General features: G+C 71.4%; 38 protein-coding genes (1 of these 38 cut by a window edge). 10 read left to right on the plus strand and 28 right to left on the minus strand.

What is annotated here, in order from left to right; translation table 11 throughout:
* Window positions 1–72: 72 nt before the first annotated feature.
* The 13 genes from JJV70_RS10280 to JJV70_RS10340 form a co-directional block, all read right to left on the minus strand.
* A complete protein-coding gene (locus JJV70_RS10280; protein ID WP_219047516.1) occupies window positions 73–969 on the minus strand; it encodes a 4'-phosphopantetheinyl transferase superfamily protein in 897 nt (298 codons plus the stop codon).
* Window positions 969–2,213: an acyltransferase domain-containing protein gene (locus JJV70_RS10285; protein ID WP_219047517.1), complete on the minus strand. Its 1,245-nt coding sequence runs from the start codon at window positions 2,211–2,213 to the stop codon at window positions 969–971. Before JJV70_RS10285 ends, JJV70_RS10280 begins: the two co-directional genes overlap by 1 nt.
* Before the next feature lie 74 nt (window positions 2,214–2,287).
* Window positions 2,288–4,012: an acyl-CoA dehydrogenase gene (locus JJV70_RS10290; RefSeq protein ID WP_219047518.1), complete on the minus strand. Its 1,725-nt coding sequence runs from the start codon at window positions 4,010–4,012 to the stop codon at window positions 2,288–2,290.
* A gap of 1 nt (window position 4,013) precedes the next feature.
* Window positions 4,014–5,735 carry a fatty acyl-AMP ligase gene (locus JJV70_RS10295; RefSeq protein WP_219047519.1) on the minus strand — a complete coding sequence of 574 codons (1,722 nt, stop codon included), beginning with the start codon at window positions 5,733–5,735 and terminating at the stop codon, window positions 4,014–4,016.
* Window positions 5,736–5,980: 245 nt separating this feature from the next.
* Window positions 5,981–6,622 carry an antibiotic biosynthesis monooxygenase gene (locus tag JJV70_RS10300; RefSeq protein ID WP_219047520.1) on the minus strand — a complete coding sequence of 214 codons (642 nt, stop codon included), beginning with the start codon at window positions 6,620–6,622 and terminating at the stop codon, window positions 5,981–5,983.
* Between the two features lie 57 nt (window positions 6,623–6,679).
* On the minus strand, window positions 6,680–7,699 hold the full coding sequence (locus JJV70_RS10305; protein ID WP_219047521.1) for an aromatase/cyclase: 1,020 nt from the start codon (window positions 7,697–7,699) through the stop codon (window positions 6,680–6,682).
* 89 nt (window positions 7,700–7,788) lie between these two features.
* On the minus strand, window positions 7,789–8,835 hold the full coding sequence (locus JJV70_RS10310; protein WP_219047522.1) for a ketoacyl-ACP synthase III family protein: 1,047 nt from the start codon (window positions 8,833–8,835) through the stop codon (window positions 7,789–7,791).
* Window positions 8,836–8,877: 42 nt separating this feature from the next.
* Window positions 8,878–10,620: a citramalate synthase gene (gene cimA, locus JJV70_RS10315; RefSeq protein WP_257573694.1), complete on the minus strand. Its 1,743-nt coding sequence runs from the start codon at window positions 10,618–10,620 to the stop codon at window positions 8,878–8,880.
* 147 nt (window positions 10,621–10,767) lie between these two features.
* Window positions 10,768–11,529: an SDR family NAD(P)-dependent oxidoreductase gene (locus JJV70_RS10320; protein WP_219047523.1), complete on the minus strand. Its 762-nt coding sequence runs from the start codon at window positions 11,527–11,529 to the stop codon at window positions 10,768–10,770.
* Window positions 11,530–11,650: 121 nt separating this feature from the next.
* On the minus strand, window positions 11,651–12,649 hold the full coding sequence (locus JJV70_RS10325) for an NADP-dependent oxidoreductase (protein WP_257573695.1): 999 nt from the start codon (window positions 12,647–12,649) through the stop codon (window positions 11,651–11,653).
* Between the two features lie 17 nt (window positions 12,650–12,666).
* A complete protein-coding gene (locus tag JJV70_RS23215; RefSeq protein WP_219047525.1) occupies window positions 12,667–13,998 on the minus strand; it encodes a cytochrome P450 in 1,332 nt (443 codons plus the stop codon).
* A gap of 98 nt (window positions 13,999–14,096) precedes the next feature.
* Window positions 14,097–15,908 carry an MFS transporter gene (locus JJV70_RS10335; RefSeq protein WP_219047526.1) on the minus strand — a complete coding sequence of 604 codons (1,812 nt, stop codon included), beginning with the start codon at window positions 15,906–15,908 and terminating at the stop codon, window positions 14,097–14,099.
* 47 nt (window positions 15,909–15,955) lie between these two features.
* Window positions 15,956–17,047, minus strand: coding sequence for a CaiB/BaiF CoA-transferase family protein (locus JJV70_RS10340; protein WP_219047527.1), 1,092 nt, complete (start codon window positions 17,045–17,047; stop codon window positions 15,956–15,958).
* 174 nt (window positions 17,048–17,221) lie between these two features.
* Here JJV70_RS10340 and JJV70_RS10345 point away from each other — a divergent pair, with 174 nt between their 5' ends.
* Window positions 17,222–18,391: an epoxide hydrolase family protein gene (locus tag JJV70_RS10345; protein ID WP_219047528.1), complete on the plus strand. Its 1,170-nt coding sequence runs from the start codon at window positions 17,222–17,224 to the stop codon at window positions 18,389–18,391.
* A 108-nt stretch (window positions 18,392–18,499) separates the two neighbouring features.
* Entirely contained in the window at window positions 18,500–19,615 is a 1,116-nt protein-coding gene (locus JJV70_RS10350; RefSeq protein WP_219047529.1) for a winged helix DNA-binding domain-containing protein, read from the plus strand.
* Between the two features lie 189 nt (window positions 19,616–19,804).
* Here the strand turns inward: JJV70_RS10350 and JJV70_RS10355 are convergent, their stop codons facing one another.
* From JJV70_RS10355 to JJV70_RS10365, 3 genes are all read right to left on the minus strand, one after another.
* Complete coding sequence (locus tag JJV70_RS10355; protein ID WP_219047530.1) at window positions 19,805–20,842, minus strand: ketoacyl-ACP synthase III family protein; 1,038 nt, start codon at window positions 20,840–20,842, stop codon at window positions 19,805–19,807.
* A 64-nt stretch (window positions 20,843–20,906) separates the two neighbouring features.
* The gene (locus JJV70_RS10360) at window positions 20,907–23,012 is read right to left on the minus strand and encodes an amino acid adenylation domain-containing protein (RefSeq protein ID WP_219047531.1); all 2,106 of its coding nucleotides are present in this window, start codon (window positions 23,010–23,012) and stop codon (window positions 20,907–20,909) included.
* Window positions 23,009–24,079 (minus strand): ornithine cyclodeaminase family protein, encoded by a 1,071-nt coding sequence (locus JJV70_RS10365; protein WP_257573696.1) that lies wholly within the window; start codon window positions 24,077–24,079, stop codon window positions 23,009–23,011. Before JJV70_RS10365 ends, JJV70_RS10360 begins: the two co-directional genes overlap by 4 nt.
* Before the next feature lie 349 nt (window positions 24,080–24,428).
* Between JJV70_RS10365 and JJV70_RS10370 the strand changes: the two genes are divergently transcribed.
* Window positions 24,429–25,052, plus strand: a complete 624-nt coding sequence (locus JJV70_RS10370; protein ID WP_219047532.1) for a hypothetical protein — start codon at window positions 24,429–24,431, stop codon at window positions 25,050–25,052.
* Between the two features lie 75 nt (window positions 25,053–25,127).
* Here the strand turns inward: JJV70_RS10370 and JJV70_RS10375 are convergent, their stop codons facing one another.
* A complete protein-coding gene (locus JJV70_RS10375; protein WP_219047533.1) occupies window positions 25,128–26,669 on the minus strand; it encodes an alpha/beta fold hydrolase in 1,542 nt (513 codons plus the stop codon).
* 214 nt (window positions 26,670–26,883) lie between these two features.
* Here JJV70_RS10375 and JJV70_RS10380 point away from each other — a divergent pair, with 214 nt between their 5' ends.
* From JJV70_RS10380 to JJV70_RS10390, 3 genes are read left to right on the plus strand one after another with little or no spacing between them, the layout of a single operon-like run.
* Window positions 26,884–27,207, plus strand: a complete 324-nt coding sequence (locus JJV70_RS10380; RefSeq protein ID WP_219047534.1) for a 2Fe-2S iron-sulfur cluster-binding protein — start codon at window positions 26,884–26,886, stop codon at window positions 27,205–27,207.
* On the plus strand, window positions 27,207–28,547 hold the full coding sequence (locus tag JJV70_RS10385; RefSeq protein ID WP_219047535.1) for an NAD(P)/FAD-dependent oxidoreductase: 1,341 nt from the start codon (window positions 27,207–27,209) through the stop codon (window positions 28,545–28,547). Before JJV70_RS10380 ends, JJV70_RS10385 begins: the two co-directional genes overlap by 1 nt.
* Window positions 28,548–28,583: 36 nt before the next feature.
* Complete coding sequence (locus JJV70_RS10390) at window positions 28,584–29,828, plus strand: cytochrome P450 (protein WP_219047536.1); 1,245 nt, start codon at window positions 28,584–28,586, stop codon at window positions 29,826–29,828.
* Window positions 29,829–30,022: 194 nt separating this feature from the next.
* On the opposite strand, the gene JJV70_RS10395 is transcribed toward JJV70_RS10390, so the two are convergent.
* Complete coding sequence (locus JJV70_RS10395) at window positions 30,023–31,834, minus strand: hypothetical protein (protein ID WP_257573697.1); 1,812 nt, start codon at window positions 31,832–31,834, stop codon at window positions 30,023–30,025.
* Here JJV70_RS10395 and JJV70_RS10400 point away from each other — a divergent pair.
* The 4 genes from JJV70_RS10400 to JJV70_RS10410 all read left to right on the plus strand — a co-directional run bounded on the left by JJV70_RS10400 (window position 31,800) and on the right by JJV70_RS10410 (window position 42,078).
* Window positions 31,800–36,818 (plus strand): hypothetical protein, encoded by a 5,019-nt coding sequence (locus JJV70_RS10400; RefSeq protein WP_374227276.1) that lies wholly within the window; start codon window positions 31,800–31,802, stop codon window positions 36,816–36,818. The two genes, JJV70_RS10395 and JJV70_RS10400, sit on opposite strands and share 35 nt — an antisense overlap.
* A 283-nt stretch (window positions 36,819–37,101) precedes the next feature.
* On the plus strand, window positions 37,102–39,369 hold the full coding sequence (locus JJV70_RS23480; protein WP_374227277.1) for an RHS repeat-associated core domain-containing protein: 2,268 nt from the start codon (window positions 37,102–37,104) through the stop codon (window positions 39,367–39,369).
* Complete coding sequence (locus JJV70_RS10405; RefSeq protein WP_219047538.1) at window positions 39,366–39,785, plus strand: Imm10 family immunity protein; 420 nt, start codon at window positions 39,366–39,368, stop codon at window positions 39,783–39,785. The genes JJV70_RS23480 and JJV70_RS10405 overlap by 4 nt, the downstream gene beginning before the upstream one ends.
* Before the next feature lie 619 nt (window positions 39,786–40,404).
* Complete coding sequence (locus tag JJV70_RS10410; RefSeq protein WP_308294768.1) at window positions 40,405–42,078, plus strand: M20/M25/M40 family metallo-hydrolase; 1,674 nt, start codon at window positions 40,405–40,407, stop codon at window positions 42,076–42,078.
* 120 nt (window positions 42,079–42,198) lie between these two features.
* Here JJV70_RS10410 and tuf read toward each other — a convergent pair whose 3' ends face one another.
* The 10 genes from tuf to JJV70_RS10460 form a co-directional block, all read right to left on the minus strand.
* The gene (gene tuf / locus JJV70_RS10415; protein WP_219047539.1) at window positions 42,199–43,392 is read right to left on the minus strand and encodes an elongation factor Tu; all 1,194 of its coding nucleotides are present in this window, start codon (window positions 43,390–43,392) and stop codon (window positions 42,199–42,201) included.
* Between the two features lie 229 nt (window positions 43,393–43,621).
* Window positions 43,622–45,745, minus strand: a complete 2,124-nt coding sequence (fusA, locus tag JJV70_RS10420) for an elongation factor G (protein WP_219047540.1) — start codon at window positions 45,743–45,745, stop codon at window positions 43,622–43,624.
* 39 nt (window positions 45,746–45,784) lie between these two features.
* Window positions 45,785–46,255 (minus strand): 30S ribosomal protein S7, encoded by a 471-nt coding sequence (gene rpsG, locus JJV70_RS10425; RefSeq protein ID WP_219047541.1) that lies wholly within the window; start codon window positions 46,253–46,255, stop codon window positions 45,785–45,787.
* A gap of 2 nt (window positions 46,256–46,257) precedes the next feature.
* Complete coding sequence (rpsL, locus tag JJV70_RS10430) at window positions 46,258–46,629, minus strand: 30S ribosomal protein S12 (RefSeq protein WP_003948652.1); 372 nt, start codon at window positions 46,627–46,629, stop codon at window positions 46,258–46,260.
* Between the two features lie 273 nt (window positions 46,630–46,902).
* Window positions 46,903–47,418 carry a DUF1707 and DUF4190 domain-containing protein gene (locus JJV70_RS10435; protein ID WP_257573698.1) on the minus strand — a complete coding sequence of 172 codons (516 nt, stop codon included), beginning with the start codon at window positions 47,416–47,418 and terminating at the stop codon, window positions 46,903–46,905.
* A 259-nt stretch (window positions 47,419–47,677) separates the two neighbouring features.
* Window positions 47,678–51,577, minus strand: coding sequence for a DNA-directed RNA polymerase subunit beta' (locus tag JJV70_RS10440; protein WP_219047648.1), 3,900 nt, complete (start codon window positions 51,575–51,577; stop codon window positions 47,678–47,680).
* Window positions 51,578–51,671: 94 nt separating this feature from the next.
* The gene (gene rpoB, locus JJV70_RS10445) at window positions 51,672–55,154 is read right to left on the minus strand and encodes a DNA-directed RNA polymerase subunit beta (protein WP_219047542.1); all 3,483 of its coding nucleotides are present in this window, start codon (window positions 55,152–55,154) and stop codon (window positions 51,672–51,674) included.
* Between the two features lie 714 nt (window positions 55,155–55,868).
* Window positions 55,869–56,258 carry a 50S ribosomal protein L7/L12 gene (gene rplL, locus JJV70_RS10450; protein WP_219047543.1) on the minus strand — a complete coding sequence of 130 codons (390 nt, stop codon included), beginning with the start codon at window positions 56,256–56,258 and terminating at the stop codon, window positions 55,869–55,871.
* A 93-nt stretch (window positions 56,259–56,351) separates the two neighbouring features.
* Window positions 56,352–56,909, minus strand: coding sequence for a 50S ribosomal protein L10 (rplJ, locus tag JJV70_RS10455; protein WP_219047544.1), 558 nt, complete (start codon window positions 56,907–56,909; stop codon window positions 56,352–56,354).
* A 396-nt stretch (window positions 56,910–57,305) separates the two neighbouring features.
* Window positions 57,306–57,671 carry the 3' portion of a hypothetical protein gene (locus JJV70_RS10460; protein WP_219047545.1) on the minus strand. The gene runs 561 nt beyond the window's last position, so the window shows 366 of its 927 coding nt (coding positions 562–927); its start codon lies beyond the right edge, outside the window; its stop codon occupies window positions 57,306–57,308.

Here is a 57,671-nt window from a genome sequence, read left to right on the forward strand (position 1 = left end):
GTCGATCCGGCGCCTTGCGATGCACCGCACCGGACGCCGCTCCTTGACGGGCAAACCCTGACTGACACGGCACTAGCTTCCCTCGGCACCGAGCAGGGCGGCGAACATGCCCTGGTCCAGGGCGGTTTCCACGGAGAGGCCACCCACCCCGCTCCACCCGGTGTCGTGCACTGCGGTGCCCACGACGTAGCCTTCCCGCGCCTCCCCGGGCGCGTCCCCCCGTACGCGCGCGGGGCTGTCCCCTCGGGTGCGTCCCGGTGCCTCGAAGAGGGTGAAGCTCCAGTCCCCCTCGCCGACGGGCGTCCCGTCGGGGCGCACCAGCCGTACTCCCTCCCCCGTCAGGTCGAACCCGAACTCGGTGAAGCGCAGCCGCAGTCCCTGTCCGCGCGCCTTGGTGTAGGACTCCTTCAGCGTCCACAGCCGTACCAGCAGGTCGTTGCGGCCCTCCGGCCCCGCCTGGTCGAGCCGGAAACGCTCGAACGGGGTGCACGCCTGGCTCTCCGAGCCGGTCCCCGCCATCCGGCGCGCGCGGTGTTCGGCGTCCACCCCGATCCGCCCGTGCCGGGTCACCCCGGCGACGAGGAAGTCCTCGGTGTGGCTGAGGCTGATGTCGATCTGGTCGCAGCCGCGCACGTACGGTCGTCCGCCCGGCTGGTAGGAGAGGTCCACCAGCTCGGGGGCCGTCTCGATGGCGGCGGCCACCACATGGCGCAGCAGCAGCCGGGAGGCGGCGAACCGCTCCCGCATCCGGGGCAGGGTCATCCGCTCGTAGCGGGTGAAGTCCCGGCCCAGCCGCCGCCGCAGGTCGCCGGGTTCCCCGCCGTCCGGTCCGCCGGGCCGCCAGGGGGCCAGCGCGCTGTGCGCCACCGCCGAACCGGAGGTGGCCAGGGCCTTGGCCACCCCGTCCCGCAGGCCCGTGGGGTCGTCCGCGGCGAGCAGGACCGGCGGCGGCGCCGAGGGGGCGGGCATCAGGAACCGGCCAGGGCCGGGGGTGCGGCGGCCCGCAGGTCCGCCAGCAGCCGGGCAAGGTGCTCCTGGCCTGAGCGCGGGCCGGTGCACACCGCGCGCAGTACCGGCTCCTTGCGTCCGGCGATGCGCCGCAGGTAGGGCAGCAGCACGGGCCGGGGGCCGATCTCCACGACGTGACTGGGTGTCTGCTGGTCCAGCAGCGCACCGGCCGCCTCCGCGAACCGCACCGGGGCGGTGAGCTGCTCCGTCCAGTAGGACGCGTACAGCGGTTCACCGGTGAGGCGTCCGCGCAGGGTGGAGTAGAAGGGCAGGTGCGGGGCGCCGCCGGGCACCCGGCGGGCGGCGGCGGTGAAGCGCGCGGTCACCGGCCGCATCAGCGGCGAGTGGAAGGCGTGCGCGGCGGGCAGCCGCACGCAGCGGTCGCCCTGGGCGGCCAGCCGCAGCATGACGCGCTCCAGCGCCCCGGAGTCGCCGGAGAGCACCGTGGAGCGGGGGGCGTTGAGCGCGGCGACGCCCACCAGCGGCTCCTTGGCGGTCAGCCGCTCCGCCTCCGCCACGGACAGGCCGGTGGCGAGCATGCCGCCGGGGTCCGTGCCCTGGCAGAAGGCGCCGCGCAGGGCGACGAGCCGGGCCGCGGCGGGGAGGCTGAGCGCTCCGCAGAGCACGGCGGCGGCGAACTCCCCGATGCCCTGCCCGATCACCGCCACCGGCGTCACCCCGGAGCACTCCAGGGCGCGGGCGAGCGCGTAGCCGACGGCGAAGAGCGCGGGCTGGGCGAGGGCGGTGTGGCGCAGCTGGGGAGCCGAGCTGAGGATCACGTCAACGACGGAGGTCCCGGTGAAGGGCCGCAGGGCGTCGGCGGCCTCGTCCAGGGCGGTGCGGTAGGGGGCGCTTTCGATGTAGAGGGCGGAGGTCATGCCCGGGTGCTCGGCCCCCAGGCCGGTGAAGGCAAAGGCCGGGCGCACCGCGTGGCCGATGCCGGGGCGCAGATCCCGGCTCACCATGTGCCGGGCGAGCTCCCGGGGGGTGGGGTGGGTCCCGATGTCGGTGGGGTCGATCAGCGGGCCGAACGCCTCCTCGATGTCGCCGTAGAGGTTGAGCACGGCCACCGAGTCGAGGTCGTGGCCCGGCACCGGTTCGTCCTCGGACACCGGCCGGTCCAGGTAGTGCTGGAGCCGTTCGGTCAGCCAGGCGAGGTAGAGCTGCTCCATCGGCCGCACGGGGTCGGCACTGTCATCGTGCACGTCGGCATTCCCTTCGTGGACGCCGGGCGCCGGGACGCCTCGGCTCCGGGCAACGGGTGCCCGGGGTGGGGGGCTCAGGTGGCGAGCGGGCTTCCGTAGAGGTCCAGGGAGCGGGCGCCGTGCAGCCGGGCCAGCAGTTCGGCAAGCACCCGCTGGTCCTCGGCGGCGGGACGGTCGGGCAGGAACACGCCGAGCCGTCCGGCCAGCCGGCGCAGCGCCGCGTCCAGCCAGGCCGGGTCCGCCAGGAAGGCCCCGCTCTCCGCCGCGAGCGGACCGGCCGTCTGCGCCTGCTGCCAGACGCCGATCACGGCGGCGGCGGCCAGCACGATGACGTAGCGGTCCACCAGGCCGAGCGCGTACGGGCTGCCCAGGGCCTCCCGGTCGTCGGGGGCGATCTCGCGGAACGCCCCGCGCAGTTCCTCCAGTTCCCGGGTGATGGCGTGGGCCAGCTCCCGGGTGGCGGCGCTCAGGGTGCCGCTCTCGCGTCCGGTGCAGAAGACGAGGGTGGCGGCCAGCGGGTCGCTGTCGGCGAGCAGCGCGAGCCCGCCGGCGTCCAGCGGCGGCAGGTCGCCGTCGGGCTGGAACAGCTCTCCCGGCGGTTCCGGGCTGGCGAACCAGGAGTGCCGGGCGAAGACGGGCAGCTGCGGCAGGATGCTGATCTGCCGGCCGACGCTTCCGGCATGCCCCATGGAGGTGACGGGCAGGTCCCGCAGCTGCTTGCGGAACATGGCGTAGACAGGATCGTCGGTGAACTGGTCCTGGCCCAGGACGGACGCCAGCGCGTCCATCGACTCCGCGAGCATCCGGGGGGCCAGGTGGGCGGCGGCGGCCGCGTAGGCACTGGCGTGCCGGGGCAGCAGGTGCACGGCCCGGGTCGCCACCAGGGCGAGGCAGTCGCTGATCAGCAGGTCGAGGAAGGCACCGGAGAGCACGTCGCGTACGTACCTGACGTCCAGCGCGGAGCGGCCGCCGGGCCGGGCGCGGACGGCGAACCGGGCGACGATGCGCAGGGCCGTGTCGGCGCCGGAGAGCACGATGGACGGGATGAGCCCCCTGATCAGCAGCGAGGAGCGCAGCGAGATCTCGTAGCCGTCGCCCTCCGCGCCGACCAGGGCCTCGGCGGGCAGCGGGCAGTCGCGGGCCTCCAGACCGCCGAACTCGGTGGAACTCAGGCCGCTGGTGGCCTGCCGTCCGAGGTCGCGGAGCCGCCCCGGGGGGAGGGAGGCCCGGTCGGTGAAGAACACCGACAGGCGGCGTCCGGCCGGGCTCTGGGTACCGGAGGTGCGTGCGAAGAGGACGAGGCCGTCGGCGCGGGCCGCGTTGGCGATACCCGTTTTGCGGCCCTGGAGCAGGAAGCCGCCGTCGCCCTGGCGGTGGGCGGAGAACTCGTCGCGGATGAAGTGGTTGCCGTGCGCCACCTCGTGCCGGGCGACGGCGACGCGGCGGCCGTTCAGCAGCAGCGCGGAGGCCGTCGCGCGCTGTGCCTCGGAGCCCGCCAGCCACAGCGGGACGGCGGCGAAGAAGCAGTTGAGGCCGTAGCCGAAGCCCAGGGAGGCGTCCCGGCGGAAGGCTGGGCGCAGCACCCGCCCCAGCTCGTCCATGCGGGTCAGGCGCCCGCCGAGGGAGGCGGGGACGAACTCGGCGTTGAAGGCGGCGGCGTCCAGGACGGCCTCGCCCGCGGCCAGGGCCTCCCCTCCGGCGTCGGCCCGCAGCAGGGCGGGCAGGCCCAGCGGGTTGCCGGGATCGGTGAGGGTGCCGAAGGCCCGCTCCAGCTCGTCAACGCGCTGCACGGTGCCCATGTCAGCCGTTCCCTGCCAAGACCAGTCCGGGGTCCACCCGTTGGTGGAGGGGTCTGAGCTCTCCGTTGAGGAAGAGGTCGCGCATCACGGTGCGCCGTACCTTGCCGCTGGTGGTTCGGCGCACGGTGCCGGGGCGTACGAGGAGCACGCCAGCGGCGCGTACGTCGAACTCCTCGGCCAGGCACCGCTCCAGCTGGCCGGTGAGCCCGTCGAGGTCGAGCTGGCTGTGGCTGCGGGCCCGCAGCTCCTGCACCAGGACGATGCGTTCGGTCTCACCGGGCACGGCGAACGCGGTGCCGGGCCCCAGTAGTGAGCTGACGCGCTGCACGGTCTGCTCCAGGTCCACCGGGTAGAGGTTGCGCCCGCCGACGATGACCATGTCGGTGAGCCGGCCGGTGACGAACAGCTCGCCCTCCCGCACGGTCCCCAGGTCTCCGGTGCGCAGGTGGCCGCCCTCGCCGCTGCTGGTGACGGCGCCGAAGCTCTCGGCGGTCTCCTTCGGACGGCGCCAGTACCCGGCGGCCACGCTGGCTCCGCGCAGCCAGATCTCGCCGATCCGCCCCTCGGGGAGGACGTCGCGGGTGCCGGGATCGACGATGCGCACCTGCCCGTCGGCCGCCGGGCCGCAGCCGACCACCGACCGCACCGGGGCGCCCGGGCCCGGTGCCGCCATCCGGTGGTCTTCCAGGGCCTTGGCGTCCGCCTCGACGGCCGTCCACGGCAGGCCGGGGGTGGCGGCGGAGGCCAGCAGGGTCGCCTCCGCCAGCCCGTAGGCGGGGGTGAGGCTGTGGGCGGGGAGGCCAGCGGGGGCGAAGCGCCGGGCGAACGCGCGCAGGGTGCCAGAGCGGATCATCTCGCCGCCGACGACCGCCGTCTGCCAGCGGGAGAGGTCAAGCCCGGCGAGTTCCTGGTCGGTGATCTTGCGGACGCACAGGTCGTAGGCGAAGTCGGGGGCGCCGCTGACGGTCAGCCCGTACGCGGAGACGGTCTCCAGCCAGCGGGCGGGCCGCCTGAGGAAGGCGCTTGGGGCGAGCAGGACGGACGTGCCGCCCAGCCAGAGGGGATGCACCAGGCCGCCGATCAGCCCCATGTCGTGGTGGAAGGGCAGCCAGCCGCCGAGCCGCGCGCCGGGGCGGGTGCCCAGGCAGTGGCTGAGGGCGAGCTGGTTGGCGGTGAGGTTGGCGTGCGTGACCACCACGCCGCGCGGGTCGCGGGTGGAGCCGGAGGTGTACTGGAGGAAGGCGACTGTCTGGGGGCCGGTCTTGGGCCTTGCCCACCGGGTCCCGGCCACGTGGTCGGCTATCGCGCAGACGAGGTGGCCGTGGCCGGTGCGGGCCAGCAGCTGTGAGGTTTCGGCGGCGTCCTGGGCGTCGGTGAGGACGAAGCGGGCCGCGCTGTCCTTGACGATGCCGATGATCCGCTCGTCGTGCTGGGCGCGCCCGGTGGGCGGCGGGGCGGGCACGGCGACGGCCCCGGCGTAGAGGCAGGCGAGGAAGCTGACGGCGAAGTGGCGCCGCGAGGAGTGCTGGAGCAGGACCCGCTCTCCCTGCGCGCCGCGTTCCTGGAGCCAGCCCGCGAGGCGGCGGGCGGCGCCGTCCAGGGCGCCGTAGGTGAGGTGTTCGGGAGGCCGGTCCTCGTCCCCGAGGAAAATCAGCGCGTCCCGGTCGGGGGACCGCTCGCTCCGTTCCAGCACCACGTCGACGAGAGTGCGGTAGTCGCTCATGTCTCCCCTCCCAGAAGCATTCGGCAGCCGTTCGGACGTCCGCCCGAACCGGCGCTGCCGTCACGGTAGGAAAGGGCTCTCGAACGGGGCTGGACCTGCCGGGGAGGCGGCGTGGACGCGGCCTCGGCCGCCGGTACGCGTCCCCCGGCGGCCCGCCCCACAGCCCCGGCCCGACAGCCCCGGCCCGACAGCCCCGGCCCGACAGCTCCGGCCCGTTGGCTGAGGCACGCCCAGCGGCCCGGGCGTCAGCGGGAGAGCGCGGGGCTGTACGCCACGTGACGCAGGCGCTCGGTGCGGACCTGTGCGCCCGCCCCCAGTTCCCGCACCCGCTTGCGGTACCCCTCCTCGCCCAGCGCCGCGTCGCACACCTCGCTGTCCTGCCACCACAGCACGGCGAGGTAGCGGTTCGGCGTGAGGGTGGAACGCAGCACGTCTCCCCCGCCGAACCCCTCGTATGCCGCGCAGTGGCCGGCCAGTTCGTGGTAGCGCCACTCGAAGTCCCGCTGGTTTCCCGAGCGCAGCAGCCCGTGGAGGATCACCACGGCCTGCGCCCCCGTGCGTGCCTCGCGCTCCAGCAGGCGGCCGAGGCTGACGGCCTGGTCAGCCTCGGCGTCCACCAGAGGCGCGAGGCGGTGCACCTCGGAGAGATAGCCGTCGCTGTGCACGGCCCGCAGGAACGCCTGGTGGGTCACCCAGTGCGAGAAGTGCACGAACACGTTCGGCGTATCGACGAGTTGCCCCGCCACCAGGAAGTCGAACCCGCGCCGCGCGCGCAGGAACTCGCAGTGGGCGCGGAACTCGCGCTCGAAGACGTCAATATCCCCGTTGACGGTGAAGCGGTTGACGACAGTGAGGGAACGGGCCAGGTCACGGCCTGTTTTTTCCATGGTGGAGGCTTCCGGCGAGAAGGAGCGCGAGGGAGGAGTGCCGCGGCGGTCCCGCCCTCAGGAGGGGCGCGATTCCGCGTACTCCTTGGCGTACCGAAGGGTGGCGGAGCTGTTCGCGCCCAAAGACTTCCGCACGAGGGCCCGGGCTTCGGCGAGGGTCGCCGCCGGTCCCAGCGCCTGCCGGACGCCTTCGGGGTCAAGCGTGACGGTGTGCCACGAGGTCACGGCCAGCCTAGCGGAGTCGGCGGAATCCTGTTCGATCACCCAGCGGCCCGTGTGCCCGGCGAGCGCCGCCGGAACCCGCAACTGCTTGTACACGATGGTCAGCTCCTCCGGTCGGCAGATCCGGACCGACGTGGTGTTGTGCAGGGAGCCGTCGGCGCTGCTGCGGGTGTCCATGTCCAGGTGCTGGACGCCGGGCTCGTCCTCGGTGAGCGCGAGGCGGGCGACGTGCGGCAGCCGCTCGGGCCACAGGTCAGCGCGGTCCAAAAAGGAGAAGACGTCCTCGGCCGCGCCGTGCACGTGCTCACAGTCGCGGAAGGTGAAGACCAGCTCGGCCCGCTGCTCGCCCTGCTCGGCCACGCCTTTCAGCGCGGCCAGCTCGGCGCGGCTGTTGCGTTCCACCGCCTCGCCGATGAGGGTGACGGCGGCGGGGTCGTCGTCCACGGCCCGGAAGTCGTGCAGCAGGGTGACGCGGCTGCCGCCGTCGGCGTGCGCCTCGACCAGCCACTCCCCGCCCATCGCGGCGACGGGGGCGGCGGGAACGGTCTGCCGGAAGACGATGCGCCCGGCGGCCGGGTCCAGCTCGCGGCGTGAGGTCCAGGTGCGCACCTGGCCGCCAGCGAACGCCCACAGCCGGAGCAGCTGGTCCCGGCCGTCGTCCTGAAGCATCTCGGAGTGGACGGTGGGGCCGAAGACGTGCGGCCAGTTCGCGACGTCGGCGAGCAGACCGAAGACGGTGCGCGGGGGTGCCCACACGGTGACGGTGTGACGGGTGGTGTGCGGGCCAGGAGTGCGGGACGCGTCGTGCGTGCGGCTCTCGGTCGTGGCGGGGGTGGTGGTAGCGGCGCTCGGCACCACGGTGATCGTCTCCTCAGGTCAGCGCCGTGCGGCGCGGGGGCGGTTGGGGCGGGTCGGGGTGGGGCGGGTCGGGGTGGGAGGCTGGCTCACCCGGCTTCGGGGGTCGCGGCCCACGCGGGGCGCTCCAGGATCTCCAGGACGGCGCAGCCCCAGGTGTAACCGGCGCCCACGCTGATCAGCACGACGCGGTCTCCCGGGGCCGCCTTCCCGGAGCCGACGAGGTGGTCCAGTCCGGCGAACTGGTCGCCCGCGCCCAGGTGTCCGACGGTCCGGCTCCACTCCCATGCGGTGCGGGCCGGGTCGATGCCGAACGGCTGGTGGTAGATCGCCGTCAGCCGGCGGCGGCCGAAGTGCGGGAGCAGCACCCACTGCGCCTCGGCCAGTTCGAGGTCGGCGTCGGCCAGCGCCCGCTTGATCGCGGTCTGCTGTCCGGCGTGGGCGCGGCTGATGGCGAACGACATCCCCACGTCGCGGACGAACGCCTTCTTGGCCGCCTCGAAATCCACCGGGATGCGGTTGCTGAAGGGTGCGGGACCGAAGGGCTCGTCCCCCCGGTGCAGGGGTTCGAGGTCGGGATCGGCGAACAGCGCGACGGAACGCAGCCGGGCGAAGCCGCCGTGCCGGGAGAGGACGACGGCGGTGGCGCCGTCCGCGTAGGGCGTGCCCGGATCGGTGCGCCAGCGGTCGATGCCCGGCGGGCAGAAGCGGTCGGCGGTGGTGAGCAGCGCCTGGTTGCGGCCCGGGGCGGCGGTCAGGTAGGCCCCGGCCAGGTCCAGCGCGGCGAGGCCGCCGTTGGACATCTGCCGGATCTCCAGCGCCGGGCAGCTGTTGCCGACGGCCTCCCGCTGGATGTAGGAGGCGACGGGCCACAGGTCCTGACCCTGGTGGTAGGTGTCCGCGTGCAGGATGAGGTCGATGTCGCCGGGGCCGGAGCGGGAGCGCTCCATCGCGGTCCGCCCCGCGCGGGCGCCCATCTCGGCCGCCGACTCGTCCGGGGAGTACGCCACCGAGACCACCCCGGTGGCGGTGGCGGTGGCCTGCGGGCAGTCCCCGGCGGCCACGGCGTCCGCCACCGGCAAGGTGGCGGGAAGCCGGACCGCGGTGGCCCGCAGGTAGATGTCGTCCAGTCGCACGGCTGCTCCTGTGGTGGGTTCGCGGCGGTGGGCTCTCGGCGGTCAGCCGACGGCCGCCGGAGCGGTGGGCCGGACGCCGGTGGGCCGGACACCGGCGGGACCCGTGTCGGGGGCTGGCGGGGCGGCGGAGGGGAGGGCGGTGTCCGAAGAGGCGGTGTCCGAAGAGGCGGTGTCCGAAGGGGCGGTGTCCGAAGGGGCGGTCCCCGTGCTCCCGTCGGCCGGGTGGGCGGTGGTGGCCGCGTAGCGGAAGGCGTCCAGCAGGGCGTGCCAGGCGGCGGTGACGGGATCGGGGCCGACGCCCACCGTCGCCAGCGTCCGGCCGTGGTACCCGCACCGGGCGAGGACGCGGGCCTGGGGGCCGCCGTCGAGCAGCCGTAGCCGGTGCTCGTCCAGCTCCAGCCCGGCGAGCCCCGGCAGCCACGGGACGAGGGCGGCGCGCACCGCGCCGTGCAGGGCCCGCACGGCCGTGTCCGCGACGGCGGTGGCCTCCGCCGGGGTGCCGTTCACCAGCAGCCGCACCCGCGCCTCCGCCCGCGCCGGTTCCTCCCCCCGCTGGCCGCTGCCCGCCCACCAGGAGACCGGCTCGAAGGGCGCCCGCTCCCGGCCCGGGGTCAGCTCCTCACGCAGCAGCAACTCGAAGGAGGCGTCCGCCGACTCGAAGCTGTAGCCGTGGCTCTCCCGTTCCTTGATCCGGGCGGCGGCCCGGGCGAGCGCCGGGGAGCCGTCCTCCACCCGGTAGCCGAGTTCGGCGGCCTTGAGCTGCACCGAGGACCGGCCGCCCAGGTCGGAGACCAGCGTGCGCATGGTGTTGCCCACCCGGGCCGGATCGACGTGCTGGTACAGGTCGGGGTCAACCCGCAGGGCCGAGGCGTGCAGCCCGGCCTTGTGCGCGAAGGCGGACCGGCCGGTATAGGCCGTCGTGGGGTGCCCGGGGACGCCGGTGACGGCGCCGATGGCCTCGCCCACCTCGGCCGTGCGGGCGAGGTGGCCGGGTGGCAGCACCGCACGCCCGCGCTTGAGCACCAGGGAGGCGGCGACGGTGAACAGGTTGGCGTTGCCGCAGCGTTCGCCGTAGCCGTGCGCCGTCCCCTGGGCGTGGGTGGCGCCCGCGTCCACGGCGGCCAGGGTGTTGGCCACCGCGCAGCCGGAGTCGTCGTGACAGTGGATGCCCAGCCGGGCCCCGGTGGCGTCCAGCGTCTCGCGGACGATGTGCGCGACCCCGTCCGGCAGCGAGCCGCCGTTGGTGTCGCACAGGACGACGGCCTCGGCACCGGCGTCCATGGCGGTGCGCACGACTTCGAGCGCGTACGCGCGGTTGGCGAGGAAGCCGTCGAAGTAGTGCTCGGCGTCCAGGAAGACGCGTCGGCCCGCCCGCACCAGGTGACGCACGGTCGCGCTGACCATGCGCAGGTTCTCGGCGAGGGTCGTGCGCAGCGCCAGGCCGACGTGCCGGGGGTGGCTCTTGGCGACGAGGGTCACCACCGGCGTCTGAGCCCGCAGCAGCTCCCGGACCTGAGGGTCCGAGGCCACCGCGCCACCGGGTCGGCAGGTCGCGCCGAACGCGGCCAGCTGGGCGTTGCGCAAGGTCAGTTCGGAGCGGGCGCGGCGGAAGAACTCGGTGTCCTTCGGGAGGGCGCCGGGCCACCCCGCCTCGATGAAGCCGACCCCGTATCCGTCCAGCAGGCGCGCGATGGCGAGCTTGTCGTCCACCGTCGGCGCCATGCCCTCCTGCTGCATCCCGTCCCGGAGCGTGGTGTCGTAGAGCTGGAAACGGTGCTCTGACATCTGCTTCCTCCCTTCTCGATGGAGGTTCACCGTCGGGTCGGTGCCTCAAGTGCGGGTGGAGAACGGATCGGGGGGTGTGGCCCGGCCCGGCCCGGCGGAATCGTGCGGCTGGTCCGGCCCCGATCCGCCGGACCGGCCCCACCCGGCTCAGGCCGCTACGTCCAGGCCACCGTCGAGGGTGATGATCTGTCCGGTGACCTGGCTTCCGTCCGGACCGGCCAGGGCCGTGATCCACGCGGCGACCTCTCCGGGCTCGGCCACCCGGCCCAGTGGAATCTGGCCGCTGACGTGGGTGAACAGCCCCTCCACCTCCTCGGGCCCGAGCCCGTTGGCCGCGTACGCCTCCGTGCGCACGAAGCCGGGGGCGACGGCGTTGACCCGGATGCCGCGCGGAGCCAGCTCCGCCGCCCACGTGCGGGTGAGGCTGTGGGCGGCGGCCTTGCTCGCCGCGTAGACGGAGCTGCCGGGAGACGGGTTGTGCCCGGCCCGGCTGGAGACCACGACCACGCTCGCCCCGGGCGAGCGCAGCAGCGGCAGCAGCCGGGCGCCGAGCAGGACGGGCCCGAGCACGTTGGTCTCCAGGACCTCCCGCGCGACGCCGGGGTCGGCGGTGTCCGGCGGGCTGAACCGGAACACCCCCGCGTTGTGCACGAGGACGTCGAGGGCGCCGCCGGCCGCCTGGACGGCGGCGGCCACCGCCTCCGTGCCCTCGTCGGTGCGCACGTCGGCGGTGACCGGGACGATCGCGGAGTCCAGCGCCGCGACCTCGGCCAGCCGGCCGGGGCGGCGGCCGGTGACGATCACCGTGGACGCGCCGCCCGCCGCGAAGGCCAGGGCCGCGGCCCGGCCGATGCCGGTGCCGCCTCCGGTGACCACGACGGTCTGCTGGGCGAAGGGCTGATCGGACATGGGACTGCTCTCCCTCGGGGCTGCTGACGGATGGGGCGGGACGGAAAGGGGACGAAAAGGGAACGGAAGAAGGGGGACGGAAGGGCCAGGAGGCGGCGGAGGGATGACGGGGTGGGCGGGCTCAGGAGAGGCGGACGACGACGGTGCCGGTGTAGGCCCGCTCCTGGAGCGCCACGAAGACCTCGGGCAGGGCGGCGACCCCGCCCTCGACGACCGTGTGCGGGAACACCACGCGGCCCTCCTTCAGCCACTGGCCGAACACCGCGTTCCAGTGGGTCAGCTGGTCGGGGGTGTGCATGGTGGCGAAGCCCCGGAAGCTGAGGTCGCGGGTGATGGCGGAGATCAGGTCCAGACGCGGGGCGCCTCCCAGCCCGTCGCCCTCCCGGCTGGCCAGCGCGCCGCACAGCGCGAACCGTGCGCCGCGCGCCGCACACGTCACGGCCGCCTCGAACTGCTCGCCGCCGACGTTGTCGAAGACGACGTTCAGGCCGTCGGGAGCCTGTCTGGCGAGCAGGTCGGCCACCGGGCCTTCGTGGTAGTCGAAGGCGGCGTCGAAGCCGAGTTCGTCGACGAGATAGTCGATCTTCTCCTTGGAACCGGTGCTGCCGATGACCTTGGCCGCGCCCCGGTACTTGGCTATCTGGCCCGCCAGGGCGCCGACGCCGTTGGTGGCACCGGAGACGAAGACGACGTCGCCCTCCCGGACGTCGGCCGTGTCCACCATTCCGTGCCAGGCGGTCGGTCCCTGGGAGAGGAAGTACTCCGGCCCCGGGAGCTGGTCGCGGTCGCGCGGGAAGAACTCCTTCGGGTATCCGACGGCGTGGTGACGCCAGCCGTAGAAGTGCTCGACGAGCTGGCCCACGGGCAGGTCCGGGCTGTCGGACTCGATCACCGTGCCGACGGTGCGGCCCCACATGGTCTGGCCGGGCTGGAACACCGGGATCGGGATCGGCGTCTCGGGGTTCATCTGCTCGCGGGTGGCGGACCCGAAGGTCATCCACTCGTTGCGCACCAGCACCTGGCCGGGGCCGGGCCGGGGCACCGGCGTCTCCACCACCTCGAAGTGGGCGGTGGTCACGGCGCCCTGGGGGTAGGACGCGAGGCGGACTTCCTGCTGCATGGCGTTCTCCTTAGTGATCATCTAGCCCCCCACTGGACGGGGAGGGATACCGGGTTGTGGTTGACGTCGCCCACGCGCCACCGGAGTGCTGACTCCGGGACGGCGAGCCGGAGTTCGGGGAAGCGGGCGAGCAGCCCCGAGAGGGCCGCGGTCAGTTCCATGCGGGCCAGCGGCGCGCCCAGGCACCGGTGGATGCCGTGCCCGAAGGCCAGGTGCCCGGCCTCCGGCCGCCCGGCGACCGGGCAGCCGGAGGCCGGGTCGGCCGCTGGGAAGCGGCCGGGGCTGGAGCGGTCGGGGTCGAAGCGGTCGGGGTCGAAGCGGTCGGGGTCGAAGCGGTCGGGGTCGGGGAAGGCGGCGGCGTCGCGGTTGGCGGAGCTGAGGGCGAAGAAGACCGCCTCCCCCGCCGGGATGGTGACGCCGCCCAGCGGCACATCGCTCAGTGCGAGGCGCGGCAGCCCCGAGGTGTCGGTGCCGAACAGGTTGACCGTGCGCAGCAGTTCCTCGACGGCGGCCGGGATCATCCCGGGCTCGCGGCCGAGCCGCCGCCACTGCTCCGGCGCGTGCTCGATCAGCGTCAGGACGGAGTTCGCGAGGTGCCCGGCCGTCGAGTCGTAGCCCGCGCCGAGCAGGGTGTAGCCGAGCACGATCAGTTCGGTTTCGCTCAGCCGCGCTTCCCCGTCCCGCGCCGCGACCAGCGCGGAGAGCACGTCGTCGGCCGGTTCCCGGCGCTTGGCCGCGACGAGGGCGGCGATGTACTCGCCGAGCTGCTCCCGGGCGGCGAGGGCGCCTGCCCCGGGGTCCCCGGATTCTTCTGTGCCCGTGACGGCGGCGAAGGCGCGCACCCAGCCGTGGAAGCGGTCGCGGTCCTCCTCCGGGACGCCCAGCAGGCGGCAGATGACGGCCATGGACAGCGGGGCGGCGAAGCCGGAGACCAGGTCGGCGGGGGCGGGGCCGGTGGCGAGGCCGTCCAGCAGACGACCGACGGTCTTCTCCACGAAGGGCGCGAGCGCCGCGATCCGCTCCCCGGAGAAGGCTTGTTCGGCCAGGCGGCGCAGCCGGGTGTGCTCGGGGGCGTCGAGCGAGGCGATCATCTCCGGCGGCGCCTGGAAGAGGCCGCCGAGGTCGGGGGCGCCGGGCGCGTGCACGGCCGCCCGGCTGAACCGGGGGTCCGCCAGCCCCGCCATGACGTCCGCGTGCCGGCTGACCAGCCAGACGTGGGTGCGGCCGCCGTCCAGGGCCAGTCGCGCCACCGGCCGCTGGGCGCGCAGCCGGGCGAACGCGGGGGCCGGGCCGCGGTAGCTGGAGCCGGGGAGGGGAAAGACGGTGGGGTCTTCCGCCGGGTCAGTCACGGTGCTTCCTTCCAGATCAGTTGCCCGGGGACGGCCCGAGGGGGTACCGGGCGCTCCGGTACCCCCTCGGGGTGGCGCGGTGCCGCCGGGTGCCGGGGTCAGCTGGCGGAGGCGGTCGTGCCGCTCGGCGCGCGGTCGGCGTCGCCGTCGTCCTCCCCCTCGGTGTTCCAGTCCTCCGCCCGCAGTCGGCGGGGGATGGTGAACATCAGGAAGAACGCCAGCACGGCGATGGCGCCGTAGACCCACAGGGTGGTCTGGAAGCTGCTGGCGAAGGCGCGGCCGGTCACGTCCCGGGCACCCTCGGCGAGCACGTCGGCCACCGGCTCGCCCTGGAGGACGGGTTCGGCACAGCTGGGCGGCACGACGGAGTGGTCCTTCTGGGCCGCCCGGTCGGCCTGGCAGACGCCGAAGGCGGTGACGATCTCGTTCGCCCGGTCCTCGGAGACACCGGCGGTGGCCACCAGTTCCTGGCGCAGCTCGGCGGCCTGGGCCGTCGCGCTGGCCGTGGTGTTGCCGACGAGTCCGCCGAAGAAGACGACGCTGACCAGCGCACCGCCGATGGCGAAGCCGAGCTGGGTGTTGGTGTTGACGATGCCGGAGGCCGAACCGGCGTCCTGGTGCGGGGTTTCGGAGGTGACGATCTCCGGGAGCGGCGCGGCGACCAGGCCGAAGCCCATGCCGATAAAGAGCAGCGGCAGCGCGAGGTGCCAGGAGGTGATGTCGGCGCCGTACTCACCGGCGACCCAGATGTACCCGCCGAGGCCGAGCAGGACGATGACGATGCCGTACTGGAGCACCTTGCGGCCGTACTTGGGCACGAGCGCGATCATCGCCGCCGAGGAGGTGAGGAAGGCACCGATGCAGAAGGGCAGGCTGGTCAGGCCCGCGCGCATCGGGGTCCAGCCGAGGCCGATCTGCATGTAGAGGGTCCAGCCGAGGAAGAACATGCCGGTGCCGATGTAGAAGGCGAGCTGCACGATCAGGCCGGAGGAGAAACTGCGGGTGCGGAAGAGGTTCAGCTCGACCAGCGGCGAGCCGTCCGTGCGGATCTTGTGGCGCTGCCAGAGCAGGAACCCGCCCAGGGTGGGAACGGCGGCGATCATCAGGACGTAGCCCCACACCGGCCAGCCCAGCTCCCGGCCCTGGAGCAGCGGGTAGAGCAGCATCAGCATGACGGCGCTGGCCAGCACCACGCCGATGACGTCGAGCCGCAGCGCCCGGGGAGCCTTGGACTCGCGGATGACTTTCGGCCCCATCAGCAGGCAGGCGAGGCCCACGGGGGCGTTGATGAGGAAGACCAGCCGCCAGTCGAGGTTGAAGAGGTTCCACTGGACGAGGAGACCGCCGGCCGCCAGGCCGAGCGCGGCGGCCAGACCCGCCACCACGCCGTAGAGGGCGAAGGCGGTGCCGCGCTCGCGGTCGGGGAAGGTGACGTGGATGATCGCGAGGACCTGCGGGACCATGACCCCGGCGAAGGCGCCCTGGAGCACCCGGGAGATCACCAGCTGCCAGGGCTCCTGGGCGAGTCCGGCGGTGATGGAGACGAGGGTGAAGCCCGCCATGCCGAGGAGGAAGACCTTCTTGCGCCCGAAGATGTCTCCGAGCCGGCCGCCGAGGATGAGCATCATCGCGAAGGCGACCTGGTAGCCGACCAGAATCCACTGGACGGCCGCGTAACCGGCGCCCAGGTCGCGCTGCATGGACGGGGCGGCGACGTTGGCCACCGTCGAGTCCAGCATGTCCATGAAGGCGGCGATGAGCAGCACCAGCAGGGCGATCCAGCGCTTGGGGTCGAGCCCTTCGCCCCCCGCCGAAGTCTCCTTCTCCTTGGGCGGCTGCTCCGCCTGTACCGTCTCCTCCAGCTTCACCTCCGTCTCCCCGGACGGGACGTTGTGGGACGTAATAGTCATGACGAAGCCTCTCTGAGGGGTGGGTTCGACCGGTCCTGCGCCCGTCGTCATCCGAAGGATGACCCCGGGTGGTGGAGCCCCGGTGGAGTACGGCTCAAGCGGGGTGCGGGCACGCCGGGACCGGCGTTCCTGGCCCGCTGATGCGGGTGCTCGGCGGCCTCGGCGACGCTGAGCACCGGCGTCACGCAGGCGTCGGTGCGGGCGAACCGGGCCGCCCACTCGTCCCGCTCGCGGGTAGCGAAGCGGTCGGCGAACTTCTGTGCCAGCATCGCCCAGTTGGCGGTGTCGTCGCGGTCCGGCAGGTCGGCGGGACGCAGGCCGAGGCCGTCGAGCAGCGCGGCGTAGAACCGGTCCTCCAGGGCTCCGACGGCGACGTACCGGCCGTCGGCGCAGCGGTAGCAGCGGTAGAAGGGCGCCCCGCCGTCGAGCAGGTTGGCGCCGCGCTCGGGCCGCCACTGTCCGGCGGCGGCCATGGCGGTGAGCATGCCCAGCAGGGCCCCGGTGCCGTCCACGATGGCGGCGTCCACCACCTGGCCCAGGCCCGTCCTGGTGCGCTCCAGCAGCGCCGCCAGCACCCCGGCGACCAGGAACATGCCACCGCCCGCGAAGTCGCCCAGCAGGTTCAGGGGCGGCAGCGGAGGCCCTTCGGCCGGGCCGATGGCGTGCAGGGCACCGGAAAGCGCGAGGTAGTTGATGTCGTGCCCGGGGCTGTGGGCCAGCGGTCCGTCCTGGCCCCAGCCCGTCATGCGGGCGTAGACCAGGGCGGGGTTGCGGCGCAGGCACTCCCCGGGACCGGCGCCGAGGCGTTCCATGACGCCGGGGCGGAAGCCCTCTACCAGGACGTCGGCCCCGGCGGCGAGTTCCAGCAGCCGCGCGCGCCCGCCGGGTGTCTTCAGGTCCAGCTCCACCCGGCGCCGCCCGCGGTCCAGTTCGCGGTGCCAGGCGGCGAACGCGCGCGGGGCGCCGGGGCGGTCCACGCGCAGCACGTCGGCGCCGAGGTCGGCCAGCACCATGCCGGCGAAGGGCGCGGGGCCGATCGCGGCCAGCTCCACGATGCGCACCCCGCGCAGCGGTCCGGCCCGTGTCGTGGTCTCCCCGCCCGGCGCGGGGGGCGCCGGGCTCTCGTCAGTCAGGGTCATGGGCGAGAAGGTAGGGACGGGCGGTCGATGTCCTCTTGAGCGCGCGTGGGGTGGGTTGAAGCCCGCGTGGGGTGGCGGACGGTGACCTCGACCGGCCTTCGAGCGGCCCCCGGCAGCCTGGGCGCGACCCACCCGCGCCCCGGCGGACCGCCGTCGGCCGAGCAGGAGTTGCCCATGCCCACGGACACGTCCCCGGACCCCGCAAGCCCCACGGACACCACGGACCCCACGGAGGTCGCTCCCTTCCGCGTCGCCTTCCCCGAAGCGGCGCTGGCGGACCTGCGCGACCGGCTCGCCCGGACCCGCTGGCCCGAGCCCGAGACCGTCCAGGACTGGTCGCAGGGGGTGCCACTGGCCTACCTGCGGGAGCTGTGCGACTACTGGCAGCACACCTACGACTGGCGGGCCACCGAGGCGCGGCTGAACGCGGTGCCGCAGGTCCGCACGGTCATCGACGGTCTGGGGCTGCACGCGCTGCACGCCCGCTCGCCGCACCCGGACGCGCTGCCGCTGCTGGTCACGCACGGCTGGCCCGGCTCGGTGGTGGAGTTCCTTGACCTGCTGCCCGAGCTGACGAACCCGGCCGACCCCGCCGACGCCTTCCACGTCGTCTGCCCGTCGCTGCCCGGCTTCGGCTTCAGCGACAAGCCAGCCAGCCCCGGCTGGACGGCCGAGCGCATGGCCGCCGCGCTGCCGGAGCTGATGAGCCGGCTCGGCTACGAACGCTTCGCCGCGCACGGCGTGGACTGGGGCTCCTTCATCACCGCGATCATGGGCGAGACGGACACCGGGCGGCTGGTCGGCCTGCACGTGACGATGCCCTTCGCCCGGCCGCCGCAGGAGGAAGCCGCCCTCTCCGAGGCGGACTACGCGGGGCTGGCGGCGCTGAAGAAGTTCCAGCAGGAGGAGGGGGGTTACTCCGTCCTCCAGGCGACCCGGCCGCAGACCCTCGGCTACGCGCTGACGGACTCCCCCGCGGGCCAGCTGGCCTGGATGGCGGAGAAGTACCGGGCCTGGAGCGACCACGGCGGCGACCCGCACGGCGTCATCGACCGCGACCGCCTGCTGGACGCCGCGACCGTCAGCTGGCTGTCCGCGACGGCGGCCTCCTCGGCGCGGATCTACTGGGAGAGCCAGAACAAGCTGGCCCTCGCCCCGGTGAAGGTCCCGGCGGCGGTGTCCAACTTCCCCCGGGACGGCCGCATGCCGCGCCCCTGGATCGAGAACCGGTTCACCGACCTGCGCCAGTGGCGCGACCACGACCACGGCGGTCACTTCCCCGCCCTGGAGCAGCCCGGCCTGCTCCTGGACGACCTGCGCACGTTCTTCCGGCCGCTGCGCTGAAGCGGGCGGCGAGCGGATGCCCCTGCGGGGAGACTGTGCGGGTACACGGACCAAAGCCCCGGCCGCACGGAGGCCCGGGCCAGGCGACACGGCGGGAGGCCGCGAACGGTGAGCGGGACGACGACCGGGGTGCTGACCCTGCGGCAGCTGAACCGGGCGCTGCTGGAGCGGCAGGCGCTGACGCGGCGGGTGGACCTGCCCGCGCTGGCGGCGCTGGAACACCTGGTGGGCATGCAGGCGCAGGCACCCCTGCCGCCCTACACCGGCCTGTGGACGCGGCTCGCCCGCTTTTGCCCGGAGGACCTGGCCACGCTGATCACCGACCGCCAGGCGGTGCGTCTGGTGCTGATGCGCGGCACGATCCACCTGGTCAGCGCGGCGGACTGCCTGGCCCTGCGCCCGGTGCTCGCGGCCGGGTTGCAGCGGGCGCTGGGCAGCACCTTCGGCCGTCAGCTGGCCGGGGTGGACGCCGCCGAGGTGGCCGCCGAGGGCCGTCGGCTGGTGGAGGAGGAGCCGCTGACCCTGGGCGGGCTCGGCGCGCGGCTGGCCGAACGCTGGCCGGAGCACGACCCGTTCGCGCTGGCCAACGCCGTCCGGGCGCTGGTGCCGCTGGTCCAGGTGCCGCCGCGCGCCGTGTGGGGGCGCAGTGGCCAGGCTGTGCACACCACCGCCGAGGCGTGGCTCGGACGCCCGCTGGAGGCGGACACCGCCGCCGAAGGGCTCGTCCTGCGGTATCTCGCCGCCTTCGGACCGGCGAGCGTGAAGGACGTGCAGAACTGGTCGGGGCTCACCCGGCTCAGCGCGGTGGTGAAAGCCCTCAGGCCACGGCTGCGCACGTTCCGCTCCGAGGACGGGCGCGAACTGTTCGACGTGCCGGACGCCCCGCTGCCCGACGCGGACAGTCCGGCACCGGTGCGCTTCCTGCCCGAGTTCGACAACATCCTGCTCGGCCACGCCGAACGCGACCGGATCATCTCGGCCCAGGCCCGCCGCGAGGTGCTGACACGCAACGGGCTGGTGCGGGCGACGGTGTTGGTGGACGGCTTCGTCAGCGGCGTGTGGCAGCTCACCGAGAAGCGGGGCCGGGCGACGCTGGAGGTGTCTCCCTTCCGCCAGCTGTCCCGGGCCGAACGCGCGGCGGTCGAGGAGGAGGGCACCCACCTGCTCGCCTTCGCGGCGGAGAGCGCCACGACGCACGAGGTGCGGATCGGCGCCCCGGACTGATCGTCCCGGACCGGTCGTCCCGGACCGGTCGTACCGGACCGGTCGTCCCGGGCTGATCGTCTCAGAGAGATCGCCCCGGACCGGTCCTCCCGGCAGATCACGACAGGTATCGGCAGACCCTGGCAGGTAGGTGGCACGCGTACGGGCCGGGACCGGAGCAGCCGCCCGGTCCCGGCCCGTACGGCTGGGTCACCAGGCCGGGAGGTCGAGGAACTCCAGGACGGCCACCGTCCAGACGTATCCGGCGCCGACGCCCATCACGGCCACCCGGTCACCGGGCTGGGGACGGCCCGCCTCCACCAGCTGGTTGAGCCCGGCCAGTTCGTCGGCGGCTCCCATCTGGCCGCGCGTCAGCCCCCAGTCGTAGACGGTCGTGGCCCGGTCCATGCCGAGCAGGCCGTAGACGGAGAAGCCCGCGATGGTTTCGGGGAGGTTCTGGTGCACGAAGTGGGCGAGCCCGGCCTTGTCGGTGCCGGACTCGGCCAGCGCCCGGTCCAGCACGGTGACCGCGTTGCGGGTGATCTTCTCGATCACCTCGTCGTAGCCGTCCTCGTCGGCGGCGAGGAACTCCCGCTTGCGCGCACCGAGATCGATGGGTTTGCCGTCGGGGAAGGGCGTGTCGGCCCAGCCGCCCGTGCCGCGCTCCATCGGCTCCAGCGTCGGGTCGGCGACGGAGACGGTGGCCAGCAGCCGGGCGAAGCCGCCCTGGCGGGAGAGCACGAGTGCGGCCGCGCCGTCGCCGTAGACCACCTGATCCCCCGCGGACCAGCGGTCAACGTACGGCAGCCGGAAGGTGTCACCCGCCGTGACCAGCGCGGCGGACGCCCCGGGCCGGGCGCTCAGGTGGGAGGCGGCCAGTTCCAGCGCCGCCAGGCCGCCGTTGCAGCCCTGCCGGACTTCGACGGCGATGCCGGTGCCGCCGACGCTCTCGTTCTGTACGAAGCTGGCCGGAGTCCAGAAGTCGAGCCCCTGGTGGCCGACGTAGGCGTGCAGCACCAGATCGACGTCCTCGCCGGTGACGCCCGCGCGCTCGGCGGCCTGGCGCGCGGCTACGGCGGCCAGCACCGGACCCGGCTGGCCCGGGCCCGCCGTGCGGACCTCGCGGTAACCGGCCACCGCACGCGCGGCCTCGGTGTAGCGGCCGGCCGCGATGGCGTCGGCGGGAGTCTCCACGGTGTCCGGGTAGCACGCCCCGAGTCCGGCGACGTACAGGTTGTTCCAGCGCATGACGCGTCCTTTCCGTGCGATGTACGGGGTCAGGGGGCCGGTGGCCAGTGGCCGGTGGCCGCGCTCAGCCGACCGGCACCGGCGGCGCGGACGGCGACGGCTCCGGCGGCGCGGACGGCGGCAGGGTGGCGATGTGACCGGCCAGGGCCGCGATCCGCGGGGTCCGCAGGACCTGCCCCACCCGGACCCTGACCCCCAGCTCGGCCCGGATGCGCGCCACCAGGGCGGCGGCCAGCAGCGAATGCCCGCCGAGCGCGAGAAAACTCTCCTCCGCCCCGGCCACCGCGACGCCCAGCACCTCCGCATACATCCGGCACAGCGCATCCTCTACCGGCGTGCGCGGCGCTCGCGGCAGGGGCGCTTCGCTCGCGGCGGCGGGCAGCGTCCCGGGGTCCGGCAGGGCCGCCCGGTCCACCTTGCCGTTGGGGGTGAGCGGGAACACCGGCAGCGGTACCACCACGGCCGGGACCAGGTGCTCGGGCAGCGACCGCGCCAGGTGCGCGCGCAGTTCACCCGGGGTGGCCTCGCCTTCCAGCACCGCGTAGGCGACCAGGCGCGGGCCCCCGGCGTCCGCGCGCCGGACCACCACGGCCGCCCGGGCGACGGCCGGGTGCCGCAGCAGTGCCGCCTCCGGCTCCCCCGGCTCGACCCTGAAGCCCCGGATCTTGACCTGGTCGTCGGCCCGGCCGGTGAACTCCAGCCCGCCGCCGGGCAGCCGCCGCACCACGTCGCCGGTGCGGTACATCCGGGTGCCCGGCGGGCCGTAGGGGTCGGCGACGAAGCGAGCGGCCGTGAGCTCGGGCCGGTTCCAGTAGCCGTCGGCCACCTGGGCCCCGGCGACGTACAGCTCGCCGCTCTCCCCCGCGCCCACCGGCTCCAGCCGCCCGTCCAGCACCCGCAGCCCCACGTGGTCCAGCGGACGCCCGAGCGGGACCACCGAGGGCCACTCCCCGGGATCGGCGGGCAGGACGTGTGCCGTGGCAGCGTGCGTCTCGGCCGGACCGTAGACGTTGACCAGGCGGAACGGGCAGTCGCGGCGGAAGGCGCGGATCGCGCCGTCGGTGCGCAGCGCCTCGCCGCCCTGGAGGACGCGGCGCAGGGCGGGCAGCGCCGAGCCGCGCTCGGCCGCGAGGGTGAAGACGGTCTCGATGACGGCGGTCGGCGCGTACAGCTCGTGGATGCGGCGCTCGTCCAGCCACTCGGTGAACGCGGTGAGGTCGCGGCGCAGGGCGTCGGCGGGGATCACCAGCGTCCGGCCGGTGACGAGGGTGGCCAGGATCTCCTGCACGCAGAAGTCGAACCCGAGCGCGGTGAACTGGGCGGTGCGTTCGCCGGGCTGGCCGGGCAGGGTGGACGCGTGCCAGCGCAGCAGGTTGGCCAGGCCGCGTCCCGGCATCACCACGCCCTTGGGCCGCCCCGTCGAGCCGGAGGTGTAGACGAGGTAGGCGGGGTGGGCCGGGGTCAGCGCGGCGGTGCGCGCGCTGTCGCCGGGTACCGTGGCGGGCTGCGCGGCGACGGTCCGGCCCACGCCGGGGGCGGTCAGGTTGACGGTGCGCCCCGGGTCCGAGGCGGCCGGGGGCAGGACGCCGCCCGCGGTGAGGACCAGCGCCGGGTCCGCGTCGGCCAGCAGGTAGCCGATCCGCTCCGGCGGGTACTCCGGGTCCACCGGGAGGAAGGCGGCACCGGCCTTGAGCACGGCGAGCAGGGCGACGACCAGCTCCGCCGAGCGCGGCATGACCAGGGCCGTCACCCGGCCGGGACCGGCTCCGCGCCGGATCAGGTGGTGCGCCAGCCGGTTGGCCCGCGCGTCGAGTTCGGCGAAGTCCAGGGCGGTGTCCTCGAACTCGACCGCCGGGGCGTGCGGGGAGCGCCGCACCCGGTCCTCGAACAGGGTCACCGGCAGGCCGGGACCGTCCGGGGCGGCGGCGCTTCCCCCGACCGCGACGGGGGCGACGGCGGTGTCCGGGGCGACGGCGGTGTCCGGGGCGACGGGGGCGGCCGGGGCCTGGGCGGTGTGCGCGGTGCAGGCGGCCAGGGGGGCCGGGCCGAAGACGGGAACCCACCCGGCCGGTACCGCGACGGTGACAGGCCACAGCGAGTGCCGTCCGGCCGCGTCGGCGAGCACCAGGTAGCTGCCGTCCGCGTCCTCGAACGGCGCCGGGACGCTCACGGCAGCAACGCGCCCGGGCGGCGGTCCGCTCCGGAGCACGGGGAGTAGGGGTCAAGCAGGTCGCTGGGGTGGTACTCCAGCGCGAGCCGGGTGCCCGCGCCGATCGCCACCGCCGCCTCGGTGAGCACGTCCAGCGCGAGGTGGTCCTCCAGCGCTATGCCGGTCGAGTCGAAGACGGTCAGCCGCTCCCGGGCGGCGGCGAAACGCTCCGGCTCGGCGCACACCCGGCTCAGCTCCGGACCGATGTGGTCGGCCGTCAGCTGCTGGCACTCGCCCTCGCGCCGTGCCTGCTCCGGGTGGTCGGGGACGACCAGCGCGCGGTGGAGCAGGCCGGGCGGCAGCTCGGTCTTGCCGATGAGGTCGGAACCGATGGCGTTGACGTGCAGGTGCTCGCGGGTCGGCACGTCGGGCAGGACGGGCGCCGCGCCGACCTCGGTGGAGGTGGCGGTGACGATGATGTCGCAGGACCGCGCGATGTGTGCGGGATCGGCGGGCCGGACGTCCAGGCCGAGGAAGGCGGCTCGCCGGGCGAAGCTCGCCAGGTGGGCCGGGTCACGGTCGTGGGCGAGCACCGTACGCACCGGGAACTCCAGTGCCAGCGCGTGGAGCTGGGTGACGGCCTGCGCCCCGGTGCCGATCAGCCCGACGGTGGCGCTGTCGGGGCGGGCCAGCGCACGGCTGGCGACGGCGGTGACGGCGCCGGTGCGCAGCGCGGTGAGCAGCACCCCGTCGGCCACCGCCAGCAGTCGGCCGGTCAGGTCGTCGTAGCGGGCTACCGTGCCGAGAATCGTGGGCAGGCCGTAGCGCCCGGGGTTCCCGGGACTGTAGGCGACGGTCTTGACGGTGACGCCGTTCCCCGGCTCCCGGTGCGGCATCCACTCGATGATGCCGGGCACCGGTTCCGCCCGGTTGAAGCCGTCGCGCAGCGGACTGAGTTCGGCCGCACCGGTGTGCACGGCGGCCAGCCCTTCGGCGATCCGGTCGATGACGCGGCGCATCAGCTCGTCCCGGCCGTACTCGTGCAGCATCCGGACGATGTCCGGCTGGGTCAGGAGCAGGGTGTCCATGGACTCTCCCGTTGAGTTCTGGCGGCCTTCGCCGCGCGGTGGCGTCCTCACGGTGGAAGGAAGCCCTCGAAGGACGCTCGGCCTCCGCTGCACTGCGGCTCGCCCACCCCGGGCTCGCCCGCCCCGGCCCGCCGCGTCAAGCGCGCCTGTAGCGGGCGCGGCTCTACTGCGCCGGTGCTCGCGGCCGGACGGCGGACGTCCCCCCTCCGGCTGCCGCGTCCGGTCGCGGGCACGCCCGGCACCCCCGCACCGGCCGGGCCGGACGCAGCACAGGCCGCATCGCAGGCCGCGTCCCAGACCGCATCGCGCAGTGCGTCGCAGGCCGCATCGCAGACTGAGAGGACACCCCATGCGCCCCACCACCGCTTCCGCCACCGGCTCCGCCGGGCGCCGAGGCGCCCCACCGCACCGGCTGGCCCACGTCACCGGCCTCCTGCTGGCGGCGCTCGTGCTGCTGCTGGGTCCCGGCGCGGTCCCCGCCGCCCCGCACTCCGGCGCGGCTCCCGCCGCCGCCCACGACGGTGCGCACCGCACGCCCGCCGCCCACGACGGTGCGCACCGCACGGCCGCCGCCGTGACGGGCACCTGGGATCTCACCGTGACCATCGACCTGGGCCACGACACGGTGACCACCGTCACCCGCTTCTACTTCCACCCCAACCGCACGCTCACCACCGACTCCACGCATGACAGCGGCGACCCGGCCTTCGCGGGCAGCGGCTACTGGACGGCGGACCGGGGTCGGCGGTTCAGTTTTTTCGTGACCCACCCCGACGCCCCCGCCGACCCGGGGGCCGGTGACCCAGGCGTGCCGACGGGCACGGTCAACGCCGTCCACCAGGGGAAGCTGAAGGGCCGTTCGGCGTTCACCACGACAGCGAGCGCGTTCGTGCTGAACGACCTGGACGGCGGCGTGCTGGGTCCCATTCCGGTGAGCACGAAGGCCGTCAAGGTGTCCGACAGCCCGTCGTGACACCGGCTGTCGCAGGCCGCCCGCTGGTCGGCCGCCCCGCTCGCGCGGGGCGGCCGTAGCGCTCTCCCGACAGGGTCAGCGCTCGCCGTCCGGGCGCTCGCCGTCGTCCGGGCGCTCGCCGTCCGGGCGCTCGTCGTCGGCCGGGCGCTCGTCGTCGGCCGGGACGCCGGGCCGTGGGGTCACCCCGGGCACGGTGAGTCCGGGCGCGGGCAGCTCCCCGCTCACCAGGTAGCGGTGCACCGGCTCGTCCACGGCCGGGTTGCCGCCGAGCACGTACACCTCGTGCTCGCCGGAGTCCTCGACCGTGATCAGCGCGTGGCCGAGCAGTTCGGCCATCGCGGCTCCGCCCTCGTAGTGGTCCAGCGGGTCGCCGTCGGCCTGGACGACGACCCCGGCGGGGTAGCCCGCCCGTTCCAGCCGGGTCGGCGGCTCCATCGGTTCGAAGGTCCGGAACGCGCCTACCCACGGCTGGGCGCGCAGCACCCCGTAGCCGTAGGGGAAGCGGCGGCGGAACTCCCGCATGTCCGCGTAGTAGGTCTCCAGGTCGCCGGGCCACTCGTGCTCCAGGGTGATGGCTTCGAGTACCCCGATGCGCAGCTCGCCCGCGTTGTCCTCCGGCCGCCAGACAGTCTGGCCTGCCAGCAGCCCGCGCACGGCGTCCACGTCGCCCTCCGCCGCCGCCGAGCGCAACCGGCCTACCAGGAGCCCCAGTTCCTCCCACTGGCCGCGATCCGTCGAGCGGGTGCCCATGGCGCCGTCGAAGAGTGTGCGCTGCCGGTGGTCGCCCGCCGCCTGCTCCAGCGCGGCGGCCACGCCCTCCACGGTCTCCAGCACCTCGGCGGTGGTGCGGCCGAGACCGAAGTGCCGGTGCCGGGCGCCCGTCCACCCGGCCCAGGCCCGCACGTTGCGCAGCACGGCGTCACCCTGCCGCAGGAACTGCTCCCGCCAGGTCCAGTGCGGTCCGACGCAGGAGTCGAGCACGCTGCGGTCCAGACGGCCGGGGAACATGCTGCCGAACACGGCACCGACGTAGGCGCCGTAGGCGTAGCCGACGAAGGTGACGCGTTCCTCGCCGAGCACCGCGCGCAGCAGGTCCATGTCGCGGGCGGTGTTGCGGGTGCTGATGTGGGGACGCAGGGTGCCGCCGCCCCGGCGGCAGCCCTCCTCCCGGCGCCGCATGTCCTCGGCCAGGAGCGGGAAGGCGTCGTCAGCCGGACGGGAGTCGAACGGCGCCCGGGCGGCCACCACCTCGGCGTGCAGCGGGGTGGAGGCTCCGGTGCCCCGGGGGTCGAACCCGATGACGTCGTACACCTCGTGGACCGGCGTGCCCGCGAACCGGGAGGGCATGCGGACGCCCTGGCCCCAGTCGCCGCCGGGGCCGCCGTTGACGGCCAGCAGCACGCCGCGCCGCCGGGCCGGGTCGGCGGCCCGCAGTCGGCTCACCGCGAGGGTCAGCCGCTCCCCCGCCGGGTCCGCGTAGTCGCGCGGGACCTCCAGGACGGCGTGTTCCAGCGGTGGCCCGCCCCCCGCGCTCGCGGCGTCGGTGGTCCAGTGCAGCGGCTGGGTGCTGAGGGCGGTCAGCGCGTCGGCCGTCGCGGAACCGGTCTGTGTGGTCATCACACGTATACCTCCGTTCGAGTCGGACGCGCAGTATCGGGCGGCGCTCTCGAAGCTGCCTGGACCCGCCGGTGCCCCGCGCGGCTCCCGGCCCGGAGCACGCTCCGGCGGGGCGGGGCGGCGTCGGCCCTCCAGACCGGCTCCACCACCAGCCCAGGTGCCGCTGCCACCGTCTGCGGACACCCACCGGCCGAAACCGTACGAGAGGGACGTGATGGCCAAGATCACCTTCAAGCACCCCGACGGCGCGGAGACGGTGGTTGACGTCACCCCGCCCAACACCGTCATGCGAGCCGCGAAACTGCACGGCGTGGACGGCATCGTCGCGCAGTGCGGCGGGTCCGCGCAGTGCGGCACCTGCCACGTCTACGTCAGCCCCGACAACGAGGTGCCGCTGCCCCGGATGGACGCGGTCGAGGACGACGTGCTGTACGGCACGTACAGCCCGCGCCGGGAGACCAGCCGGCTGAGCTGCCAGCTCCCGGTGTCCGATGAGCTCGACGGGCTGGTCGTCCACCTGCCCGAGGGCCAGCTCTGATGCCCGCCCCAGCCGCCCCACCGGGACCGGCCGGTTCCGGCCCGGTGCCGGGCAGTTCCGGCCCGGTGCCGGGCAGTTCCGGCCCGGTGCCGGGCAGTTCCGGCCCGGGGCCGGTCGTCATCGTCGGGGCCGGTCCCGCCGGGGCGGGCGTCGCGACCGAGCTGCGGGAGCGCGGCTACGGGGGGCCGATCACGCTGGTCGGGAAGGAGGGCGTGCCGCCCTACCAGCGCCCGCCCCTGTCCAAGGGCTACCTGACCGGCACCACCTCCCCCGGCGAGCTGCCGATCCGGCCAGCCGCCTGGTACGGCGAGCGCGGCATCGACCTCCTCACCGACGACCCCGCCCGCGCGCTCGACCCGCACCGCCAGCGGGTCACCCTGCACTCGGGACGTGAACTCCCCTACGGCAGGCTGGTCCTGGCCACCGGAGCCCGTCCCCGGCCGCTGGCCGTCCCCGGCGCGACGCTGCCCGGCGTGCTGTCCTTGCGCAGCCTGGCCGACGCCGACGCGCTCGCCGCCGCACTGCGGCCCGGCGGCCGGGACCTGCTGGTCATCGGCGGCGGGTTCGTCGGCCTGGAGGTCGCCGCCGCCGCCCACGCGCTGGGCTGGCGCGTCACGGTGGTGGAGGCGGGACAGCGGCTGCTGGCCCGGTCCGTCAGCCCCCGGCTCTCCGCCCACCTCGCCGCCGTCCACCAAGCCCACGGTGTCCGGGTGCTGACGGGGCGTGAGGTGGTGGCGCTGTGCGACACCGGCTCGGGCCGCGTCGGGGCGTTCGAGCTGGCGGGCGGCGAGCGGTACGCGGCGGACGTGGTGGTCGCCGGGATCGGCGTGCTGCCGGAGACCCGCCTCGCCGCCGACGCCGGACTGAGCGTCGGCGACGGCGTCCTGGTGGACGCGCTGCTGCGCACCAGCGACCGCGCGGTCTACGCACTGGGCGACTGCGCCCGCTTCCCAAACCACTCGGCCGGACGCATGACCCGGCTGGAGTCCGTGCAGAACGCCGCTGACCAGGCCCGCTGCGTGGCCGCCGGGCTGTGCGGCGAGCCCGAACCCTACCGGGCGGTGCCCTGGTTCTGGACCGAGCAGTACGGCCTGCGGGTGCAGATCGCGGGCCTCACCACGGGCCACGACCAGACCCTCGTCCACGGGGACGTGGCGGGCGGCCGGTTCTCCGTCTTCTGCTTCCGCGCGGGGCGGCTTGTGGGCACCGAATCGGTGAACCGGACCGCCGACCACATGATCACCCGTCGGCTGCTGGCCTCGGGCGCCCCCGGACCGCGCCCCGAGGACGTGGCCCGCCCGGACTTCGACCTGCGCACCCACCAGCACCTGGCTGTCTGAACGACCTTCCACCACCCGTCCTAAGGAGATCCCGCCATGAGCACCGGCACCGCCGACTCCACCACCACCACCGCCGAGGCCCCCGGCGAGCCCGAACAGCCGGTCTTCCCCTACGCGCGGGCGTGCCCGTTCAGCACGCCGAAGGAGTACGCGCAGATGGTTGAGGAGGACGTCTCCCAGGTCACCCTGCGCGGCTCGGGCCTGCGGATATGGACGGTCACCGGCTACCACACCATCCGGGAGCTGCTGACAGACCCGCGCGTGAGCGCCTCGCGCAAGCACGCCAACTTCCCCTTCTACTTCATCGCGCCACCGGAGTTCCGCACGGAGACCTCCTTCATCGGCTACGACGGCGCCGAGCACACCAGCACCCGCCGCAAGGCCGCGCTGACCTTCACCCACCGCCAGGTGCAACGGCTGCGCCCGCGCATCGAGGAGATCGTTGACGACCACCTGGACCGGATGCTGGAGATGGAGCCGCCGGTGGACATGCACCGCGTCTTCTCGCTCGCGGTGCCGATGACCGTCATCTGCGAGCTGCTGGGCATCCCGCAGGACGAGCACGACTTCTTCATCAAGCACGGCACCGCCCTGCTGGGCGGCCACAGCACGGCGGAGGAGCGCCAGGCGGCGATCGTCGAGGTCAACGCCTACGTGGAGCAGCTGATCCGGATCAAGGAGGAGAAGCCGGGCGAGGACCTGCTGAGCCGGGCGATGGCCGACTACCGCGCGTCGGGCGAGGAGTACACCGACCGCGACCTGTTCAACATGGTGCGGCTGCTGATGAACGGCGGCCACGAGACGACCGCGAGTCAGATCTCCCTGGGCACCGCCTGCCTGCTGGAGAACCCGGACCAGCTCGCCCTGCTGAAGGCCGACCCCGAGCTGGTCAAACCGGCGGTCGAGGAACTGGTGCGGATCGCCACCATCGGCGACACGGCCATCCCGCGTGTGGCGCTGGAGGACATCGAGATCGGCGGCAAGGTCATCCGCGCGGGAGACGGCATCCTGTGCCTGGGCCTGGCCGGTAACCGGGACCCGGAGGTCTTCCCCGAGCCCGACAAAATGGACATCAGCCGGGGCAGCCGCAAACACCTCGGGTTCGGCCACGGCGTCCACCACTGCATCGGCGCGGACCTGGCCCGGCTGGAACTCCAGATCGTGTGGAGCAAGCTGTTCGCACGCATCCCGACGCTGCGCCTGGCCACCCCCTTCGCGGACATCCCCCGCAAGGAGGGCGCGGTCATCTACGGCCTGTGGGAGCTGCCCGTCACCTGGTGAACCCGGCCCCCCAGACCACCGGTGTGCCGGCCACCAGCACGGGCCAGGCCTGCGACACCAGCCGAACCTGGCGAACGCGATCTGCCCCGGTGACACCGACCGCACCGGCTCCCGGAGCTGAGCGGAACCCAACGGGGGGTGGCGCGACCGTCGGTCGTGCCACCCCCCGTGCCTGTGCCCCGCGCCTGGCTGGGTCAGCCGAACGCCCTGATACCCGACCAGTCCACCGAGAGAACCGTCTTCACGTGGGCGTTGGTGTTGGTCTTCGACGGGTGGTAGACGCGCATCGTGCCGTCCTTCCCCGAGCGGGCCCACAGGTCCGGAATGCGGTCCCCGTTCACGTCAGGGATGGCGATGATGGCCGTGATGTTGGTGGCCGTCCAGTTTGAGCCGTATTTCTGGTCTCCATCACGGGAGTTGACGGACAGTCTGAGCGATTGCAGATCGACGCTGCCCGCCTTCGCCCCCGGCTTGCCGTGACGCAGGTACATGTTGCCGTTCTCCAGGTTGCGCCACAGCAGGTCGGGCGTCCCGTCCAGGTCAATGTCCGCCACGTTGACGACTTCCCGGGTAGCCCAGGCGGTGTGCTGCATCAGCGTCGCCTTCTGGAAGCTCGCTCCGGTGTAGCCGGTGAGCATCCAGTACTCCTTCCCCGCGCGCAGCGCCAGGTCGGGGAGCTTGTCGCCGGTCACGTCACCCACGGCCTTGATCTGTGTCCACCCCGCCGGGTCGGGGGCGTTGGAGGGCAGCAGGACCCGCAGGCGCTTGTCCACGTTGAAGCTGCCGTAACCGTCGCCGGGGTAGAGCCAGAAGCCGCCGTCGGGGGTGCGGGCGAACAGGTCCGTCGCACCGTCGCCGGGGTAGGTGTCGGCGTACTTGGCGATCAGGGCGGCCTTGCCGGTGTCGGGGTCGTACCAGTGGCCGGGCTGGTTGAGGGTGCCCTTGGAGTTGTAGGAGGCGGCCATGGTGCCGTACAGCTCGCCCTCGGGGTGACCGGGCAGACCGCGCAGCTCGCCGGAGGGGTAGATGGTCAGCAGGTCCGGGCGTCCGTCGCCGCCGAGGTCACCGGGGCCGTCGGCCTCCGAGCGGGGCGGCACGTAGAAGTGATAGTCGGTGCGCTCGCTGCGGTTGCCGACCGCGTCGTAGGCGTAGACGTGCAGGTAGATCGGGCCGGAGTGCGGGGGTTTGAGGTTGGAGACGGTGGCCTTGCCGGAGCTGGCGGTGACCGTCTTGTAGCTCTGGCTGGAGAAGGTGTACTTGAACTTGGTCGCTCCGGCGGAGGAGAAGGTGGCCGATCCGCTCTCCCCGAACGTCATGTTCGCCCAGGTGGCGCCGTCTGAGGTGGCCGCCGTGAAGACCTCGCTCTCCACCGTCGGCGCCGGAGGCGCGGAGGCATCGATGGTGATGCGGCAGGGCTTCGTACCCGGCGGGAAGAACGTGGAGACAGCGCCCTCGCTGTCCTCGGCCCGGACATCCCAGTAGTAGCTGGTCTTGTCCGCCAGCGTGGTGGAGGGGATCGTGATCGAACCCCGGCCACTGCTGAGCGTGGTGTCAAGGGTGCCGCTGGGGGCCGACGTACCGGCCTTCCAGAAGCGGAAGCGCAGGCCCTTCAGGTTGCCGTCGGGATCGCTGGACCTCGCGGAGATGACGAGGTTGGTCTTGGCGACGGTGCGTCCGCTGGTGGTGCAGGCGCCGCCCGGGGTCATCGTGCCGTCGGTGGGCTCCTTGGGCTTGCGGTTGTAGTCCACCGTCAGGGTCGCGGTGGAGGCCCGGAACTTGCGCCAGGTGTAGGTGCTGGTCTCGGTGGTCGCCCGCAGGCCCAGGGTGATGTTCGACCAGCCGTTCTTGGCGCCCTTCTGCGCGGCGTCCTTGACGTTGAAGGACACGTACTCGTCCTTGCACCTCGACCCGTAGCCGTGCGCGAAGGACTTCTTCTCCTGCAGGGTGGACCAGGAGGGTTGCTTGTTCCAGGTGGCCGTCACCCCCTGGAAAGAGGGCAGCGGCACAGCCGATCTGACGGACGCCGAGCCCGGCTCCCCCGTCCCCGTCGCTGACCTTCCCGTCGCCCTCGGCGTCCCCGAAGGCACCGACCCGGCCGATGTCGCCGGTGACTGGACGGTGGGGCTCGCCGCGCCCGAGACCTCCCAGGACGCGGGCGTATCCGGCCTGGTCATGAAGATCACGCCGCCCACCAGCGCCGACCCCGGCGCCCAGGTGGACCTCAGCGTCGACTACACCGCCTTCGCCGACCTCTACGGTCCGCAGGCCGCCGACCGCTTCGGCCTCATGCTCCTGCCGGACTGCGTCTACGACGCGCCCGACTCCGGCGACTGCGCCCCCGACAGCGGCGTGAGCACCATGTCTCTGTCCGCCGAGGAGAGCACCCCGGCCGGCGACGCCTTCCAGCCGGTGCCCAGCGAAGTGGAGCTGGTGCCCGCCGCCAAGGCCCCCACCCGCGCCGAAGCCCCCGAGGGAACCACGACCCGCCGCATCGTCACCGGCTCCGTGCCGGTGGGCCAGTTGCTCGGTGAGGACGCCGGTTTCGCCTCCCGGGCCGAGGGCGCCTCCGTGCGCACCGCGGCGCTGCCCGCCGCCGGGACCTCGGCCGGCTCCGGCGTCGTCGGCGCGCTGGACACCGGCGCGTCGGCGTCCGGCGACTACACCGCCACCCCGCTGTCGTCCGCCGGTTCCTGGGCCGCTGGCTCCTCCTCCGGCGCCTTCACCTACTCCTACCCCTTGCAGGTCCCCGAGACGGCCGGCGGCCTGGTGCCCAAGGTCGCGCTGGGCTACTCCTCGCAGTCCGTGGACGGACGCACCTCCGCCACCAACAACCAGGCGTCCTGGATCGGCGACGGCTGGGACTACAACGCGGGCGCCATCTCCCGCACCTATGCCAACTGCCGCCAGGACTCCAAGAAGTCGGGCTCGAACAACGCCAAGCACCGCACGGCCGACCTGTGCTGGGGCTCGAACAACGCCACCCTCTCCCTGGGCGGCATGACCACCGAACTGGTCTGGGACAAGGACAAGGGCACCTGGTTCACAGCGAACGGTGACGGCTCCAAGGTCGAGCTGCGCAAGGACACCAAGCTCGGCAACGGCGACGCCGACGGCGAGTACTGGGTCGTCACCACCCGCGACGGCACCCGCTACCACTTCGGGCGCCACCGGCTGCCCGGCTGGTCCGAGGGCGACCCGGTGACCAACTCCGTCCTGTCCGTCCCGGTCTACGGCAACCACCCGGGCGAACCCTGCTACCAGGCAGGCAACTGGGGCAAGTCCTCGTGCACGCAGGGCTGGCGCTGGTCCCTGGACTACGTCGAAGACGTCCACGGCAACGCCATGTCCCTGTGGTGGAAGCGCGAGACCAACTACTACGCCAAGAACTTCAACTTCAAGGCCCCCGTCTCCTACCACCGTGGCGGCTACCTCACCCGCATCGACTACGGGCAGCGCGCCTCCTCGCTCTTCTCCGCCAAGCCGCTGGCGCAGGTCTCCTTCACCGTCGCCGAACGATGCTACGCCGAGGACGGCGTCACCTGCTCGGAGGAGAACTTCAGCGCCAAGGACCCGGGTAAGTACCGCATCTGGTACGACACCCCCGCCGACCTGCGCTGTGCGCCGGGCAAGCAGAAGTGCTGGAACGCGGGCCCCTCGTTCTGGACCCGCAAGCGGCTGGACAAGGTCGAGACCAGGACGCAGCGCGTCCGTGGCTCCGAGAGCCTGAAGCTCGTCGATACCTACCAGCTCAAGCAGAAGTTCCCGGTGTTGCGCACGGGCCCCAACACCGCCCTGTGGCTGGAGTCGATCAGCCGCACCGGGCACGGGGTGGACGGCAAGACCGCGAAGCTCAGCCCAGTGCGCTTCGAGTCCAACGCCGACGACATGCCCAACCGCGTCATGCGGGGAAGCAATGACCCGCGTCCTGGCTTCTCCCGGCTGCGCATCGCGCGCGTCATCAACGAGTACGGCGGCGAGACCGTCATCAACTACCGCAAGCCCGCCGGTGAGTGCGCCAGCGGTACCGGGCTGCCCGGCAAGTCGGATAAGGCGGCCCTGAAGTCCAACAACCGCCTGTGCTACCCGGTGTTCTGGCATCCGGACCCGGAGGCGGAAGAAATCGACTGGTTCCACAAGTACGTGGTGGATTCCGTCGAAGAACTCCCCAACGTGGACGGCGCCTTCTCCACCCACACCCGCTACGGCTACCAGAACGCCGGCTGGCGGCTCGCGGAGCAGGAGTTCACCAAGAAGTCCCGGCGCACCTACTCCAAGTTCGCCGGGTTCGAACAGGTCACCGTCCTCACCGGCACCACTGACGCGGCCATCGGCAGCAAGCCCACCAAGGCCGTCACCCGCTTCTTCCGGGGCATGGGCGCCAGCGTGCCCGTGAAGTCGGTCACCGGGCAGGAAATCGCCAAGGACGAGGAGCCCTTCGCGGGCCGCATCGCCGAGGAGCTCACCTACGCGGAGGCCAGCGACGCCGACGACAAGTGGCTGACCCGCACCATCACCCAGCCCGACGCCACCCAACTCGGCAAGCGAGTGCGCGGCGACGGCCTGAGCGACCTGCGCGCCTGGCGGGTGACCGAGCCCCGCAGCGTCTCCTACACCAAGTCCTCCGGCACCGGCGACGACCAGCGCACCGAACGCGCCGTCGAGACCAAGACCACCTACGAGCCGGTCTACGGCCTGCCCACCCGCACGGAGTTCCTCGGCGACACCGGCAAAACCGGCGACGAGTCCTGCTCGCTGATGGAGTACGTCCACCACCAGGGCAAACACCTCATCGGCCTGACCAAGCAGGTCCGCACCAGCGCGACGACCTGCGCCAAGGCCACCTTCAGCGACCTCAGCACCCTGGCCTCCGCCAGCCGCACCGCCTACGACGGCGGTGACTACGGCGCCGCGCTGAGCGGATCGACCCGCGGCCTGCCCAGCAAGACCTGGTCGCTGAAGGCCGACGGCTCCGGCTTCCAGACGGACGGCAGCGCCACCTTCGACGCCATCGGCCGCGTCATCAAGCAGACCGACCCCGACCAGAAGTCCTCCACCATCACCTACGACCCGCCCACCGGGCAGGCGTACAAGGTCATCCACCGCAACCCCCTCCTGCACACCGAGACCAGCGAACTGGACCCGGGCCGCGGCACCACCCTCAAGCGGACCGACACCAACGGTCACTCCCACCTGATCAGGTTCGACCCGCTGGGCCGCCTGACCGAGGCGTGGGGGCCGGGACGCAGCCCCGGGAATGACAAGGTGCCGGACTTCCAGGCCACCTACACCACCCCCGACTACGATCCCGCTACCCAGATCCGCAAGCCCCCGTACATCACCACCCGCACCCGGGGCCACGACGACCGCGTGGAAACGTCCGTCACCCTCTACGACGGCATGGGCCGCGAGCGGCAGAGCCAGGAGCAGGCCACCGGCGACGGGCGCCTGATCACGGACACGCTGTACAACACCTCCGGTGAGGTGTGGCAGACCAACAACGCCTACTTCACCGAAGGCAAGCCCGAAGGCGAGCTGTTCACCCCGCTCGCCGACACGGCCGTACCCAACGCCACCCGCTACACCTACGACGGCCTGGGCCGGGTGCTGACGGAGATGCCCGTCCTGCGGGGCTCCGACACCCCCGAGCGGGCCACCCGCTACACCTACGGTGCCGACCACTCCACGGTGATCAACCCCAAGGGCGGCGCGTCCTACCGCGTCTTCTCCGACGCCCTGGGCCGCACCACCCGCGTGGACACCTTCACCGACACCGACCGCGAGAAGTTCACCTCCCTCCGGTACGGCTACGACAAGCGCGGACAGCTCGCCCGGGCCACCCACTCCGCCGACCCGGACCACCCCTGGTCGTGGACCTACGACGGGCGCGGCCGGATGAAGACGGCCACCGACCCGGACACCGGCACCACCCGCACCACCTACGACCACCTCGACCGGCCGGTGACGGTCACCAACGCGCGCGGCATCACGGTGTGGACCGGGTACGACGTGCTCTCCCGCCCCACCCAGCAGCGGCTGGACAACTCCACCGGCACCCTGCTGGCGGCGTACGGCTACGACGCGGCGGCCGGCGGCAAGGGCCTGCCCTCCACCGCCACGCGCTACACCGACGGCCAGCCGTACACGATGAAGGTGGACGGCTACACCGACGACTACGCCCCCACCTCCACGACCCTCACCCTGCCGCACACCGTCGCGACCACCTGGGGTCTCAAGAGCTCCTACACCTACGGCTACGAGTACACCGACACCGGGCTGGTGCAGTCCGCCACGCTTCCCGCCGCCGGGAACCTCGAAGCCGAAAAGCTCGTCACCCGCTACAACGAGGACGGCCTGCCACTGTCCGTCTCCGGCAAGGACTGGTACGGCTCCGAGGTCGTCTACTCCCCCTACGGGCAGGTCCAGCGCGCCACGCTCGGCCCGCAGCCCAACCGGGTGTGGACCCAGGCCAACTACGACGAGGCCAGCGGCGCGCTCACCGACCAGATGGTCTACCGCGAGCAGACCGGCTCCCAGGCCGTCGTCGGCGGCAACCTCGTCTCCCACCGCTCCTACTGGTACGACCCCGCGGGCAACGTCACCGCCATCCGCGAGCGGGCCAAGGGCATCGAGGAACGGCAGTGCTTCCGCCACGGACCCGCTCGGCCAGCTCACCGACGCCTGGACCTCCAGCGAGCAGCCCTCCTGCGCCAAGGGGCCCATCAGCTCCGACGGCACCGTCAACGTCACCGGCGGCCCGGACGTCTCCGGCTACTGGCAGGAGTACGAGTACGACCTGCTCGGCAACCGCACCTCGCTGGTGGAGAAGGACCTCGGCGGCGACACCGCCAAGGACGCCACCACCACCTACACCTACGGCAAGGCCGACGGCAGCCAGCCGCACACCCTCACCAAGGTGAAGAAGGCGTACACCACCCCGGCCGGCGCCCAGGTGACCGCCGAGGCCGAGCGGCTGTACGAGCTGACGGGTGAAACCAAGTCCGTCACCTCCATCGACAACGGCGACAGCCAGGACCTCACCTGGACCTACGACGGCAAGATCGAGCGCATCACCGGCCAGGGCAGCAACGGCAAGACGCCCTACGTGGGCCTGGGCGGCAAATGCCTCGACCTCAAGGGCGCCATCGTCAAGGCGGGGCAGCCCGTCCAGCTGTACTCCTGCAACGGCTCGTCCGCGCAGAACTGGACCTTCGACCCAGCGCCCCACCAGAGCGACGCAGACCTGGGCGCGCTGACGATCTTCGATGAGCAGTGCGTGGAGCCCGCCTCCGGGAAGGCGGGGGCGGCCCTGGGCCTCCAGAAGTGCGACGGCTCAGCCAACCAGCAGATCCGGCGCACCACCACGGGACAGCTCAAGCACCGCTCCTCCGGCCTGTGCCTGGCCGTGCGGAACAGCTCCACGGCCAACAGCACACCCGTCGTACTGACAGGCTGCGGCAGCGCCGCGACCGCGCAGCGGTGGGAACCGCAGAACGAGACCCGGCACATCTACGGGCCGGACGGATCGCGGCTCCTGACCGTCCAGCAGCAGCAAGCCACGCTGCACCTGGGCGAGGCCGAGGTCACCGTCCGCAAGGGTGGCGACGTCGTCAGCACCCAGCGCACCTACGCCGCATCCGGCGGCACGGTACTGCGCTCCCTCTACGGCACCGGCTCGGAACGCGTGGTCGCACTGGCCAGCGACCACCAGGGCAGCCCCTACGCGGAGGTCCACCTCACCGGCGACATGGCCGTACGCGTCCGCAAGCAGGACCCGTTCGGCAACCAGCGCGGCACCGACACGGTAGGCGCTGGCCTCACCACCCACACCGGGTTCCTGGGCGCCACCGAGGACAACGCCTCCGGCTACACCCCCCTCGGCGCCCGCCTGTACGACCCGGCCGTCGGACGCTTCCTGTCCGCCGACCCGCTGCTCGACCTGGCCGACCCGTTGCAGTCCAACGGCTACGCCTACGCCCACAACAACCCGGTCACCCTCTCCGACCCGACCGGCCTGGCCGTCAGCCTGACCGCCTCCGAGCGCGCCGCCGCCCTCGCGGGCGCGGGCCTCTCCGCCGCGGCCGTCGCCCAGGCCACGGCCGACAAGAACCGGAGCATCGTCTCGGTGATCCGTGGTGCCGCCTGGGGAACCCTGAAGGAGTTCATCGGCATCAACGACGCCGTGAACTGTTTCCAGGGAGACCTGTGGGGCTGCGGAAGCCTCATCATCGGGGCAATCCCGTTGGGCAAGGTGACGAAAATTCCCTCTGCCCTCAAGGCAATCGGCCGCACGGTCGACGCCATCCTGGCGTGGAGAACGGCGGTGGCCGCAGCCAAGAAAACTCTCGCCGTCGCCAACGCCGCCCTGGCCAAGGCGCTGAAATCCAAGAAGGCGGCGATAGCCAAGGCCAAGAAGGCCGCACAAGCCGCAAAGAAGAAAGCAGCAGAAAAAGCCCAAACCACCAGCAACAAGGCCGTCAACACCACCAAGAAGACCGGAAACACGGTCCAGAAGAAGGCTCAGGCCAAGTCCAACCCGCGCGCTTCCTCCGTCGCCAAGACCCACGGCACCAAAAGGGCCAGCAGCGGAACGAAGTCCACGTCCAAGCCCGGCGGCTCCTCCGGCGCCTCCTCCCGCAGCAAGGGTGGCACCAGCGGCAGCGGCGGCTCCGGCAAGGTGGATGAGGCACCCGAGTCCGGGGGCACCTGCAACAGCTTCACCCCCGACACCAAGGTCCTCATGGCCGACGGCTCCACCAAGCCGATCAAGGACGTGAAGACCGGCGACAAGGTCATCGCCACCGACCCCCGCACGGGTGAAACCCGGGTGGAGACGGTCACCGCCGAGATCACCGGCCAGGGCCTCAAGCACCTGGTCAAGGTCACGATCGACACCGACGGTGACCAGGGCACCAAGACCGCCCAGGTCACCTCAACCGACGGCCACCCCTTCTGGGTCCCCGAGCTCGACGCCTGGATCGGCGCCACCGACCTCCAACCCGGCCAGTGGCTCCGCACCAGCGCCGGCACCCACGTCCAGATCACCGCCGTCAAACGCTGGACCACCCAACAAGCAGGCGTCCACAACCTCACCGTCAGCAACCTCCACACGTACTATGTGGTGGCAGGGTCCACGCCGGTCCTGTCGCACAACACCGGCGGCGGCGGTCACATGTGCGATATCACCGCGACCGCTCCTGATGGGAGCACGCGTGTCGACGTGACGCTGGAGAGCGGTGACATGACTCCGGAGGAGGCTGCTCTCGGCTATCCCAATAATGTCGCTTTCACGCACACGGAGCACCGGTTCTCGCGTATGGCAGGCGCCTCCACAGGACCGAAGGTCTCACTTCCCAACGATCCATCCGCTGGCAAACACCCCTTGAGTCCCGGGGACGCGGTGACCATGCGAGGCCAACTTCCGCCCTGTCCAAGGTGCAAGGGGGCGATGAACCGCATGGTCAGAGAATTGGGAGTGTCAGTTACGTATATATGGGACGGGGTCAAGGGCGCCGGAACATGGAGGGCAAGGGGCAAACGATGAGACTGACTGCCACCGAGGTCGGGTTCTTTCAGGACTACGAGGACGAGGAGATCCTTGAGGTAGGGGTGAGTGGGATCGACGAGGCTGGCGTTCAGAGATCATTCTCAATCCAGCGATCCACCTATGAGCCTGACGAACAGGAAGTGCAGTCTGGAATGGACTCCTACGCCGTCTCGAACGAACAAGGTTTCACGGTTTACGGGTGCCTGCGGCGGGTGCATATTAGCGGCTCGTTGTTGACCCTAACTTTCACAGCTGAAGACGCAAATATTCTTGAAATCCCAACTGCCGTGGAAGTGGATCTGCATGATCCTGGAGTCGATATCCCGAACCTATCCACAAAGTTGAGTGATATACTGAAATGGGGCGCACCCGAGAAGCGGCCAGAACTGATCGGGTTGAACGCTTCCGAGTAGCCGCCAGATGAGCGAATTTGGCGCTATACGCTAACGCCGGCTGCTCAGATCAATACATATGGGTCCCGCCCGGAAGTCTTTTCGGGCGGGACCCATATGGCGTTTGACGGCAACGTCACCGGACGGCGGCTGCGGAGGGCGGGCTGAGGCCGCCCTCCGCCGAGCGGAGGACGTTGCTGAGGTGTGGCCCCGGCGGGACGGTCGGTGGCGATCAAGGTGTCGTCCAGGCGCACGGAGCTCATTTCTTCCGAGCAGCAGCGCTTCAACGCCTCGTGCGGGTCTGTGGTCGGGGGTGTATCGGCAGGCGGGGCAGCGGTGGCGATGGGCCTCGCGGCTCGCAGGCCGTTCGGGGCTCGCGGATGTGTCCGACTGGCCCCTGGCTGCGAGGTGGGGCGGGGTATTGGGGGTGGGGGATCGGGGGGTGGTATCGCCCGGGGTGTGCGCGGGGCGTTGACGGCGGGGGCGGGGGGTGTGAAGGTGCGGGCGTTTAGGTCATGAGCATGACGAGTTGATGGGTCGGGGCGGGACAAGGCTCCGGGTCCCGGCCTGTCGGTTCTCGGCGTGTTCGCTCGTGTGGCCGCACAGCACCTCCCCCACACCTCCCAGCCAAGGAGTCCTGGTGCACCCGAGACTAAAAGCGGCGGGCGTCACGCTCGCTGTCCTGGCGACGACGGTTGCTCTGCCCGCCGTCTCCGTCGCCCACGCGGCACCCACCACCGCGCCCATGTCAGCTGGCGCCCAACCCGCCTCCGCTACCGACAGCCCCGCCACCACCAACACCGCGAACGCCGCCCCCACCCGCGTCACGTCCGCGACCGCCAACACCGCAAGCGCCACACCCGCCGCCGCCCACGCCGCAGGCGACTCCCCCACCGCTGCCAGCACCGTGAGCGCCGCCGCCGCCGCTGCCAGCCCAGCGAGCGCCAGCACCGCTACCGCCAGCGCCGCGAGCGCCAACACCGCACCCACCCCCGCCGTGGTCGCCGCACCGGACATCGACATCGACGCCGTCCGCGCGCACCTGCGGGAGTTCAGCGACATCGCCGCCCGCAACGGTGGCAATCGGCACGCCACCGGCAGGGGGTACGACGCGTCCGTGGCCTACGTGAAGGGCAAGCTGCGCGCGGCCGGGTTCACCGTCACCGAGCAGACCTGCACCTCCGGGTGCTCACGCGGCGCGGGGCCGAACCTGATAGCCGAGTGGCCGCACGGCAACGCCGACCGGGTGTACCTGTTCGGCGGCCACCTCGACGGAGTGTCGTCCGGCCCGGGCATGAACGACAACGCGTCGGGCTCGGCGGCACTGCTGGAGGTCGCCCTCACGCTGGCCGAGCAGCGCCCCGCCATGACCAGCCGCGTGCGCTTCGCCTGGTGGACCGACGAGGAGCAGGGCCTGAACGGGTCGCAGTTCTACGTCCGCTCCCTCAGCGGCACCGAGCGCTCCCGCATCGCGGCGTACTACAACTTCGACATGATCGCCTCCGTCAACGGCGGCTACTTCATCAACCGCATCAACTCCGCCGCCGCCCGGCCGATGAAGGCGTACTGGGACTCCCTTGGCCTGCGGCCCGAGGAGAACACCGAGGGCGCGGGCCGTTCCGACGACTACCCGTTCCAGCGGGCCGGTATCCCCACCTCCGGCTACGCCATGGGCGCGGGCTACCGCAAGACGTCCGCCCAGGCCGCCAAGTGGGGCGGTACCGCGGGCCGCTCCTACGACCCCTGCTACCACCGGTCGTGCGACACCCTCAGCAACATCAACGCCACCGGTCTGAACCGCGCGGCCGACGGCATCGCCCACACCCTGTGGGCGCAGGCGGTCGGCGACCCGGGCGGCGGCTGCACCCCGTCCGACGTCCTCGGCAACGGCGGGTTCGAGAACGGGACGTCGCCGTGGGCGGGCGACACGCATACCATCAACGCGCACGACCGGTACGAGCCGCATACCGGCAGCCGGTACGCCTGGCTGGCGGGGTACGGCCGCAGCAGCAGCGAGCAGATCCGGCAGACCGTCACCGTGCCCGGCGGGTGTGAGTCCGCCACGCTGACCTACCAGCTGCGCATCGACACCGACGAGCGGAGCGGCACCGCCTACGACACCTTCCGCGTCCAGGCCGACGGGCGCACGCTCGCCACCTTCTCCAACACCGACGCGGGCACCGGCTACGTCGAGCGCACCCTCGACCTGAGCCGCTACACCGGCCAGCAGGTCACGCTCACCTTCACCGCCACCGAGGACGGCAGCCTCCAGACCAGCTTCCTGATCGACGACGCCGCGGTGCGTATCAGCTGACAGCGCGCGCCGGGCAGCCGCCCCGGACACAGCGGATGCGCCCCGGACACGACGAAGGGGCCCGTACGACCGAGCTGGTCGTACGGGCCCCTTCGTCAGCTGGCTCGAAGGAGCCTCAGGTCACTTGACGATCTTGGTGACCTGGCCGGCGCCCACGGTCCGGCCACCCTCACGGATGGCGAACTTCAGGCCCTCCTCCATGGCGACGGGCTGGATGAGCTCCACCTTCATGTCGGTGTTGTCACCCGGCATGACCATCTCGGTGCCCTCGGGGAGGGTCACCACGCCGGTCACGTCCGTCGTGCGGAAGTAGAACTGCGGGCGGTAGTTGTTGAAGAACGGCGTGTGGCGGCCACCCTCGTCCTTGGACAGGATGTACGCCGTGGCCTCGAACTCCGTGTGCGGGGTGACCGAGCCCGGCTTGATGATGACCTGGCCGCGCTCGACGTCCTCGCGCTTGATGCCGCGGAGCAGCAGACCGACGTTCTCACCGGCCTGGCCCTCGTCGAGCAGCTTGCGGAACATCTCGATACCGGTGACGGTGGTCGAGGTCTTGTTCTCCTTGATGCCGATGATGTCAACGTTCTCGTTGACCTTGAGGACACCACGCTCGATGCGGCCGGTGACGACCGTACCGCGACCGGTGATGGTGAAGACGTCCTCGATGGGCATCAGGAAGGGCTTCTCGACGTCGCGCTCCGGCTCCGGGATCGCCTCGTCCACGGCCTTCATGAGCTCCATGACGGACTCGCCCCACTTGGCGTCGCCCTCCAGCGCCTTCAGCGCGGAGACCTTGACGACGGGAACGTCGTCGCCCGGGAACTCGTACTCGGAGAGCAGCTCGCGGACCTCAAGCTCGACGAGCTCCAGGATCTCCTCGTCGTCCACCATGTCGGCCTTGTTCAGGGCGACGACGATGTACGGAACGCCGACCTGGCGGGCCAGGAGCACGTGCTCCTTGGTCTGCGGCATCGGGCCGTCGGTGGCGGCGACCACGAGGATGGCGCCGTCCATCTGGGCGGCACCGGTGATCATGTTCTTGATGTAGTCCGCGTGACCCGGGCAGTCAACGTGGGCGTAGTGACGGGAGTCCGTCTGGTACTCGACGTGCGCGATCGAGATGGTGATACCGCGCTGGCGCTCCTCGGGAGCCTTGTCGATGTTCTCGAACGCCGAAGCCTCGTTCAGGTCCGGGAACTGGTCGTGCAGCACCTTGGTAATGGCCGCCGTGAGGGTGGTCTTACCGTGGTCGATGTGACCGATGGTGCCGATGTTGACGTGCGGCTTAGTCCGCTCGAACTTCGCCTTCGCCACTGGGGTCCTCCTGTGGACTGGTGCTGTACGCCCCCCGCACTCTGCGGAAGGGTTCAGGTGGTCGTACCGAACAAGCCAGGACCCCTAGGGGGACGCCCTTGACCCGTTCGTTCTTAAGGGCTGGCGACCGGGGCCCCGGCACGCACCGCGCGTGACGCGATGTGTGCCGGATGCCCCGTATGCCGTTGTGCTACAGCCTAAGGGGTGAGCTCAGGTCGGCGAACCGACGTCACTCGCCCCGGGCCTTCGCGACGATCTCCTCGCTGACGTTCTTGGGAACCTCGGCGTAGGAGTCGAACTGCATGGAGTAGCTCGCGCGGCCGGACGTCTTGCTCCGCAGGTCACCCACGTAGCCGAACATCTCCGACAGCGGCACCAGGCCCGTGACGAGCTTGGCGCCGCCGCGGTCCTCCATGGACTGGATCTGACCGCGCCGGGAGTTGATGTCGCCGATCACGTCACCCATGTAGTCCTCGGGCGTGGTGACCTCGACCTTCATCATCGGCTCCAGCAGGGCCGGGCTGGCCTTGCGGGCGGCCTCCTTGAAGGCCATGGAACCGGCGATCTTGAAGGCCATCTCGGAGGAGTCAACCTCGTGGTAGGCGCCGTCGAGCAGCGTCACGCGCACACCGGTCAGCGGGTAGCCGGCCAGCACGCCGAACTCCATGGCCTCCTGGCAGCCCGCGTCCACGGACGGGATGTACTCCCGCGGGATGCGACCACCGGTGATCTTGTTGACGAACTCGTAGCCGTCGCCTTCGAGCGGCTCGATCTGGATCTGCACCTTCGCGAACTGGCCGGAACCACCGGTCTGCTTCTTGTGCGTGTAGTCGTGCTTGTCGACCGACTTGCGCAGCGTCTCGCGGTAGGCCACCTGCGGCTTGCCGACGTTGGCCTCGACCTTGAACTCGCGCTTCATGCGGTCAACCAGCACGTCCAGGTGCAGCTCGCCCATGCCCGCGATGATCGTCTGGCCGGTCTCCTCGTCGGTGTTGACCTGGAAGGACGGGTCCTCCTCGGCCAGCCGCTGGATCGCGACACCCAGCTTCTCCTGGTCGCCCTTCGACTTGGGCTCGATGGCGACCTGGATCACCGGGGCCGGGAACTCCATCGACTCCAGGATCACCGGGCTGCCCGCGTCGCAGAGGGTCTCACCGGTGGTGGTCTGCTTCAGACCCATGACGGCGACGATGTCACCGGCACCCACCGAGTCGATCTCCTCACGCTTGTTCGCGTGCATCCGGTAGATCTTGCCGATGCGCTCCTTCTTGCCCTTCACGGAGTTCAGCACCTGCGTGCCGGCCACCAGGCGGCCCGAGTAGACCCGGATGAAGGTGAGCTTGCCCAGGTGCGGGTCGGAAGCGATCTTGAACGCCAGGGCGGACATCGGCTCGTCCTCGGAGGGACGGCGCTTGATGACCTCCTCGGAGTCCTTGACCGACTGACCCTCGATCGCCTCGACGTCCAGCGGCGACGGCAGGTACCGCACGACCGCGTCGAGCAGGGGCTGCACGCCCTTGTTCTTGAACGCGGTACCGCAGAACACCGGGGTCACCGTGGTGGTGCCCTCGGCGCCCGTGGACGCCAGGGTGACGCGGCGGACGGCGGCGATGAGCTGCTCCTCGGTGGGCTCCTGGCCCTCCAGGAACAGCTCCATCATCTCGTCGTCGTTCTCCGCGACGGCCTCCAGGAGCTTGCCGCGGTACTCCTGTGCGGCCTCCTGGTGGGTGTCGGGGATGTCCACGACGTCGTACGCCTCACCGAGGGCGGTCTCGGCGGACCACACGAGCGCCTTCATGCGGACCAGGTCCACGACGCCCTTGAAGTCGGCCTCGGCACCGATCGGCAGCTGCATGACCAGCGGCACCGCGCCCAGCCGGTCGACGATCATGTCGACGCAGCGGTGGAACTCGGCACCGGTGCGGTCCAGCTTGTTGACGAAGCAGATGCGCGGCACGCCGTAGCGGTCGGCCTGACGCCACACCGTCTCGGACTGCGGCTCCACACCGGCGACACCGTCGAACACCGTCACGGCACCGTCGAGCACACGCAGGGAACGCTCCACCTCGACGGTGAAGTCCACGTGACCCGGGGTGTCGATGATGTTGATGGTGTGGTCGATGTTGTTCAGCGGCCAGTGGCAGGTCGTCGCGGCGGACGTGATGGTGATGCCGCGCTCCTGCTCCTGCGCCATCCAGTCCATCGTCGCGGCACCGTCGTGGACCTCGCCGATCTTGTAGCTGACGCCGGTGTAGTACAGAATCCGCTCGGTGGTGGTCGTCTTGCCCGCGTCGATGTGGGCCATGATCCCGATGTTGCGGACCTTGGCCAGGTCAAGTGAAGTGGTAGCCATAAGGCTTCAGTCTTCTCTCGGTCTCGATGGGGTCTGCGACTACCAGCGGTAGTGCGCGAAGGCCTTGTTGGACTCGGCCATCTTGTGGGTGTCCTCGCGCTTCTTGACGGCGGCACCGAGCCCGTTGGAGGCGTCGAGCAGCTCGTTCATCAGGCGCTCGGTCATCGTCTTCTCACGGCGGGCGCGGGAGTAACCCACGATCCAGCGCAGCGCGAGAGTGGAGGAGCGGCCGGGGCGGACCTCGACCGGCACCTGGTAGGTGGCGCCACCGACACGGCGGGAGCGGACCTCAAGGGTCGGCTTCACGTTCTCCAGCGCGCGCTTGAGGGTGATGACCGGGTCGTTCCCGGACTTCTCCCGCAGGCCCTCCATCGCGCCGTAGACGATGCGCTCGGCGGTGGAGCGCTTGCCGTTCAGCAGCACCTTGTTGATGAGGGACGTCACCAGAGGAGAGCCGTAGACCGGGTCGATGTGGACCGGGCGCTTCGGGGCAGGGCCCTTACGAGGCATGCTTACTTCTCCTTCTTGGCGCCGTAGCGGCTGCGAGCCTGCTTGCGGTTCTTGACGCCCTGGGTGTCGAGCGAACCACGGATGATCTTGTAGCGAACACCCGGCAGGTCCTTCACACGGCCACCGCGCACGAGCACGATGGAGTGCTCCTGCAGGTTGTGACCCTCACCCGGAATGTAGGCCGTGACCTCGATACCGCTGGTCAGACGCACACGCGCGACCTTACGCAGGGCCGAGTTCGGCTTCTTCGGGGTGGTGGTGAAGACACGCGTGCAGACGCCGCGACGCTGGGGGGAACCCTCCAGGGCCGGCGTCTTGTTCTTCTCGACCTTGTCCTGCCGGCCCTTGCGGACCAGCTGCTGGATCGTAGGCACAGTTTCTCCGGTTTCTGTGTGCCAGTCTCGGTAAAGCTAACCTGGGCCACATTGTCCGACCCACGCGGTCGGGTGTGTCGGAGACTGCGGGCTCCCGCGAAAGCGGGGGAAGCTCCTCGGAGCTTCAGGAGCGTGCAGATCCTGGTGTCACCGGCCGAACCGTGACCGCTGTGGGAGCAGCGGAAACAGCGCAGGGGACACCCCAGGCACAAGGTCAGAGCGTACCTACCGCATTCGCTGCGGTCAAAAGCGAACGACCCGCCCGGCGCGCGGTCACGACGCGATGCCGACCAGGATGACCAGCGTCCACAGCCCCACCCCCAGGTAGCCCAGGACCAGCCCCGCCGTGGCGTACCCGTCCCCCTGCTTGCCGTGGGAGCGGATGTCGCTCCGGGCGATGTGCCCGGTGACGACGGCCGGCAGCGCGAACAGCCCCCAGGTGAGGGGCGTCAGCACGGCGAAGACGAGTGCGGCGACGGCCGCTCCGCTCGTCGGCCGGGGCACCGTGGGGGCCGGTACCGTCCAGTACCCCGGCTGCACGGGCCGCACGTACGGCACCGGTTGCGGTGCTGGTGCGGGCATCGGCACCGGGCCCTGCGGCAGGTCGGCGACCAGCGGCTGGATGTCGGCGTACGTCGCGGCCTGGTGGACGCGGGTCAGACGCGCGTCGTACTCGTCCTTGCGCAGGCGGCCCTCGGCGAAGGCGGCCTTCAGCACGTCGGCCGCGCGCTCGCGGTCGGCGTCGGAGGCGCGCATGAACGAGTGCCCGCCCGGCCAGTTCTGCGACATAGCCGACTCCTCCCCGCAGTCTGAAGCTCGTGCTCCCATCATCCCCGACGCGTCAGGGCTTCGGGGAGTTCCTGCGCGATCCCGCGCACTCCGCCCCCTCCTCCCGCAACCGGTGAGGACGGGGCTCCCGGACTCCGGCCACCCGCCGGGGCCTCGCCCGAGGCCCCGTGCCCGCACTCCCCCGGCACTCGCCAGGACGGCGAAACGCCGCTGGGCGGCACCCCCGGTGGGAGTGCCGCCCAGCGCACAGCGGAACCGCTTACTGGTTGTACGGACCGTAGTCGTAGTCCTCCAGCGGGACGGCCTGGCCGGAGCCGGTGCCGAACGGCGAGTAGTCGATGTCGTCGTAGCCGACGGCCGAGTACATCGCCGCCTTCGCCTCCTCGGTCGGCTCCACCCGGATGTTGCGGTAGCGGGACAGGCCCGTACCGGCCGGGATGAGCTTACCGATGATGACGTTCTCCTTGAGGCCGATCAGGGAGTCCGACTTGGCGTTGATCGCCGCGTCGGTCAGGACCCTGGTCGTCTCCTGGAAGGACGCCGCCGACAGCCACGACTCGGTGGCCAGCGAAGCCTTGGTGATGCCCATCAGCTGCGGACGGCCGGAGGCCGGGTGGCCCCCCTCCTGCACCACGCGCCGGTTCTCACCCTCGAACTTCGAGCGCTCGACCAGCTCGCCGGGCAGCAGCTCGGCGTCACCGGACTCGATGATCGTCACGCGGCGCAGCATCTGCCGGATGATGATCTCGATGTGCTTGTCGTGGATCGACACACCCTGCGAGTTGTAGACCTTCTGCACCTCGCCGACCAGGTGGACCTGCACGGCCCGCTGGCCCAGGATGCGCAGCACGTCGTGCGGGTTGGCCGCACCGGCCGTCAGCGGCTGGCCCACCGCCACGTGGTCGCCCTCGGAGACCTCCAGGCGCGCGCGCTTGGAGACCGGGTAGGCGGTCTCGTCCGAGCCGTCGTCCGGAGTGACGATGATCTTCTTCGTCTTCTCCGTCTCCTCGATGCGCACCCGGCCGGCCGACTCGGTGATCGGGGCGACACCCTTCGGGGTACGCGCCTCGAACAGCTCGACGACACGCGGCAGACCCTGGGTGATGTCGTCACCGGCCACACCACCGGTGTGGAAGGTACGCATCGTCAGCTGGGTGCCGGGCTCACCGATGGACTGGGCGGCGATGATGCCGACGGCCTCTCCGATGTCCACCAGCTTGCCGGTGGCCAGCGAGCGCCCGTAGCACATGGCGCAGGTGCCGACGGCCGACTCGCAGGTGAGCACGGAGCGGGTCTTGACCGTCTGCACGCCGTTGCGCACCAGCTCGTCGATGAGCACGTCGCCCAGGTCGGTACCGGCCGGGGCCAGCACCCTGCCGTCCACGACGATGTCCTCGGCCAGGCAGCGCGCGTACACGCTGGTCTCGGCGTCCTCGGCCTTGCGCAGCGCGCCGTCCGCGCCCTTGGCGGCGATCTCCAGCTTCAGGCCGCGCTCGGTGCCGCAGTCCTCCTCGCGGATGATGACGTCCTGCGAGACGTCCACCAGACGCCGGGTGAGGTACCCGGAGTCGGCGGTCCGCAGGGCGGTGTCCGCCAGACCCTTACGGGCGCCGTGCGTGGAGATGAAGTACTCCAGCACGGACAGACCCTCGCGGAACGAGGACTTGATGGGACGCGGGATGGTCTCGTTCTTGGCGTTGGAGACCAGACCGCGCATACCCGCGATCTGCCGCATCTGCATCATGTTTCCGCGCGCGCCCGAGTCAACCATCATGAAGATCGGGTTCGTCTTCGGGAAGTTGGCGTTCATGGCCTCGGCGACCTCGTTGGTCGCGCGGGTCCAGATCGTCACCAGCTCCCGGGAACGCTCGTCCTTGGTGATCAGGCCGCGCTCGTACTGCTTCTGGACGACCTCGTCCTTCTCCTCGTAGCCCGTGATGATGTCCCTCTTGGCCTCGGGCACGACCACGTCGGAGATCGCGATGGTCACCCCGGAGCGCGTGGCCCAGTGGTAACCGGCGGACTTGAGGTTGTCCAGCGTCGCGGCGACCGCCACCTTCGGGTAGCGCTCGGCCAGGTCGTTGACGATCTGGGAGAGCTGCTTCTTGCCGACGGTGTAATTGACGAACGGGAACTCCTCGGGCAGGAGCTCGTTGAACAGCGCCCGGCCCAGCGTCGTGCGCAGCCGGAAGCCGTCCCCCGGCTGCCACGGCGCCTCGTCCTCCGCGGGCGCCGGCGGCGTCCAGCCCAGCGGCGGGACGGAGCCGATCGGGAAGCGGATCTCGACCTCGGCCTGGAGCGAGAGCTCCCCGGCGTCGAAGGCCATGATCGCCTCGGCGGTGGACGCGAACGAGCGGCCCGCGCCCTTCAGCTCGCGCTCCTGGCCCTCGGTGGTCAGGAAGAACAGGCCAAGCACCATGTCCTGGGTGGGCATGGTGACCGGACGGCCGTCGGCGGGCTTGAGGATGTTGTTCGAGGACAGCATCAGGATGCGCGCCTCGGCCTGGGCCTCCGCCGACAGCGGCAGGTGCACGGCCATCTGGTCACCGTCGAAGTCCGCGTTGAACGCGGTGCACACGAGCGGGTGGATCTGGATGGCCTTGCCCTCGACCAGCTGCGGCTCGAACGCCTGGATGCCCAGACGGTGCAGCGTGGGCGCGCGGTTGAGCAGCACCGGGTGCTCGGCGATGACCTCTTCGAGGACGTCGTACACCACGGTGCGCTGACGCTCGACCATGCGCTTGGCCGACTTGATGTTCTGCGCGTGGTTGAGGTCCACCAGGCGCTTCATCACGAACGGCTTGAACAGCTCCAGGGCCATCGCCTTGGGCAGGCCGCACTGGTGCAGCTTGAGCTGCGGGCCGACGACGATGACGGAGCGGGCGGAGTAGTCCACGCGCTTGCCGAGCAGGTTTTGCCGGAACCGGCCCTGCTTGCCCTTGAGCATGTCGGACAGCGACTTCAGCGGGCGGTTGCCCGGGCCCGTCACCGGCCGACCACGGCGGCCGTTGTCGAACAGCGCGTCCACGGCCTCCTGCAGCATCCGCTTCTCGTTGTTCACGATGATCTCGGGCGCACCGAGGTCGAGGAGACGCTTGAGGCGGTTGTTGCGGTTGATGACGCGGCGGTACAGGTCGTTCAGGTCGGAGGTCGCGAAGCGGCCACCGTCCAGCTGCACCATCGGACGCAGGTCCGGCGGGATCACCGGCACGCAGTCGAGCACCATGCCCCGGGGGCTGTTGGACGTCTGCAGGAACGGCGAGACGACCTTCAGGCGCTTGAGGGCGCGGGTCTTCTTCTGCCCCTTGCCGGTGCGGATGATCTCGCGGAGGCGCTCGGCCTCCTCCTCCAGGTCGAAGGTCTCCAGGCGCTTTTGCAGCGCGGCGGCGCCCATGGAGCCGTCGAAGTAGGTGCCGAAGCGGTCCCGCAGCTCGCGGTAGAGCAGCTCGTCCCCCTCCAGGTCCTGGACCTTGAGGTTCTTGAAGCGGTTCCACACCTCGTCCAGGCGGTCGATCTCGCGCTGGGCGCGGTCGCGCAGCTGCTTCATCTCGCGCTCGGCGCCCTCGCGCACCTTGCGGCGGACGTCCGCCTTGGCGCCCTCGGCCTCCAGCTCGGCGAGGTCGGCCTCCTGCTTCTTGGCGCGGGCCTCCAGGTCGGCGTCACGGCGCTGCTCGATCTGCTGGCGCTCGACGGCGACGTGCGCCTCCAGCGAGGGCAGGTCGCGCGTGCGGCGCTCCTCGTCCACGTACGTGATCATGTACGCGGCGAAGTAGATGACCTTCTCCAGGTCCTTCGGCGCCAGGTCCAGCAGGTAGCCCAGCCGGGACGGGACGCCCTTGAAGTACCAGATGTGCGTGACGGGCGCGGCCAGCTCGATGTGGCCCATCCGCTCGCGGCGCACCTTGGCTCGGGTCACCTCGACACCGCAGCGCTCACAGATGATGCCCTTGAAGCGGACGCGCTTGTACTTGCCGCAGTAGCACTCCCAGTCCCGGGTGGGGCCGAAGATCTTCTCGCAGAAGAGGCCGTCCTTCTCGGGCTTCAGGGTGCGGTAGTTGATCGTCTCGGGCTTTTTGACCTCACCGTGCGACCACTGACGGATGTCGTCAGCGGTGGCCAGGCCGATCCGCAGCTCGTCGAAGAAGTTGACGTCGAGCACTCTCGTCAATCCCTCTCAGGGTCGTGTCAATTGTGGTCTGAACGGGGTCCGGGGAGTGCCGGGGCCGCTGGTGTGCGGCGGCCCCGGCCGCCCGTCAGACCTCTTCGACGCTGCTCGGCTCGCGCCGGGACAGGTCGATACCGAGCTCCTCCGCCGCGCGGAAGACGTCCTCGTCGGTGTCGCGCATCTCGATCGACATGCCGTCCGAGGACAGCACCTCCACGTTGAGGCAGAGCGACTGCATCTCCTTGATGAGCACCTTGAAGGACTCGGGGATGCCGGGTTCGGGGATGTTCTCGCCCTTGACGATCGCCTCGTAGACCTTCACGCGGCCGGTGACGTCGTCGGACTTGATGGTCAGCAGCTCCTGGAGGGCGTAGGCGGCGCCGTAGGCCTCCAGGGCCCACACCTCCATCTCGCCGAACCGCTGGCCACCGAACTGGGCCTTACCGCCCAGCGGCTGCTGGGTGATCATGCTGTACGGGCCGGTGGAACGGGCGTGCAGCTTGTCGTCCACCAGGTGGTGCAGCTTGAGGATGTACATGTAGCCGATGGAGATCGGGTCCGGGAACGGCTCGCCGGAGCGGCCGTCGAACAGCCGGGCCTTGCCGGACGGCAGCACCACGCGGTCGCCGTCGCGGTTGGGCAGCGCGTGCTCGAACAGGCCCGTCAGCTCGTCCTCGCGGGCGCCGTCGAAGACCGGAGTGGCGACGTTGGTGCGCGGGGCGACCTCGTCGGCGCCGATGGCCTTCAGCCGCTCCATCCACTCCTCGCTGCCCTCGACCTTCCAGCCCTGGGAGGCGAGCCAGCCCAGGTGGATCTCCAGGACCTGGCCCGGGTTCATCCGGGACGGGACGCCGAGCGGGTTGAGGATGACGTCCACCGGGGTGCCGTCCTCGGTGAACGGCATGTCCTCGACGGGGAGGATCTTGGAGATGACGCCCTTGTTACCGTGCCGGCCGGCGAGCTTGTCACCGTCGGTGATCTTGCGCTTCTGCGCGACGTAGACGCGGACCAGCTGGTTCACGCCCGGCGGCAGCTCGTCGCCCTCCTCACGGTCGAAGACGCGGACGCCGATGACCTTGCCGGTCTCGCCGTGCGGCACCTTCAGCGAGGTGTCGCGGACCTCGCGGGCCTTCTCGCCGAAGATCGCGCGCAGCAGGCGCTCCTCGGGCGTCAGCTCCGTCTCACCCTTCGGGGTGACCTTGCCGACGAGAATGTCGCCCGCCTCGACCTCGGCACCGATGCGGATGATGCCGCGCTCGTCCAGGTCGGCCAGGACCTCTTCGGAGACGTTCGGGATGTCCCGGGTAATCTCCTCCGGGCCCAGCTTGGTGTCCCGGGCGTCCACCTCGTGCTCCTCGATGTGGATCGAGGACAGCACGTCGTCCTGCACGAGGCGCTGCGACAGGATGATCGCGTCCTCGTAGTTGTAGCCCTCCCACGGCATGAACGCCACGAGCAGGTTCTTGCCGAGCGCCATCTCACCTTCGTCGGTGGACGGGCCGTCGGCCAGCACCTGGCCCTCGATGACGCGGGCGCCCTCGTCGACGATGACCTTCTGATTGAAGGACGTGCCCTGGTTGGAGCGGTAGAACTTCGCGACGCGGTAGGTGGCGTAGGTGCCGTCGTCGTTGGCCACCGTGACGTAGTCGGCGGAGACCTCCTGGACGACGCCGTCCTTCTCGGCCTTGATGACGTCACCGGCGTCCACCGCGGAGCGGTACTCCATGCCGGTGCCGACCAGCGGCGACTCCGCCTTCAGCAGCGGCACCGCCTGGCGCATCATGTTCGAGCCCATGAGCGCGCGGTTGGCGTCGTCGTGCTCCAGGAAGGGGATCATGGCCGTCGCGACCGACACCATCTGGCGCGGCGAGACGTCCATGTAGTCAACCTCGGTGCCGGTGACGTAGTCGATCTCACCGCCCCGCCGGCGGACCAGGACGCGGCCCTCGGCGAAGTGCATGTCGTCGGTCAGCGGGGCGTTGGCCTGCGCGATGACGTAGCGGTCTTCCTCGTCAGCCGTCAGGTAGTGGGCCTCGTCGGTGACGACGCCGTCCACCACCTTGCGGTACGGGGTCTCCACGAAACCGAACGCGTTGACCCGGCCGTAGGAGGCGAGCGAGCCGATCAGACCGATGTTCGGGCCTTCCGGCGTCTCGATCGGGCACATGCGGCCGTAGTGCGAGGGGTGCACGTCACGGACCTCGAAGCCGGCCCGCTCACGGGACAGACCACCGGGGCCCAGCGCCGACAGGCGGCGCTTGTGGGTCAGGCCCGACAGCGGGTTCGTCTGGTCCATGAACTGCGACAGCTGGCTGGTGCCGAAGAACTCCTTGATGGAGGCGACGACCGGCCGGATGTTGATCAGCGTCTGCGGCGTGATCGCCTCGACGTCCTGGGTCGTCATGCGCTCGCGCACGACGCGCTCCATGCGCGCCAGGCCGGTGCGGACCTGGTTCTGGATCAGCTCGCCCACGTTGCGCAGGCGGCGGTTGCCGAAGTGGTCGATGTCGTCGGTCTCGACGACGATCTCGTCGCCCTCGGCGCTGACCGTCTCCGTCTCGCCCGCGTGCAGCTTCACCAGGTACTTGATCGTGGCGATGATGTCGGCGCTGGTGAGCACGCCGGAGTCCAGCGGCTCGTCACCGCCGAGCTTCTTGTTGATCTTGTACCGGCCGACCTTGGCCAGGTCGTAGCGCTTGGGGTTGAAGTAGAGGTTCTCCAGCAGGGTCTGGGCGGCCTCCTTGGTCGGCGGCTCGCCCGGACGCAGCTTGCGGTAGATGTCCAGCAGCGCGTCGTCCTGGCCCTGGGTGTGGTCCTTCTCCAGGGTGGCGCGCATGGACTCGTACTGGCCGAACTCCTCCAGGATCTGGTCGTTCGTCCAGCCCAGGGCCTTCAGCAGCACGGTGACCGACTGCTTGCGCTTGCGGTCGATGCGCACACCGACCATGTCGCGCTTGTCGATCTCCATCTCCAGCCAGGCGCCCCGCGAGGGGATGACCTTGGCGGAGAAGATGTCCTTGTCGGAGGTCTTGTCCAGCTGGCTGTCGAAGTAGACACCCGGGGAGCGCACCAGCTGGGAGACCACGACACGCTCGGTGCCGTTGATGACGAAGGTGCCCTTGTTCGTCATGAGCGGGAAGTCGCCCATGAAGACCGTCTGGGACTTGATCTCGCCGGTCTCGTTGTTGGTGAACTCGGCCGTGACGAACAGCGGAGCGGCGTAGGTGAAGTCGCGCTCCTTGCACTCGTCGATGGAGTTCTTCGGCGGCTCGAAACGGTGGTCGCGGAAGGTCAGCGACATCGAACCGGAGAAGTCCTCGATCGGGGAGATCTCCTCGAAGATCTCCTCCAGACCGGACTTGGTGGGGACGTCGTCCCCACGGTCCAGCGCAGCCTCGACCCGCCCCTTCCAAGCCTCATTGCCGAGCAGCCAGTCAAAGCTCTCGGTTTGGAGCGCGAGAAGGTTGGGAACCCCAAGGGGCTCCTTGATCTTCGCAAAGGAGATACGCAGCGGTGCGGTGCTGGCGCCGTTGTTCGAATTGACGGTCGAGGCGTTGCGCGAGGCGGCCAAGAGGGGGTCCTTCCGAGGGCTCGGACTCACTACGCGCATACCGGTGCCCCTGGTGACGGGCAGGGAGCAGCTAATAGGCAGCGCAAAGGGTCAGTGTAGCCACATGGCCCACTGATGTCCAGAGCGGAACATCGGAGATCGGCGCAGTGCCTCTCTCTCCCTCCGGGTGGTCTCTTCCTCGGTTGTCTCGGGTTGCCGCCTCGTGCTGTGCGATGCGGTGCCGTGCGTCTCGTGCCCGTCCGTCTGTATGCCCGTCCGATAGTGCCTGCGGCAAGGCTTCCCACATCGCCGCGGTTCCATGCCTCGCGCTCTGCCGAACCTTGGGCCGCCTCGGCCAGGACCCGCGGAACGCCCCTGAGAATCGCGCGCATCGCCCGGTTCGTCAAGGCCCCGAGGACTGCCGGGCCTCACCCGGGGCCGTCGCCCCCGGCACCGCCGGACGCCTCCGGCGAGGGTCGTGGCCACGGCTCCCTGGCTGTCACGCGGTGCCGGGCCGGACACCGGTGATCACCCTACCTCCGCCCGCCGGGATGGCAAGGAAACCGCCGCGCGGGCGGAGGTGATGACCGGCGGGTAACCCGGGAAATCACCCGGTCGTAGGGGTGCGAAAACGCCGAAGGGCGACCACCCGGATGGGTGATCGCCCTCGGTGAGCGGTCCCCGGACCCGCCGTGTTCGAACGGCCGGTCCGGAACCCCGCCCGGGTTCAGCGGGTCACTTGACCTCGACGGAGGCGCCGGCGCCCTCAAGGGAGTCCTTGGCCTTCTCCGCGGCCTCCTTGCTGACCTTCTCCAGAACCGGCTTCGGGGTGCCGTCTACCAGGTCCTTGGCCTCCTTCAGGCCGAGGGAGGTCAGCTCACGCACGACCTTGATGACCTGGATCTTCTTGTCGCCAGCGCCGGTGAGGACGACGTCGAACTCGTCCTGCTCCTCCTCGGCCGGGGCAGCGCCGCCGCCCTGGCCCGGGGCGGCAACGGCGACGGCGGCCGGAGCGGCGGCCTCGACGTCGAACTTCTCCTCGAACTTCTTCACGAAGTCGGAGAGCTCGATCAGGGTCATCTCCTCGAACTGCGCGAGCAGCTCGTCCTGGCTCAGCTTCGCCATGGTGGCGTCCTTCCACATCGTTCGGCAGGTGCCGGGTTGTCGTACATCAAAGGCGGGCGTACCGGCCCGCTGGGCTGCGGCGTACCGGGGTGGTTACTCCGCGGCCTCGGCGGGAGCCGACGTGTCGGCACCGCCCTGCTCGGCCTGCTTGGCACGCAGCGCGTCCGCGGTGCGGACGAACTTCGTGAGCGGGGCCTGGAAGGTCGCCGCGGCCTTCGCCATGGACGCCTTCATGCCACCGGCCAGCTTGGCGAGCAGCACCTCGCGGGACTCAAGGTCCGCAAGCTTCTTGATCTCGTCCGCGGACAGAGCCCTGCCCTCAAGGACGCCGCCCTTGATTTCCAGGGCGGGGTTGTCCTTGGCGAAGTCACGCAGGCTCTTCGCCGCCTCGACCGGGTCACCGGTCACGAAGGTGACGGCGGTCGAGCCAGTGAGGAACTCCTCCAGCTCGTTGACCCCGGCCTCCTTGGCCGCGATCTTCGTCAGCGTGTTCTTCACCACACGGTACTGGGCGTTGTCACCGAGCGAGCGGCGCAGCTGCTTGAGCTGGGCCACGGAAAGGCCGGTGTACGCGGTGACCACAGCGGCGTTGGAGTTGCGGAACTTGCCCGTCATCTCCTCAACGGCTGCGACCTTGTCGGGCGTCGCCATGAGCCTCGCGCCTCCTTCCGGGTGTTGTGGTCCTGACCGGTCTGCCGACCGGTCTTGTCGCGCCGGACCGCCCCATCGGGCACACGAAGAAGGACTGCGCACACAAACGAAAACGTCCCGGGTGCGCAGGCACACGGGACGGAACTCGACCGGCGAGGTGGTGACACCCGGCGGGAGTAATGACCTTGCGTGCCTGCACGGGCCGTCCGCTCGAAAGCGAATCCTTAGGCCGCTGAGCGCCGTTTCCGGCACGCAGCAACGACCAGCGGTCTTTGGCTACCGCGACAGCCTACGGGGTCGGTGCCGACCGGCGCAAATCCCTGCCGGGCGTCCCCGGGCGCCCGGCGCGGGGACCCGCTGGGCAGGCCGCCGACGCGCCCGGCGTCCGAGTCGGCGTCACGCCGCGCCTTCCTCCTCGGCGGCCTCCTTCAGCTCCTGGAAGAAGTCGGCGGTCTCGCCGGCCGGGGGCGCCGTGATGTCGGCTCCGTCGCCGAAGTCGCTGAGGTGCTGGGTCACCTCGACGACACCCTGTGGCGTCGTCGTCTTCATGTCCATGCGGACCGGAAGGTCGTCCTCGTTGACCCACACGGCGATCTCGTAATTCTCGACGCCGGTCTTCTCGACATTGGCCCACAGCTGCTCGCGCTCCTCCTCCGTGAACGCCTCCGACAGCGCCTCGTTGGCCTCCAGGGCCTCCTCGACGGTCAGGGTGCCGCTGTAGTGCTGCGTCTTCTGGCCATCGATGGTCTCCTCGCCCCGGTG

The organism is Streptomyces sp. JJ66 (assembly GCF_019303495.1).
In the GTDB taxonomy this organism is placed as follows: domain Bacteria; phylum Actinomycetota; class Actinomycetes; order Streptomycetales; family Streptomycetaceae; genus Streptomyces.

Bases quoted from the DNA above. Each gene is read 5' to 3' on its own strand.
- JJV70_RS10280 (WP_219047516.1), bottom strand. From the start codon at position 969: ATGCCCGCCCCCTCGGCGCCGCCGCCGGTCCTGCTCGCCGCGGACGAC.
- JJV70_RS10290 (WP_219047518.1), bottom strand. From the start codon at position 4,012: ATGGGCACCGTGCAGCGCGTTGACGAGCTGGAGCGGGCCTTCGGCACC.
- JJV70_RS10295 (WP_219047519.1), bottom strand. From the start codon at position 5,735: ATGAGCGACTACCGCACTCTCGTCGACGTGGTGCTGGAACGGAGCGAG.
- JJV70_RS10300 (WP_219047520.1), bottom strand. From the start codon at position 6,622: ATGGAAAAAACAGGCCGTGACCTGGCCCGTTCCCTCACTGTCGTCAAC.
- cimA (WP_257573694.1), bottom strand. From the start codon at position 10,620: ATGTCAGAGCACCGTTTCCAGCTCTACGACACCACGCTCCGGGACGGG.
- JJV70_RS10320 (WP_219047523.1), bottom strand. From the start codon at position 11,529: ATGTCCGATCAGCCCTTCGCCCAGCAGACCGTCGTGGTCACCGGAGGC.
- JJV70_RS10325 (WP_257573695.1), bottom strand. From the start codon at position 12,649: ATGCAGCAGGAAGTCCGCCTCGCGTCCTACCCCCAGGGCGCCGTGACC.
- JJV70_RS10335 (WP_219047526.1), bottom strand. From the start codon at position 15,908: ATGACTATTACGTCCCACAACGTCCCGTCCGGGGAGACGGAGGTGAAG.
- JJV70_RS10340 (WP_219047527.1), bottom strand. From the start codon at position 17,047: ATGACCCTGACTGACGAGAGCCCGGCGCCCCCCGCGCCGGGCGGGGAG.
- JJV70_RS10345 (WP_219047528.1), top strand. From the start codon at position 17,222: ATGCCCACGGACACGTCCCCGGACCCCGCAAGCCCCACGGACACCACG.
- JJV70_RS10355 (WP_219047530.1), bottom strand. From the start codon at position 20,842: ATGCGCTGGAACAACCTGTACGTCGCCGGACTCGGGGCGTGCTACCCG.
- JJV70_RS10365 (WP_257573696.1), bottom strand. From the start codon at position 24,079: ATGGACACCCTGCTCCTGACCCAGCCGGACATCGTCCGGATGCTGCAC.
- JJV70_RS10370 (WP_219047532.1), top strand. From the start codon at position 24,429: ATGCGCCCCACCACCGCTTCCGCCACCGGCTCCGCCGGGCGCCGAGGC.
- JJV70_RS10375 (WP_219047533.1), bottom strand. From the start codon at position 26,669: ATGACCACACAGACCGGTTCCGCGACGGCCGACGCGCTGACCGCCCTC.
- JJV70_RS10380 (WP_219047534.1), top strand. From the start codon at position 26,884: ATGGCCAAGATCACCTTCAAGCACCCCGACGGCGCGGAGACGGTGGTT.
- JJV70_RS10385 (WP_219047535.1), top strand. From the start codon at position 27,207: ATGCCCGCCCCAGCCGCCCCACCGGGACCGGCCGGTTCCGGCCCGGTG.
- JJV70_RS10390 (WP_219047536.1), top strand. From the start codon at position 28,584: ATGAGCACCGGCACCGCCGACTCCACCACCACCACCGCCGAGGCCCCC.
- JJV70_RS10405 (WP_219047538.1), top strand. From the start codon at position 39,366: ATGAGACTGACTGCCACCGAGGTCGGGTTCTTTCAGGACTACGAGGAC.
- fusA (WP_219047540.1), bottom strand. From the start codon at position 45,745: ATGGCTACCACTTCACTTGACCTGGCCAAGGTCCGCAACATCGGGATC.
- rpsG (WP_219047541.1), bottom strand. From the start codon at position 46,255: ATGCCTCGTAAGGGCCCTGCCCCGAAGCGCCCGGTCCACATCGACCCG.
- JJV70_RS10435 (WP_257573698.1), bottom strand. From the start codon at position 47,418: ATGTCGCAGAACTGGCCGGGCGGGCACTCGTTCATGCGCGCCTCCGAC.
- rplL (WP_219047543.1), bottom strand. From the start codon at position 56,258: ATGGCGAAGCTGAGCCAGGACGAGCTGCTCGCGCAGTTCGAGGAGATG.
- rplJ (WP_219047544.1), bottom strand. From the start codon at position 56,909: ATGGCGACGCCCGACAAGGTCGCAGCCGTTGAGGAGATGACGGGCAAG.